Origin of the sequence: Hoylesella timonensis S9-PR14 (genome assembly GCF_000762405.1) — a bacterium.
GTDB lineage: Bacteria > Bacteroidota > Bacteroidia > Bacteroidales > Bacteroidaceae > Prevotella > Prevotella timonensis_A.
Map to the genome: position 1 here is coordinate 1 of NZ_JRPQ01000272.1, position 56851 is coordinate 56851.

The following is a 56851-nucleotide window of genomic DNA, read 5'->3' on the forward strand; positions in this document are numbered from 1 at the left end:
GACCTCAAAAATAAGTTCAAAATCTAACAAAGCTAATTTATAGAACCAGCCTAAATCTTAAAAAATGAATATGGCAATAGTCTAATTGATTTTTTTTGCGTAATTTTGCAACACCGTGTAAAGGTTGATAAAGAGAAAAATATGAAGAGAAAAATACAATTTAGTCTCATATACCGAGACATGTGGCAGTCATCTGGTAAATTTCAGCCACGCAAAGATCAATTAGAACGTATTGCTCCCGTCATCATAGAGATGGGGTGTTTTGCTCGTGTAGAAACCAATGGAGGTGCCTTTGAACAGGTGAACTTGTTGGCAGGCGAGAATCCTAATGATGCCGTGCGTGCTTTCTGTGCACCTTTTAGTAAGGTAGGCATCAAGACACACATGTTGGATCGTGGATTAAACGCCTTGCGTATGTATCCCGTTCCAGACGATGTGCGCGCCATGATGTATCGTGTAAAGCATGCACAGGGCGTGGACATCCCACGTATCTTCGACGGTCTGAACGATGTACGCAATATTATTCCAAGCATCAAGTGGGCAAAAGAAGCGGGCATGACACCGCAAGGAACGCTGTGTATCACCACATCTCCTATCCACACTTTGGACTATTATGTTCAAATCGCAGACACTTTGATAGAGGCTGGTGCAGAAGAAATCTGTTTGAAAGATATGGCTGGCATCGGTCAACCAACTTTCTTGGGACAGTTAACCAAGATGATAAAAGACAAACATCCCGAAATTATCCTCGAATATCACGGTCATACAGGTCCCGGACTGTCGATGGCGTCGATGTTGGAGGTAGCCAAAAACGGTATTGATATCTTGGATGTGGCTATCGAACCCCTATCTTGGGGCAAGGTACACCCTGACGTTATCTCTGTTCAGAGTATGTTGAAAACAGCTGGATTCGATGTACCAGAAATCAATATGGATGCTTATATGAAGGCACGTGCCTTGACTCAGGAGTTCATAGACGACTGGTTGGGATATTTCATCAATCCCCAAAACAAGATTATGAGTTCATTGCTGTTGGGCTGTGGCTTACCAGGAGGAATGATGGGAAGCATGATGGCAGACTTAGCAGGCATTCATAGCACCATTAATAATATCAGAAAGAAAAAAGGAGAAGAAGAGCTTTCTACTGATGACATGCTCATCAAACTGTTTGATGAAGTGGCATACGTATGGCCACGCGTGGGCTATCCACCCTTGGTAACACCATTCTCGCAATATACCAAGAACATCGCATTGATGAATCTCTTGACAATTGAGCAAGGAAAAGGCCGCTTTGTCATGATGGACGACTCGATGTGGGGCATGATTCTCGGCAAGAGTGGCAAGGTACCTGGCAAGGTAGACCAAGTATTAGTCGACCTTGCTAAGGAAAAAGGATACGAATTTACCGATGCCGACCCTCATACATTGCTCAAAAACAACTTGGACGACTTCAAGAAGGAAATGCAAGAGAATGGTTGGGACTTTGGAAAAGACGATGAAGAGCTATTCGAATTGGCAATGCACCCAGAGCAATATCGCAACTACAAGAGTGGCCAAGCCAAGAAAAACTTCTTGGCAGACCTGCAAAAGGCAAAAGATGCAAAGCTTGGTAGCAAGGTGTCTAAAGAAGAACTCACAGCCTTTAAGCATGCCAAAGCCGATGCCATTGTAGCTCCTGTCAAAGGACAAGTGTTCTGGGAGTTCAACGGAGAAGGCGAATGCACACCCTCCGTAGAGCCTTACATTGGCAAAGAATACCAAGAGGGCGATGTATTTTGCTACATTCAAGCACCATGGGGTGAGTTTGTAGAGATACCTGCAGCCTTGGGAGGCAAACTTGTTGAAGTGAATGCAAAGCAAGGCAGCAAACTTAACAAGGGCGATGTCATTGGCTATATCGAACGAGAACAGGCATCATAATGCCGTTTTCGACTTGCATATTTACAGCTCATCTTTCATTAAATTCTTTTGAAAGATGAGCTTTTTGATAATTAAAACTGGTTTTATCATGGATTATCGCTCCATTATCAATCAATATTATCCCGAAGAAAACGAGTTGAAAAAGATTCTATTAACGCACAGTAAAAGTGTTACAGATAAGGCTTTACAGATTGTGGATCGCCATCCAGAGCTACAACTCGACCGACAATTCATTGTAGAGGCGGCGATGTTACACGACATAGGCATTGTAAAGTGCAATGCGCCAGGTATATTTTGTTTTGGTACGGAGCCTTATATTAAGCATGGTATTATTGGGGCAGACGTGTTACGCTCGGCAGGTTTTCCGCGTCATGCACGTGTTTGTGAACGCCATACAGGTGCAGGCATAGAATTAAGCAATATCCTCGAACAAAATTTACCACTCCCTCATCAGAATTTTCTACCCGAGACACTGGAAGAACAAGTCATCTGTTATGCGGATAAGTTTTTTTCAAAAACGCATCTTGACCGTGTAAGAACACCAGAACAGGCACTGAAAAGCGTTGAAAGGTTTGGCAACGGAGGAGCTCAACGCTTCAAACAATGGATGCAAAAGTTTGAATAGAACGCACGCATTCGTCATTATTTGGTCTATTAGTTAAAAATAGAAAATTGCATGTCTATTCAGGCTTATTTATGTAATTTTGCAACTTAAATGAGGACTCATTCGGTCATAGCTTTGCTATTGTTCGTCTTCGTATTCGTAATGGCAGACGTCAATAATTTTTATTCCTACGCCAAGCAACAAGCGTCTTTACGCGATACCTTGCGTGTAGGCGACTCTACGCAATCTCATCGAACAGACACAGCAAAGACACAACGTACCAACAACACCAAAGACACGCTCACCTTAGACTCGTTGCAGCTTGCAATTCAGAAGCACAACCAAATCATTGACGACTCAATTCGGTTGGACTCGCTTAACCGTAGAAAATCAAAAGGCATTGATGCACCTGTAGAATACACCGCTGACGATTCTCTTATCTACGACGCTAAAACCAAGACAGCCCACCTATTTGGCTCTTCAACGGTGAAATACGAAAACATGGACCTTAAAAGTGAGAAGATACGAATGAGCTTGGATAGCAACATTGTACACGCCACAGGTGCCATAAAAGATACTGCCACCAAGGCATTGGAAGGTACACCCGTGTTCAAATTAGGACAAGATTCATACGAGAGCGACACCATGGCGTTCAACTTCAAGACCAAGAAAGGCCTTATTAACAACGTGTACACCCAACAGGAGGATGGATTTTTGCGGAGCGAACGTTCCAAACGCGACTCCTCGGGCGTGGTATATATGGAACATGGTCGCTATACCACCTGTGACAAGCCTCATCCCGACTTCTATATTGCGCTGTCAAGAGGCAAGGTTCGTCCGGGTAAGGATGTAGTCTTCGGTCCTGCTTACTTGGTTGTAGCCGATGTACCACTGCCACTTGCCGTCCCATACGGATTCTTTCCGTTTACCAAGAGTTATTCATCAGGCTTCATCATGCCTACCTACGGAGATGAAATGGATAGAGGTTTCTATCTAAGAGACGGTGGTTATTACTTTGCTATCAGTGACAAAATCGATTTGAAGGTATTAGGCGAGATTTATACCAAAGGCTCATGGGGCATCACCTTAGCCAGTAATTATAACAAACGCTACCGCTTTAATGGTAGTGTGCTTCTGAGTTATCAAGATTCAAGAACAGGAGACAAGGGACTGCCAGATTATTCTCGCCAACAAAGCTACAAGGTGCAGTGGAGTCATCGACAAGATCAAAAAGCAAATCCTTTTAATTCTTTATTAGCCAGTGTGAACTTTGCATCCTCCAGTTATGAGAGAAATAACCTCACGAGCTTGTATAATCCACAATCGCTTACACAGAGTACACGAACATCTTCTGTTAGTTGGAGCACCACCTTCTCCAGTATAGGCATGTCACTCAGCAGTTCTGCGAACCTTTCACAGAACATGCGCAACTCTTCTATCGCCATGACACTGCCCGATTTGAACATCAGCATTAGCCGTTTTTACCCTTTCAAGCGCAAGCACCTTGTAGGAGATGAACGCTGGTATGAAAAGATTTCGATGAGTTATACTGGACGTTTCTCCAATTCTATCACCACAAAAGAAGACAAACTCTTCAAATCTAATTTGATTAAAGACTGGAAGAATGGTTTTCAACACGATATTCCAATCAGCGCAAACTTTACTTTGTTCAATTATCTCAACGTAAATCCATCATTCAATTTCACGGATAGAATGTACTCAAGTAAAGTGAGGAAGTCGTGGAATGACCGCACCCAAACAGAGAAAACTGATACCATTTACGGCTTTAATAACGTTTATAACTGGTCGCTCAACTTGGGTATGTCCACCAAACTGTATGGTATGTTTATTCCCAATCGTAAGATTTTTGGGGATAAAGTGCAGGCTATTCGTCACGTCATCACGCCATCTATATCGTTTAGTTATGCACCCGACTTCGGTAGTCGTCGTTATGGGTATTATGATTATTATCAAAAAACCGATGCAGACGGCAACGTATCGCTCGTAGGCTATTCACCTTATCAAAACGGTATGTATTCTGTTCCAGGTCGTGGACGCAGCGGAAACATCTCTGTCGATTTGGGTAATAACATCGAGATGAAGGTAAAGAGCGACAAAGACTCCACAGGTGTCAAGAAAATCAGTATCATTGACGAGCTTGGACTTCAGATGTCATACAACATGGCAGCCAAAGAAAAGCCATTAAGCGATTTGAATATGCGCATTCGTTTGAAGTGGTGGAAGAATTACACCTTTAACATGAATGCCCGATTTGCTTCATACGCATACGAAATTGATGAGAAAGGCATCCCTTACGAGGGCAACCGAACGGAATGGGGAATGGGACGTTTCGGACGTTTTCAGGGTATGTCACAAAACATCTCTTATACATTGACGCCCGAAAAGATAAAAAAACTGTTCGGTGGCAAGAGTGAAGAGACCGACAACAAACAACGAAATAAAGACGATGAAGAAGGTCCCGACACCGATATTGATACCAACTTGGATAAAGATATGATTGACGCACAGCGTGGAGCAAAGCGCAAAAAAGGCAGTGAGATGGCAGAAACGGACGATGACGGCTATATGCCATTCAAACTGCCTTGGTCTATCACTTTCGGTTATGGCATCACTATGAGCGAAGACCGCACTGTGTCAAGATTTAATTATGATACCATGCGCTATCCTTATAAGTTTACGCAGACTCTGAATGTCAGTGGAAATGTCCGATTGAGCGACGGTTGGAACATCAGTTTCTCTTCGGGTTATGACTTTGAGAACAAAGCCTTGTCCATGACAACAGCCTCGCTTCAACGAGATTTACATTGCTTCAACATGAGTTGCTCTGTGGTGTTGGCACCTTATACCAGCTATAATTTCACGTTCCGTGCCAATGCCGCCACCCTTATGGATGCGCTAAAATATGACAAACGCAGTGGATACGGAAATGCAATACAATGGTATTAAAGGATATTGTTGACAGATAGAGTGACTGACAAGCGAACAAGTTTTATGGACTGTAAAACAATTAACGCATCACTCCTATTCAAAAACGCTCCGCTCGTCATCAAATTACTCGTTAACTCGTCAACTATTCACTCGTCAACTTGTCAACTACTTACTCGTCAACTATTCAACTAACCCCCTTATCAACTTAACAATCATGCAAACCTACATCAAAGAAAACCAAAAAAGAATGTTGGATGAGCTTTTTAGTCTTATCCGCATCCCCAGCGTAAGTGCACAACCAGAACATCACCAAGACATGATTGCCTGCGCTAATCGATGGAAAGAGTTGCTCCTCATGGCAGGAGTAGACAAAGTAGAAATCATGCCTACCAAAGGAAATCCTATTGTTTATGCCGAAAAGATGGTCGACCCAACGGCGAAGACAGTACTTATTTACGGACATTATGACGTGATGCCTGCCGAACCTTTCGAGCTTTGGAAGAGCAATCCCTTTGAGGCAGAGATAAGAGATGGACATATTTGGGCGCGTGGTGCCGATGACGACAAGGGTCAGTCGTTTATTCAAGCCAAGGCATTTGAATATGTTGTTAAACACAACCTCTTAAAACACAACGTCAAATTCATCTTAGAAGGCGAGGAAGAGATTGGCTCGCCAAGCTTGAGCGACTTTTGTACCGAACATCAAGAGTTGCTAAAGTGCGATGTTATCTTGGTTTCAGACACCAGCATGCTCTCTGCCGACCTGCCTTCTCTCACTACTGGGCTGCGCGGTTTGGCGTATTGGCAGATAGAAGTAACAGGTCCTAACCACGATTTGCATTCGGGACACTTCGGTGGTGCTGTTGCTAATCCTATCAATGTGCTATGCAAACTCCTTGCAGATGTCATCAACGAGGACGGCAGGATAACCATTCCCGGCTTTTATGACGACGTAGAAGACATACCAACAGAAGAACGTAAGTTGGTGGCAGCTATACCCTTCGACGAAAAAGCATACAAACAAAACATAGGAGTAGACGAGCTTTTTGGCGAAAAAGGCTTCTCTACCATTGAGCGAAACGGCTTCCGTCCATCGTTCGATGTATGTGGTATTTGGGGTGGATATACAGGCGAAGGGTCGAAAACGGTACTTCCTTCAAAGGCATACGCGAAGCTTTCCACTCGATTAGTACCTCACCAAGACCATGAGAAGATTGGACAGCTGGTGGTAGACTACTTCAAACGAGTAGCACCTAAGACGGTTAAAGTGGACATCCAATCACTGCATGGCGGTCAGGCGTACGTTTGTCCTATTGACTTACCAGCTTATCAGGCTGCCGAGCGTGGTTTCGAAAAGGCCTTTGGCAAGCGTCCTTTACCCGTACGGCGTGGAGGTAGCATTCCTATTATTGCCACCTTTGAAAAGATATTAGGTGTAAAAACGATATTGATGGGATTTGGCTTAGAATCGAATGCTATTCATTCGCCTAACGAGAACATGCCATTAGACATGATTTGGCGTGGCATCGAAGCCGTTGTCAACTTCCATTTGGAGTTTGATAAACTCTAATCTCACCTACAAATACGGCAAAAGAGGAAACATCAACAGGGGTGGTTAAGTGAATAGATATCATCGCTGTTCGTGCTTCCTCTTTTCTTTTATGCGAAAGTCTTCAACTGAAAGAGGAGGAAGTTGCGAGAAATAAAAAGTGCCATGTGCCTGATTTCAAGTGCGAAGCAAGCAGCGTTTAAGGCAAAATGTGCAAAGGTTCTTTCTTCCTCGTTACATACAAACCAGCAAAAGTAAAGGCGCCATTGAGCATCAATAGTTCATATCCAAAATGATACCCCCACAGTTGCTGTGCCAAAACGTCCAACGCATAACACAATATCGGTGAGAGAATGGCAAAATAAGGTACCCAACGATCTGTCACTTGATATTTGGTAAATAAGCCAAAAGCAAAGAGTCCTAACAAAGGTCCATACGTATAAGAGACAAGTATGTAAATGGCATCAATGAGATTGGTTGAATTGAAGGTTCTAAATAGCAGTATGAAGATAACAAACACCACGCTCATTCCTGCATGTACTCGATGTCGTAACGCCTCATCATCGGCTTTTTCCTTGATGTCTACACAGTAGGTCGTAGTCAATGCCGTCAGTGCAGAATCAGCACTGCTGAACGATGCCGCCACAATACCAATGGTGAACAACACCACGACCATATTTCCCATTTTACCGGTCGCTGCAAACATGGGCAACAGTTCATCGCCCGAGCTTGGCAACGCTATCCCTTCTTTCTGTGCGAGCATCGACAGCAACACACCTAAACATAAAAATAAAAGATTCGCAGGCACAAAGGCAAGCCCATAAGTACACATATCTTTTTGGGCTTCACGTAGCGTTTTACAGGTCAGGTTCTTTTGCATCATGTCTTGATCAAGCCCTGTCATCACCACTACAATAAAGATTCCGCTGACAAAGAGCTTCCAGAAATTTTGCTTAGACACCCAATCATCAAACACAAAGACCCTACTTCTCTCATCTTGTACAATCGTTGTCACAGCCTCTTCGACACTCATATTGAGCATTGACATCACATTAACGATGATAAAAATGAGAGCCATGAACATACAAAAGGTTTGAAAGGTGTCCGTCCATACCAGCGTCTTGATTCCTCCCCGACGAGTATAAAGCCAAATGAGCGCAACCAATACCAACACCGTTAGTACAAAGGGGATTCCTAAGGCATCGAGTACGAAGCGTTGAAGTATCATACAGACCACATAAAACTTAACCGCTGCACCCGACATCTTGGACAATAAGAAGAACCAAGCTCCTGTCTTGTACGACCTTGTCCCCAACCGTTGCTGTAAATAAGAATAGATGGTGGTGAGATTCAAGCGGTAATAAATGGGCAGAAGAACAAAGGCTACGGCTACATAGCCCAAGACAAACCCCAAGCAAGTTTGCAGATAGGTCATCCCAATGGTATTCACCATGCCGGGCACAGAGACGAAAGTAACGCCAGAGATGGAGGCACCTATCATTCCAAAAGCCACCAAATACCATGGAGACTGTCGGTTTCCACGATAAAAAGTGTCATTGGTTGACTGCTTTGCTGTTAGTCGACTGACCAAAAGCAACACCCCAAAGTAAGACAATATGGTAAGAATAATCGTCATATTTCGACACAAAGATACATAATTTCAATGGATGCTTACAAGAAAAGTAATATCTTTTTGCTAACTTTGCAAAAACTACCACCCAAAGACAGATGGCTATTGTCTCAATAACTTTCTTATCACTAAGGATTTCAACATTATAAAGAACAAATAAAAACTACAGAAGATGAGTAAACAAAAAAAGTTTATACTTCAGGAGAACGAAATACCTACACAATGGTATAACATTCAGGCAGACATGGTGAACAAACCTTTGCCTTTACTAAATCCAAAAACAAAGCAACCTGTCACAGTAGAAGATTTAGCGCACATCTTTAATTTAGAGTGCTCTAAACAAGAGTTAGATACACAACATGCTTGGATTGATATTCCCGAACCCGTACGTGAAATGTACACCTACTATCGTGCAACACCCCTTGTACGGGCATACGCATTGGAAAAAGCACTTGACACCCCTGCTCATATTTATTTCAAAAACGAAAGTGTCAATCCACTTGGCTCACATAAAATCAACTCGGCATTGGCACAATGCTACTATTGTAAACAAGAAGGCACTACAAATGTAACCACTGAGACAGGTGCTGGGCAGTGGGGAGCGGCTCTTAGTTATGCGGCAAAGATTTTTGGTTTGGAAGCCGCTGTGTATCAAGTCAAGATTTCCATGCAGCAAAAACCTTATCGTAGCAGTATTATGCGCACCTTTGGCGCAACCGTAGAAGGTTCGCCCTCTATGTCTACACGCGCAGGAAAAGATATCATCACCCGTGACCCTCACCATCAAGGAAGTCTTGGAACAGCCATTTCAGAAGCGATAGAATTAGCTACTACCACTCCTCACTGCAAGTACACCCTGGGTTCGGTACTTAATCATGTATCGTTACACCAAACAGTGATTGGATTGGAAGCTGAAAAACAAATGGCAATGGCAGGCGAATATCCCGACAAAGTTATCGCCTGTTTTGGAGGTGGTAGCAACTTCTCTGGGCTTGCCTTCCCCTTTATGCGCCATAACTTACTGGACGGAAAACAGACAGAGTTTATCGCTGCCGAACCCAGCAGTTGTCCCAAACTAACCAGAGGCAAGTTTGAATACGACTTTGGTGACGAGGCTGGTTATACTCCCCTATTGCCGATGTACACTTTAGGTCACGATTTCAAGCCTGCCAACATCCATGCTGGCGGTCTTCGCTATCACGGTGCAGGCACCATTATCTCACAACTGGTAAAAGATAAGTTGATGCATGGCGTTGATATTCCACAACTGGAAGCCTTCGATGCAGGGCTGTTGTTTTCACGAACAGAAGGAATTATCCCAGCACCTGAGAGTTGTCATGCCATTGCCTCCACGATTCGTGAAGCCAAGAAATGCAAAGAAAGTGGCGAAGCCAAAGTACTTTTATTCAGTCTTTCTGGTCACGGCCTCATTGACATGACTGCCTACGAGAGCTATCTCAGCGGTGACTTGCGCAACTACACGATTAGTGACGAAGACATCGCTCAAAGTTTGCAGAATGTTCCGCAAGTTCCAATGAAATAATGCCACGATGCGAACCAAGAGAAATATCTTGGTTAAGCTATCGTGCCAACGGCTCTACATCTCAATAGGTTGAATGCGAGACCCGTGGAAACAGAACTCCCTTGACAAAGGCACTGTTATGGAACACAACAAATGATCGCTATATGATTGGTTTTTCACTGCGCACATGATAACATCCACAAAACAAGTCCTATCTGCTTAAGATATTCTGTATCGACTTAACTTGAATATTACCCTCCTGCATGGTTGATGATGATGAAACAGAGAGATAGTATCGGACAGAGAGATAGTATCTATAAACTCTCTGAGCAGATAGAACTTGATTTGTCGTATTTCCCAACTTCTTTCATTTCGGAAGAGGACGAAGAGAAAATCTTAAAGAGTAACAAACTCCTATGCTGGTGAACGAATATTCTTGGAAATTCAACCATCGCTGGTTTTAAGGATAGCAAGTAATCAAAATATGACTTGTTCAGACATCTGATGAAGACGGCTGTCCAATATAAATCAAGTATGAAGTGGCACGACTATGAGGCATACGTTGAAAGAATTTAAGATTTGTTAGTTCTTTTATCAAAACAAAGAAAGATTGATTACCTTTATATCTTGGTCAAGACAACTGCTACTTTTGTCCTATTATTTTACCAAAAAACAGCTCTTGAAAATCTTCAAAATAGAAAAAATCAATAGGCAAATGACAGACAAAAATGGGCTGATTTTCACAAAATAAACGTCTCTTGAAACTAAAGCATTGACTTAACGCACTTAGAAACACCATTTAAGGCCGTTAGTAACATGTTACAACAACATTAAAGCATGCAAATTCCAGCCTTAGAACAATGCTTTAGCTGCCAAGAAATGGTGAAAATGCAAATAAAAAGCAGAGGTATAAGTGTAACATCCACAATATCAACAGATTATGAACATCGCTCATTTTTAGCGTATTTGCGACCAACTTTGGTGTTGGTTGTTTACACGCGAATTATGAGAGGCACTTTGTAAAGAAAATTCAGAATTAATTTTCCTTCCATGCAGCATACTATCAATTTTATATACGCTGTTTTGTGGGTGCTTTTTGCAGTAACAATATCAGTCTAAAATGAAAGTGCTGTGATGGCTCGGTTTCATATAAAACGTGGATAGTTTCTGTACATTAGGGAAGCTGAGCAAATGAAAGCGATAAAATAGGAATTATCATCATAAACCACATAGCAACAGTAGAATTAATCACCGGTGCAAAATCTGAAAGTTTGATAATGCAGATGGGTGAAAATGACAAAAGGTTGGCAGCTCGTAGAACCTACACTATGATTATTTCATATCTAAATCCCAAACTTGAGTGATGTGACTTTTTACTTGTTTATACCAAAGTTAGACTATAAAGATAAACCACGGAAGCAGGAATAGCCATGAGGGATGAGTCGAATCGGTCGAGGATTCCTCCGTGTCCTGGCAATATATTGCCGCTATCCTTGATGCCCAAGGTGCGCTTCAATAATGATTCTACCAAATCTCCCAAAGTGCCAAAAACGACAACTACTAATCCTAACCCAAGCCATTCTATGAGATTAAGTCCTGATAAGTTCTCCCCTTGCGACTCGATATAGTACATAATGGAAGCTACAATCAAAATAAGGATACCGCCTCCGATGCTTCCTTCCCAACTTTTGGCAGGTGATATGCGGGGGAAGAGTTTGTGCTTTCCGAAAAGCGACCCTGTGCAATAGGCGCCAGTGTCATTGGTCCATAAAAATATAAAAATGCTTAGTGGCAAAAGATAATAATAGTAGTTCAGCCCATCTGCAGCTTGTCTAAAGGCGATAACGTTAATCGTGGACAACGGTAGGGCAATGTACATTTGCGAAAGCATTGTGTACGCCCAGTCGTTGACGCTGTCACTGCTCTTGGTATATAGTCCGCTGATGAAGAGATAAATAATAGTCAACAGATAAGGAACAAAGACGGCATTTGTTTGAATGGCTCCGCTATTCACGCCTGCTACTGCCAAAAAGAAATACACACCTGCAACTGTGGTGATACGCCGGTTCACGTTTACGTGTTTATATTCATTGACTAAGCCTGTAAATTCCCAAGTAGCCAGACCTGTGATGAGTGCAAAAACAACTATCATATTAACGGACTGTAAAAAGCTCGTCACCATGATGGCTACGAACAGAATACCAGTAATGCTTCTTGTGATGAGATTTTTTTGTTTTGATGTCATGGATGTAAAAAATTTTAGCTCTCTTTCAATGCCCGTTGATGTTCCTCTTCTGCCGCCTTCACTTCGTCTGGCATATCTTCTAACTTAGGTTCATTGTCTTGCATGATTTCCTGTGAACGGCTAATCCATGGGCGTTTCCCAAATATCTTTTCTACATCTTCGGCAAAAATCACCTCACGAGTTTGCAATAGTTCTGCCAAACGAGCATGACCCTCTTTATGTTCCGTGAGAATCTGCTTGGCACGCGCATATTGGTCGTTAATCATCTTCAATACTTCGCTGTCAATAATCTTCGCCGTTGTTTCAGAATATGGTTTTTGGAACTGATAGTCTTGGTTGTTATAATAGCTGATGTTAGGCAACACTTCGCTCATTCCTGCGTACGCAATCATGCTATATGAAGTCTTGGTGGCACGCTCCAAATCGTTGAGTGCGCCTGTCGAAATATGCCCTGTACACAACTCTTCTGCTGCACGTCCACCTAACAGGGCGCACAACTCATCCAACATTTGCTCTTTGGTCGTAATCTGACGCTCTTCGGGAAGATACCATGCAGCTCCCAATGCTCTACCACGAGGTACAATAGAAACTTTGACAAGTGGGTTGGCATGCTCGCAGAACCAAGATACCGTGGCGTGTCCTGCTTCGTGCAAGGCAATGGTACGTTTCTCATTGGCAGTAATTATCTTGGTTTTCTTTTCCAGTCCGCCAATTATTCTATCCACTGCATCCAAGAAATCTTGTTTTCCTACACTTTTCTTGTTATGCCGTGCCGCAATCAGAGCAGCCTCATTACAAACATTCGCAATGTCTGCTCCAGAGAAGCCTGGCGTCTGTCTGGAGAGAAAGTCAATGTCTAAGTCTGGAGATGTCTTTACCTTTCTCAGGTGAACCAAGAATATTTCTTTTCTTTCAGGTAAGTCAGGGAGGTCGACACTGATTTGTCTATCAAAGCGACCCGCACGCAACAGTGCGCTATCTAACATGTCTGCACGGTTGGTGGCAGCTAAGATAATCACACCACTATTGGTGCCAAAGCCATCCATCTCGGTGAGTAAGGCATTCAAAGTGTTTTCACGCTCGTCGTTGCCCCCCATGGATGGGTTCTTACTTCGTGCCCTACCGACAGCGTCAATCTCATCGATAAAAATAATCGAGGGAGACTTCTCTTTAGCTTGGCGGAACAAATCGCGCACGCGACTGGCTCCCACGCCCACAAACATCTCTACGAAATCCGAACCGCTCATCGAGAAGAAAGGCACTCCAGCCTCGCCTGCAACAGCCTTGGCAAGAAGAGTTTTACCTGTTCCAGGAGGCCCTACCAACAATGCACCTTTAGGAATTTTACCGCCTAAGTCAGTATATCTATGAGGATTCTTCAAGAAGTCAACAATTTCTTGTACTTCCTGTTTAGCACCAGCCTGTCCAGCCACGTCCTTAAAGGTAACGCCAATGTCATTACCCTTTTCGTACATCTTTGCTTTGCTCTTACCGACATTGAAGACACCACCGCCTGCACCGCCAGCTCCTCCACCCATTCGGCGCATGAATAGAATCCACAAGACAATCAGGAAGATGGGGAATGAGAGATTCATGAGGATGTTCCAAAACTCGCTACCACTCTCGTTTTCATAGCTAAACCTTGTTAGTTTTCCTGCTTGCCGTTCAGCCATCAGGAACTTTTCCAATTCAGAAACAGAGCCGAATTCAACTTCTAAGTAGGGTGAAGTGCCTGTTTGCTTAGCTGTAGCCTTGAATATCTCACGGATATATTTAGGCTTAACAAACATCTTCAGCGTACTCTTGTCTTTATTAATCACGACATTGTCAGCATAACCTTTGGCAACATACTGCTGAAACACTGTATAGTCAGCTTTTTTGCTGGTGTTTGGAGCAGATAACAGATTACCCCCATTGGTCAAAATGAGGATACCCAAGACGATAGCTACCAATGCATAAATCCAGTTCATATTGAATTTAGGCATCTTGGGTTGATTGTCGTTATTATTATTGTAAGGATTTTTGTTGTTGTCCATAATTATTATTTAGCAGTGACAGCAAGTAGACATCAAAATTGATGCCAACTTAATCAATGTTTGGTATTTTGGTCAATTTGGCATCTTCCCATAAGTTTTCAAGATCATAGAACGCTCTTGTTTCTGGTAAAAACACATGTACCAGCACATCTGCAAAATCAATAGCAACCCACTGATTGAGACCTAATCCCACGACATTGATGGGTTTCTCCTTCAAATCTTTGTGGACAGTTACTCCTACCGATTCTGAAATTGCTTCTACTTGTGCAGGAGAGTTACCTTGGCAAATTACAAAGTAGTTGGCAATAGCTCCATCGATGTCACTCAGGTCTGCAATAATGATATCTTGTCCTTTTTTCTCTTGAATTCCTTTGGTAATAGTTTTAACCAATTGGTTTGATGATTTCATTCAGTTATATCAAGTATAATTTATCTGTAATAATATTCCACAAAGTTAATGGTAAATAACCGAAAAAGGTAGAAAATAAGGATTAAATTTATTTTTTTAAGAAAAAACTGTCTTTTCTTATGGTCATCTCAAAAATAAATAGTAATTTTGCAGCGCAATTTAGTAATTGTACTTTCAATATTGGGATATGGTGTAATGGTAACACTACAGATTCTGGTCCTGTCATTCTTGGTTCGAGTCCGAGTATCCCAACCATTATAAAGGTGTTTTCTTCTCATAGAAAGCACTTTTTTGATTTTCTAAAGACAGCATCCTCGCCATCTTCATCCATTAAATGGGGTCAACGACGGTTGCTTTTCATGTTTTTTAAGTGTATAATTTTGCGATGCTTCAAATTTTTCCATAGATTTGTAAATCATCAAACGATTGACTCGGGTGAGAAAAATATGTTATCAAATACCTTGTTTGCTATTGGCTTTTCTGTGGATGAGTTGTCATGGGCGAGCACAAATAGCTACGGAAAAAGAATCAAATATGAAGGAACAAGCTGAATTGTACCTGGCAGGTGGTTGCTTCTGGGGTACGGAACACTTTCTAAAGCAAATCAATGGAGTTCTCCACACAGAAGTGGGATATGCAAATGGACATGGACAAAATCCGTCTTATGAGGAGGTTTGTGCGGACCAGACAGGTTTTGCAGAAACGGTACATGTCGTTTATAACCCTCAAATACTGCGTATTTCTTTGCTTCTACAATTGTATTTTAGAACGATAGACCCTACCTCTTTAAATAAACAAGGTGGGGATGTCGGTACACAGTATCGTACAGGTATTTATTATACCGATGCACATGATTTTCCTTTGATACAAGCCGAGATGGCAAAACTCGGTACGCAATACACGAAGAAGCTACAGATTGAGGTGTTGCCACTTAGAAATTTCTATGCTGCAGAAGACTATCATCAGGATTATTTAGATAAGAACCCGAGTGGATACTGCCATGTTCCGCAAGCTTTGATGGCGTATGCACGTGTTGCCAACAAGGATACAACAGAATCTTCACGATATGTGAAGAAAACGGATGCTGAACTGAAGCGGGTGTTAACACCTCTGCAATACGAGGTTACCCAGCATGCTGCCACCGAACGTCCTTATGACAATGCGTACAATGATGAGTTTAGACCAGGCATCTATGTGGACATCACCACTGGCGAACCGCTATTTTTGAGTACCGATAAGTTTGAGTCGGGCTGTGGCTGGCCTGCATTCAGCAAACCTATTGACCCGCATTTCTTGGAAGAAAAGCAAGATTCGTCTCACGGTATGCAACGCACCGAGGTGCGAAGTGCTAAAGGTCAAGCACATTTGGGACATGTTTTTAAGGATGGACCTAAAGACAGAGGCGGATTGAGATATTGTATTAACAGTGCTTCTTTGCGTTTTATTCCTCGGGAAGAAATGAAAGCACAAGGATATGAAAAATACCTAATTTTGCTGGAGCATTGAGATAAGATATTTTAGATATCGGTTGAACAGCGATAGGATATTTTTCTCTTAAAAAAGAACAAAAACTAATAGATATGAGTTTACAAGATATTTTGAACTATAGGCGTGCTGTAAGGCATTACGACCCTACTAAACCATTGGATAATGAGCGTGTAAAACATTGTTTAAAGTTAGCTACATTGGCTCCTACGAGTTCGAACATGCAACTGTGGGAATGCTATCATGTCACAGATCCTGCGGTACTTAAAAAGTTGGCACATGCACAGTTGGATCAACAAACAGCGACAACCGCCCAACAAATGGTTGTCTTTGTTACTCGAAGAGATAAGCATCGGGCGCATGCCAAGGCTGTAAAAGCTTTTGAAATTGAGAATGTGAGGCGGAACAGTCCTGCAGAGAAACACGAGAAGCGCATCAAGAAATGGAAGTTGTATTACGATTTTGTGATGCCTTTTTTCTACACACGTTGTTTTGGTTTGCTTGGCTTAATACGTAAACTCTTGGCACAAGTCATCGGTTTGTTTCATCCCATCGTGAAACAAGTGACCGAAGCAGATACACGAATAACCGTTCATAAAAGTTGTGCCCTTGCAGTACAGACGTTTATGTTGGCTATGAGTGAAGAGGGATATGACACCTGTCCAGTGGAAGGCTTTGACAGTTGGTTGGTCAAGAAGGCTTTAGGCTTACCTTATTGTTCCGAGATTAACATGATTATCACTTGCGGCATTCGCCTACCCGATGGTGTTTGGAGCGATCGCTATCGCTTGCCGTTTCAGGAAATGTATCATCATGTATAAGTAGTTTCATGTTCGCATGTCTCGCAAGTCCTTGACTTGATGGTGAGGTTTCATGAAGTTGGGTCGGTTTATCACCACAAACGGGCAGCTTGATAGCGCTTTACGCAATGGAATTGTAGCGAAGAATTTTAATTTCTATAACAACTCTCCATGTAAATGCGACGAATGAAGAAGATACATACAAAAATCCCAGCAGCATAGAACTGTTGGGATTTTCAGATATCTTTGTTTGCTAATCGCAAAAGCTTTTAACTCTTCACGTTATAACGGTTATTCTGTTTTCTTATTTTCTGCATCGATAGCCTTGATTTTGGCGCGAATCATCTCGCAATCTTCTTTCAATTTTTCTACTTTCCGATTCATTTCGTCCAGCAGGCTCGAGCCTTTTTTGCTGGAAGCATTGAGGAATCCCAAATTTGTCTCATAGGTAGTGATGTCCGATTTGAGTTGCTCGTAACGATGCATCAACCTTCCGCGTTCATTGTCAAGAGCGTTGTCGCCTCGTTTCGCCACGTTTTTAAGGTTGTTCTTGAAATTATCAAGATGACGGCGTGCATTAGAAATGTGTAAATCGCTATACAGTTTGTCTAAAATGTCGTGGAATTCTTTGTACACGCTGTCTTTCTCTTTATACGGAACATGACCTATCTTGTTGAATTCATCAACTAAGGCTTGAACTTTTTCCTGAAGTTCTTCACCCACTTCTTCGCTCATTTCTTGGAGCTTTTTGATGATGTCTCGCTTCTTGTCCAAGTTTTCTCGTTCCTCGTTGTGCGCTCCTGCATTCGCCTGGTTGCGTGCTTCAAAGAACGTGTTGCAAGCGGTGTTGAACTCATTCCACAGTTGATCTCCGCGTTTTCTGGGCACCATACCGATAGTCTTCCATTCCTTTTGCAGCGCAATGAGTTTGTCGCTTGTCGACTTCCAATCAGTACTATTTGCCAAAGCTTTTGCCTTTTCAACCAACGCTTGTTTCTTTTCAGCGTTTTCCGCAAAGCGTTCTTTCATCTCTTTGAAGAAAGTAGCTTTGTTCGTGAAGAACTGATCGCAAGCTGTTCGGAACCTTTCAAAGATTTTGACATTCATCTTTTGTGGGGCAAATCCTATGGTTTTCCATTCTGCTTGGAGGTCTATTACCTCTTGTGTACGCTCTTCCCAGTCCTTCGCCTTTGTATTTTCTTGCGCTACAATTTCCTCTGCTTTTTCACAGAGTGCTATCTTTTTTTCTAAATTCTCATTTTCTTTCGCCCGCAATTCTTCGAAATGCTGCTGATGACGCTTGTTGACGACAGTAGAAGCAGCTTTGAAGCGGTTCCATATCTCATCACGCAATTCTTTAGAGACGGGACCTATTTCACGATACTGTTGGTGCAATTCTTGCAATTGGTGGAAAGCACTTACCACATCGTCCTCCTTAGCAAGGTTCTCTGCAGCTTCACACAGTTTTGTTTTCAGCTCCAAATTTTTCTTGAAGTCGTATTCTCGTGCCTCTCTGTTCAGGTTTAACAAGTCATAGAATTGCTCCACATACAACTGGTAATTGCGCCATAGCTCATTGGCTTTGTCGGCAGGTACCGACTTTATCTCTTTCCATTGCTGTTGAAGTTCCTTAAATTCATGGAAAGATTTGTTCGCCTGATCGGGCGATGTTGCCATGCCTTTGATTTGTTCTATAATAGCTTCTTTCTTCTTTAAGTTTTCTTGCTTTTCTTCTTCTTGTTGCTGGAAAATCTTTGCACGCTTTTCCTTAATGACTCCCATTTGTGTCTTGAATGTTTCTTCCAAGCTGTCAGGTACTATTTGATAGGACTCAGGGTCCCCGCCTTTGTCAAGATATTCCTTTTGTTGGGCTTCTCGTTCAGCGATATGAAACTTATAGAACATCGTTTTAAGATGGTCTAACTCTTTTTTTACAGGGTATTCATCGCTCGATACAATCTCTTTGAGACGGTCTAAAATCTCTTGCTTATTTTGGTAAACGCGCGGAGCTCGCTCTGCATCATCAGCGTCCTCTTCCTCTTTGAGTGTATCTTCAGACGTTTCTGGTGTTTCTTCTTGAGTTGCTTCAGTTTCAACTTCTTCGTTTGAGGCACAGGCATTCTCTACTTGCGCTTCTGCTACTTCCGAAGCAGCCTTATCACTCGGCGTTTCTTCCTTGACTATTTCAGCCTCAGAAGAGGTTGCTTGCTCGGCATTGACAACTTGTTTTTCGCTTTCTAAATTACCCTGATTGAGGGTGTTTTCTTGAGAGTCCATCAATTCACTGTTTTAAGTTTATGATATGGTATTTCAGTGTTAGGCATCAATCAAATAGCTTATCACGATGCCATTGCAATTATCTATTATAATATTCTTGTTAGTTTATAGGGCTGAACAATGTTGCAAACTTAAATAAAAATACGCTAACTTCCTAAAGAAACGTAGAATTTTTGCTGTTTTCGGGGTTATATAAAGCGTTTATAGCGCATAATAGCCCAAGAAAGGACAGCCACTAATATTGAAATTCCGATAGCAACAATAAATCCGTACTTGTAAGTTTCCATTCCATTGATGACGTTCATTCCATAAAGTGAGGCCACTAACGTGGTAGACATCATGAGAATAGATACCGAGGTGAGCGTCTTCATCACGGTATTCATATTATTATTAATGATGCTCGAATAAGTATCCATCGTCGATTCCAAGATGTTTGCGTAAATACTCGTTGTCTCTCGAGCCTGCGTCATCTCAATATTGACGTCTTCAATGAGGTCTACATCGAGTTCGTCCACTTGAAGTTTGAACTTCAACTTTGCCAACAAATTCTCATTTCCACGTATCGAAGTGATAAAATAAGTCAGAGAGTCTTGCAGTCTACTAAGTCCTATCAGGCTCTCGTTGTTTACTTCGTGATCAAGATTGTGTTTGGCTTTCTCTATCAACGTGCTAATCTGCTTCAATCGTTTTAGGTACCAAACAGCACTTGACAAGAACAATCGGAAAATCATATCAACATAATCGGTGAAACCAGAATTGCGTTTTTGTTGATAACTCACAAAATCTATCATCATATTGGTTTCGTAATAGCAAACGGTAATGGTGACATCACGTTTATGAATGATACCTAATGGGACTGTCGTATAGGGTGTCCGCGACCTTATTTCCTTCACATAAGGAATACGAAGAATAATGAGCATCCAGCCATCGTCATATTCATAGCGGGCACGCTCATCCGTATCACTGATATCTTGGAAGAAATAATCTGGAACTTTGAAGTGCTCAACTAACTCCTGTTGGTCTTCTTCTGTAGGACAAGTTACTTGAATCCAGCAATTTGGCTGCCATTCTTCAATGGGACGTAATATATCGTTTGTATTCCAATAGGTTCTCATGATGACTAATCTCCATTATTAATGTTGCTGAAGATTAGTCTTTATAAAGCCTATTCTTCAACGTTCCGTTTACATTTTTCCGAATGATAATCGTCCATATATGTTTTTTAATTATTCGCTATTGTATAACTAAACGAGGTGCAGTGACTCTTATTTCGTTAAAGACATCTTTGGAATGTTTTGTTATACACTTGCAAAGGTAACGAAAAAATATGATATTGATCCGTCTAAAAGCAAATTTATTTATCTTCTTTCTGACAGAAAGAGCTTTTCTACGCTGCTGGAATTTGAGACGTATAGACGGAAACCGCACAAATAAAGGTGTGTTTGTTTTAATTCTTAGGACAGCGAAAGTGAAATAATTCCTATTCAGGTGTCTGAGTTTCATCAATTATCACTATCTTTGAAGTCTAACAATAAAGATAAATCTATGAACATGAACAAATTAAAAGGATTGCTAATTATGATGATGGGCAGTATTTTTGGAGGATGTATTCAGCCAGATGGAATCCATACGATGAATGCAAATGCGTTTGAAAAAGCCATTCAGGCACCTGATGTCCAATTGATTGACGTCCGAACTGCTGATGAGTTTGCGGCTGGAAAAATAGGCAATGCTGCCAATATAGATGTTCAGCAGCCCGATTTTCTTCGTCAGGTACAGGCAAAGTTCTCAACGGAAAAGCCTGTATTCGTATATTGTCGTTCGGGAAAGCGTAGCCTGAATGCTGCACGTAAGTTGCAAAAGGCTGGTTTTACTGTCAATAATTTGAAGGGTGGTATCTTGGAATGGGAACAAGCTGGCAAACCAATAGTGTCTTCGGACACAAAACTATAGAACGATTGATAATGTAGATTTTGCGGTTAGCGACTTCTTCTCTATATAATAGGTGAGTGATTCACGAATAATAAAATTTAGTTATTTTATGTAAAAATTCTTACATAAGTAAAGAAGTTTTATTATATTTGTAAAAATAGGAAAGGTATCAGTCCCAGTACTTATTAGATGGTAGAGGTCATACTTCTTATTTTTACGTTCAATAGAGAGCCTTCTCTTTAGAATAAATATTATCAAAGTAAACAGGTGCTCTGTATTTTTGGACGGATTAATTAAATACTAAATAAAAAAAAGAAATTATGTTTGGACTTATTGGATCAATTATTATTGGTAGTTTAGCAGGTTTTATCGCAGGTAAAATCATGCGTGGTGGAGGCTTCGGCTTTTTATGGAATTTGATTTTAGGTATCATTGGCGGTGTTGTCGGTGGTTGGACACTGAGTTTGTTGAACATCTCTTGGGGCGGAACTATTGGATCTTTGGGAACCGCAGTGGTAGGTGCAGTGTTGTTACTTTGGATAGCTTCTCTTTTCAAAAAGTCATAATACATGCTTATAACCACAACTCCAACGATTGAGGGAAGTAAGATTCTTTCCTATAAAGGTGTTGTTACGGGTGAAACCATTATCGGTGCAAATGTCTTCAAGGATTTTCTTGCTGGAATACGTGACTTTATTGGCGGGCGTAGCAATGCATACGAAAAAGTATTAAGACAGGCAAAAGAAACCTCCATGCAAGAGATGCAAGACCGTGCAGCCGAACTTGGAGCTAACGCTATTGTAGGGATAGATATTGATTACGAAACCATTGGCGAAGGCAATAGTATGTTAATGGTAGCCGTTAGTGGCACGGCTGTTGTCATATAGCACGGCTATATGGAAGTGATTGCCTTTCAATCGGAATATCATAAAGTGGCTAAAACAATCGTTGTTAGCCACTTTATATTTTGGTGTCCATGTGAACAGTGATGGCAATAGACTTCTTGCAAGGAATTGGAATGTCATTTCGGCACAGGTAGCTTAATAAGTTGCCGCTTGTATCAGTTCGTCCCATTGCTGTGCAAAGGTCATCATGTCAGGATAAATCAAATCAGCTCCTTCTTCAAGTAACAGCTCATTTGGAAGCGGGCCGCTGTTGATAGCCACGGTAAAGATTTGAGCTGCCACACCTGCCCGTACTCCCATGGGCGCATTTTCCACGACAATTCCTTCCCAAGGTTGAAATCCTCCTGTGAGTTCCAGACCTTTCAAATACGGGTCTGGTGCAGGCTTTCCATGCCGAATACTATAAGCTGTCACGATATGTTCGGGCAGAACGAAGTCCTGAAAATCTTTCGCAACGCGATTGATGAGCGGTTTTTGTGCACTTCCTGTTACAACGCCAATGCGCATGCCACATTGTTTAATTTTGCGCATGATGGCAAGCACCCCTTCGAAGATAGGTGTTTGAGGCATCTCATGAAACAGTCTACCCTTCTCATCGTACATTGCTTGCGCCTCTTTCTCGCTAATCTCACGGTTTTGTTGTGCACGAACTAACATCCGTATGGTGTCAATTCCTTTCATTCCTTCGGTTGCATATACATCTTTTTCCGTCATATCAATGCCGAAAGAGTGCATTGCTTTCTGCCATGCAACGACATGGTGTGGCATGGAGTTGTATAACACCCCGTCCATATCAAAAAGCACGACTTTGGGTGCGAATGTCCCAAAGTCATGCTTTCTTAAATAATTTTCTATGGTTTGTTGATACATTGATCTTATTTCTCGTTTGCCAAACGCTCTTGGATAGCTTTGCTTTCAGCTTCGTATCCAGGTTTATTGAGCAGAGCAAACATGTTTTTCTTGTAAGCTTCTACCCCCGGTTGGTTAAAAGGATTAACGCTTAACAGGTTGCCACTGATGCCACAAGCTATTTCAAAGAAGTAGATGAGCTGTCCGATGTAGTATTCATTCAGTTCGGGAACACTGATTCGGAGGTTTGGAACACCACCGTCTACGTGTGCCAAACGTGTACCTAACTCTGCCATCTTGTTCACTTCATCCACTCGTTTGCCTGCTAAGAAGTTCAATCCGTCAAGATTTTCCTCGTCTTTTGGGAACAACATTTTGCGCTGAGGCTGCTCTATGCTGATAACAGTTTCAAAGATGGAGCGTTCTCCCTCTTGTATCCACTGTCCCATGGAATGAAGATCTGTTGTGAAATCGCAGGCAGCAGGGAAGATACCCTTGTGTTCTTTGCCTTCGCTCTCACCGTAGAGCTGTTTCCACCATTCTGCCATGAAGTGGAGTTTTGGCTGATAATTCACTACAATCTCTATTTTTTTGCCAGCCTGACTGTACAAAGCGTTACGAACAGCTGCATATTGTGCGGCTATATTTTCTTGATAAGGAACGTCTTTGCCCGTTGCCTTTTCCATATCGGTTGCACCTTGTACTAATTCTTTGATGCTGAACCCTGCACACGCAATGGGTAACAAACCTACTGGAGTAAGGACAGAGAAACGTCCACCTACGTTGTCGGGAATGATAAAACTCTTGTATCCCTCTTTGTCGGCACATGTTCTTGCAGCTCCTTTCTTGGCGTCTGTAATGGCTACAATCACTTTCTTAGCCTCTTCTTTGCCACGCTGTTCTTCACATTGTTTTTTCAGCAAGCGGAAGGTAAGAGCTGTTTCGGTGGTCGTACCCGACTTAGAAATATTGATAACTCCAAACTTTTTGTCCTTCAAATAATCGGTAAGTTCTGCTAAATAGTCCTCACCGATATTGTTTCCTGCAAAGAGAATGGTAGGATTTTTTTGATCATTAACCAACCACGCAAATGAGTTGTTCAAAGCCTCTATCACGGCACGAGCTCCTAAATAGCTACCACCAATACCAGCAACAACAACCACTTCGCAATTTTCACGTAGTGTATTTGCACACGCTTGAATGTCGTTAAGAAAATCGGGAGTGATAGACGATGGCAGGTGAAGCCATCCTAAGAAGTCGTTACCGGGACAAGTGCCCTTCTCAAGCGCATCTTGAGCCGCTTTTACCTTTGATTCAAATTCTTCCACTGTTCCTGGTTTCAAGAACTGGGTGGCTTTTGTAATGTCTAAACTAATACTTTTCATTTTCTATTATCTAAATGAATCTGTTAATAACTTAATTTCTATTTGTGGACTGATATGCTCATATAGAATGTTATACACAGCATCCAAGATGGGCATGTTCACGTGCATGTGTTTATTGATTTCTTTCATACACTTCGTTCCAAAATACCCCTCGGCAATCATCTCCATTTCTATTTGAGCACTCTTTACGGAATATCCCTTGCCAATCATCGTACCAAATGTTCGATTGCGTGAAAAGTTTGAATAACAAGTCACTAACAAGTCGCCCAAATAGACAGAGTCGTAAGGACTCCTTTCGATGGGGTGAACAGACATCAAAAATCTATTCATTTCTTGTACAGCATTAGCAATCAAGACTGCTTGGAAGTTGTCGCCATATTTCAAACCGCTACAAATACCAGAAGCTATGGCGTACACGTTCTTCAAGACGGATGAATACTCTATTCCTAACACGTCCGTTGAAATCTTTGTCTTTATCACCTCACTGGCAATCAGCTCTGCGAAAGCTTCTGCTTTCTCAATATTGGAACATCCAATAGTAAGATACGACAACCGGTCTAAAGCCACTTCTTCGGCATGTGAAGGTCCTCCAATAACGGCAAGGTTTTCGTAAGGCACGTCATACACACGATGAAAGTACTCGGAGCATACCACATTTTCATCTGGCACAATACCCTTAATAGCGGTAATAATGAACTTGTCACGCAAACGAGTCTTGAGTTTCTTCAGATGATTCTTAAAGTATGGTGACGGAGTGACAAAGATAAGCGTATCGTAAGCCTCTGCAATTTTATTGATGTCTGATGAAAAGAAGATTTCCCTGATATTGAAATGAAGACTCGTGAGGTAAGCAGGATTGTGCTCCAGTCGTTTGAAATCAGCGATACGGTCGTCACGTCGCATGTACCATCCAATATGATGCGTATGCGATACAACAATCTTAGCAATAGCTGTTGCCCAACTACCGCCACCAATGATTGCTATCTTACCACAGTTGTAATTCATTATTTTTCGTTCTGCATACTACATTGCCATTCGTTCTTCATTTTCTTACCTCTATTATTCTTCATACACAGGAGAAAGTAATGTATGAATGGTGAATGGTAAATTATGAATTCTTTTGGCTTCTGTCAATCCATTCTTGGAATTGCTCTACTTTAGGTTGCTCATAACCCAACTTATATTTCTTGTTGATACCACAGACATTCATTTGCAAGGCTTGTGCTTTTACGTCTTTGATGTCTGAAATCAAATTGTATCCTGCTTTTCTAAAGACAGCAACCCACTGCTCGGGAACACCAATTTCCGCCCACTCTTCAATAGTGCTTTGAGGTATCTTCTTTTCTGGTTTCATTTGCGGGAAGAGCAAAACCTCTTGTATAAACGTTTTTCCCGTCATGAGCATCACCAATCTGTCAATACCAATACCAATACCAGAGGTAGGAGGCATACCATATTGTAGTGCACGCAAAAAGTCATGATCGATAATCATGGCTTCGTCGTCGCCCTTGTCTGCCAATTTCATTTGCTCCTGAAAGCGCTCTTCTTGGTCGATAGGATCGTTTAATTCTGAATAAGCATTTGCCAATTCTTTACCATTTACCATCAATTCAAATCGTTCAGTGAGTCCCGGTTTGCTACGGTGCATTTTGGTAAGTGGCGACATTTCTACTGGATAGTCTGTGATAAAGGTAGGTTGAATATAAGTTCCTTCGCAAAATTCGCCAAAGATTTCATCAATCAGCTTGCCTTTTCCCATGCTATCGTCAATCTCCATGTTGAGTTTCTTGCAGGTTTCTCTTATCTCGTTTTCATCCTTCCCGTTCAGGTCATAGCCCGTTTTCTCTTTAATAGCGTCAAGGATAGGCAACCTTCGGTAAGGAGCCTTGAAGCTGACTAACTGTCCGTCAATCTCTTTTTCGGGACTACCGTTTACGGCAATACATACGGTTTCGAGCAATTTCTCTGTGAATTCCATCATCCAGTTGTAGTCCTTGTATTGTACATATAGCTCCATACAAGTAAATTCTGGGTTGTGGTTTCTATCCATTCCTTCGTTTCGGAAGTTCTTGCCTATTTCGTACACACCCTCGAAACCGCCCACGATAAGACGTTTCAGGTATAGCTCCGTGGCAATTCGCATGTACATATCTATGTTCAATGCATTGAAATGCGTGGTAAAGGGTCGTGCGCTGGCTCCTCCTGCTATCGATTGCAGCGTAGGGGTCTCTACCTCCGTATAGCCTGCATCGTCTAAAACCTTACGCATGGTACGCAGTACGGTGGCACGTTGTAAGAACGTATCCTTCACCCCATCATTCACTACCAAGTCTACATATCGTTGACGATAGCGCAATTCGGGGTCTTCAAATTTATCGTATGCTACACCGTCTTTGTATTTCACAATAGGGAGAGGCTTCAACGCCTTGCTGAGCAGGGTTAAACTTTGTGCATGTACAGAAATTTCGCCCGTTTGTGTCTTGAACACAAAGCCTTTAATGCCCACAAAATCACCAATGTCCATCAATCTCTTAAATACCACATTGTATAAGTCTTTGTTGTCATCGGGGCAAATGTCATCGCGAGTGATATATACCTGTATTCTGCCTTTTGAGTCTTGCAGCTCCATAAAACTTGCTTTTCCCATGATACGGCGTGTCATCATGCGGCCAGCTATCACCACTTCTCGTTTCTCTTCGCCGTCCTGATATTGTTCTTTGATGTCAGTACTGAATGCGTTGGTAGAAAACTCTGCAGCGGGGTAAGGGTCTATGCCCATGTTGCGCAACTCTTGAAGACTCTGTCTGCGACCAATCTCTTGTTCGCTCAATTCTAAAACGTTCATATATTGATTATAGCTATTTTTATATATGTGAGAATCATGCCAACAATCACTCCAACGTTGATGGTGGAGTTTGCGTGGCATTACCAATTGATGCAAAAGTACGAAATAATTCTGAATGTGCCTATTATTTCATATTTTTTTATAAATATGTGTAACATGAAAGAGGGCACAATTTAATTTGTAATTTGTCCTAAAAAATGACAAAAAAACGGGTGTTTATTTTTTGCAAAATAGAAAAAAATATGGGGTTCTGAGCATAGATTTTTTTCTTAAAACGAGCAAAAATTGCAACGAATTAGACAAACCCATGGAGATAAGACGCCAAAATACATACTTTTGTCTGCTTAGTATATGTTGACAGACCGCTTAACCCATTACTTCAATCCGTCTAACTCATTGCTTTAATGTCTTATCCCTGCTTTTTATTCGGCTCAAAAAGTGCTATTATCGCCTTAACCTTCTGATATTCATTGCATTATAGATTCTTCGAAATGCTGCGCATATTTGCAAGCAAGTGGAAGTGTGTTGGCAAATATGAAAGTTATGAGAGGGACTTTGTAAAGAAAAATTTCTGTGTTTTTGTAACTATTTTGGCGTTTTTATATAGTCGTTTTTAGTAAAAATACAGGACAAAAGAAGTGCGCGTCTTTACCATATTGTATCACTTTTTTATCCGCCTGATTATACCTCTTTAAGCAAATCTAAAATTTCTTCCTGCGTCAACGTCCGAACCATATCCCCACCTTCTAACAAAGAATCAGCGAGGTCGCGCTTGGTTTTGTGCAGACGTATGATTTTCTCCTCAATGGTATGTTGAGCTATCAAGTGGTAGACCGTCACATCATTGCGCTGTCCTATGCGGTAAGCCCGGTCAGTAGCTTGCTGTTCTATGGCAGGATTCCACCAAGGGTCCAGATGAATGACATAGTTGGCGGCAGTCAGGTTGAGGCCTAATCCGCCTGCCTTCAAGCTTATCAAGAAGAAAGGATAGTTGCCTTTTTGAAACTCATCCACTATCTCTTCTCGTTTTCTGATGGGCGTTGCTCCGTCTAAATATAAATAAGGTAGCTTGATTTTGTCCATCACCTGTCTTACTTCTGCCAAGAAACTTGTAAACTGACTAAACACCAAAGCCCGACCTCCGCTGTCGTTCAAGCTCTCTGCCAAAGCAATAAACGTAGATAATTTGCTACTTGTTTTCTTCCATGTTTTGTCAACCAATGAGATGCTGCATGCCATTTGCCTTAGCTTTGTTATCTCAGACAACGTACTTAGTTTTACTCCTTCTTCCGCCAATGCCAGTTCCTCTGCCTTTTTCCGATGCAATTCATACATCGCCAGCTCGTTGTCAGACAATTCTACGGGTAAGTTGATATCATTCTTCTCTGGTAACTCTTCGATTACCTCACCCTTTGTGCGCCGTAACAGAAATGGAGAAATGAGTTTTTTCAGCTGTCCCTGTCGCTCTTTATTCTTATTTTCCTCAATCGGTATGATATATTTTTTCTTAAATTGCTCGGCGTTCCCCAACAATCCAGGATTGATGAATTGAAACAAATTCCACAATTCTGACAAATGGTTCTGTATGGGTGTACCAGTGAGTATGACCTTTCGTTCGGCTTTTAGCATCATTGCCGCTTTAGACATCTTCGTGTTGGGGTTCTTAATGGTATGAGCCTCATCAAGAACTACCACGTTCCAGCTTTTTTGTGACAGTTGTTGTTGGTGAATCGTCAGCAATGCGTATGTGGTGACGAGCACCTCGTTACGGCTTATCTGCTCTATGGCCTGTTCCCTATTCACCTCGTCATTCAGCACAAAAACGTTGAGCGTTGGAGCAAACCGGCTTAACTCTTTTCTCCAGTTTGGCACTAATGACGCCGGAACCACTATCAAGGAAGGTCCGCTTTGTGCTTGTTCTAACAGTAAAGTAATCGTTTGCAGCGTCTTACCTAATCCCATGTCATCAGCCAAACACGCCCCCGCTCCCCACGCGGTGAGTTTTGACATCCACTCAAATCCCACTTCTTGATAGTTTCTTAACTGCGCGTTAAGCGTTTTAGGTACTTGCGGATGCAGTTTTTCCGCATCTTTCATTTTTTGTATCAATGCATCTACTGCCGCATTTCGCTTCACATGAATATCAGAATGGTTCACAACCTCATCCATAAGTCCAACAGCCGCAGGAACCATCAACAAATGCGACCTGTTTTCTGTTGTTGCTGTATCGATTTGTTGCAGAATGCGTTTTAAGTCGTTACTCAGTTTTATGTATTCATTGTCGCCTATCTTTACATACTTGCTTTTATCGCTTAGGTGCATTTGTTGCAACAGCTGGTACAGCGACATCATCTTCTCGTTATCAATGCACACATCTCCCACGACTTCAAACCAATTGTTCTTAGACTTCAGAGCAATGTTAAAGTTCGAGCAATTCAGTTTGCCCCTATACTTTATCCTACAGTTTTCGAGCCATTCCATTTCGCATGTTTCATTATTCTGCTGTACCCATTCAATGAGAGGCAACAATTGCACGATGCTGATTGTAATGGAGTCGGTAATGGAGGATAATTCAAGTGTCTGTGCCTCATCCATGATTTCCAATTCTGCGAGTTTATCTTCTATGGTTTTCAAGTTAGATTTCTCCTTCTTTAACTTTCTAACCACGATGCACTTCTCTCCCTTGACTTCCGTAATCGTACTTACGCTCCCCTGCCCTGGCACAAAGTCGAAGTGTTCAATAGGATGAACAACAAAGGATAGCCTGAAATATTCTTCTTCCATGGGGGCAACACGCAAAGCGATGACCGCTTTGCCTTCTACCTTTTTTATTTGTTCCAATCCTTCTACCATGTTCGAGTGAACCTGTGTTTTTCCTCCGATTGACTGTATGAGACGGATTAGCATCTGTTCGGCCTCTGCAGGATATGTCTTTTGTGACAAGATAGTTTGATAAACCTTTTGCTCATATGGCGTTATATTAAATATCGAGTAATCTGTTTCTGAGTTTTTAACAAAGCATTTTCCTATCGCATTGTTTTGTATCTCATCGGCAATGTTGGATGATACGCCAAAACTGTTGTCTTTGTTTTTATTAATAATTAAGAAAGGTCTGTCTGAATGTATCGACACGGGGTGCATGTCATAGCTGCTTCCGCAAAAAACACGATTGCAGTTCTCTAACAGATAAATATATTTTCGTAGATATATGTCGTATTCCCATAGTTCTACACTATTTGAAAATGCGATATCCGTTTCATCCATACAATTGTCATGTAGATTTTTAAATGTCCTTATGGTTAATTCCCTCCCTACCGACCAAGTTCCATTTTTTAATCGTTTCTTCAAGATAGGGATAATCCTTTCGAACATAATAAGATACACCAGTTGCGTATCGCTGCTACCTTTTTTCGTTTCTTGCTTTTGCTCCTGCGTGTATGCCAATAAATCTTCTAATTTAGTTACCCAAAAAGGCTTGACGTCCAACCGTTCTAACAATGAGCTTTTTGCCAAACGCCGCATCTTCACACCATCTTCGTCATTGGTTTTGCAGCATTGTGTTTCGGTGTTTAAGAAAGCCGCATGGGTAGTTCCTGCCGTTTGCTCAAAAAGTGCGATTAGTTCGTTTTTTATATTCAGTTGCTTTATGATTGCGCATGCTAAATGTTTTATGGCGTTATTTTCATTATTCGCATCGAACACTTTGAGCACAACACCGTTCATAAGATTTACGTTCTGCTTTTTACAGAAAAAATAATAAAGCGGGGCTATCAGTATTTGATTTTCCTCCGAGGAACGCATACATTCCAACGCCACCAGTTTTTCTAATTTATTTTTACCTTTTTCTTCTTTTAACAACAATAAAGATAGCGTATAGTAAAAATTAATAATGCAATTTCCATAAACTGCATTATTGTATGTCAACTCTTTTTTTCTTGTCGATATTACTTTTACAAAGAGTTTGTAGGCATTTGCATAATCAGATTGATACAGCGAGGCAATTGCGTAAATAAGCAGGGCGTATGACGTGATGGGTTGTTTCTCCGAGTCAATACACATCTTTCCTGTTCCCAAATAATAATAGAAGGCGAAAACAGTGGTGGAATGAATCAATAAATTCCGTTCTCCGCCAAGCATCACCGCCCGTAAATACTCCCAGTCAACGTCCATGTCTTTTAACAACATGTTATATAAGATATTATCAAGCTGAGTACTTAGAAATGATGTTGGAATATTTTTCACAAATGTCTCATAGTCAGGATTACCAAAGACGTAAGACACCTCTTCAACCAAATCTTTTAAGATGCCTGCTATATAATCTTTATTTTTTATACTTATTCTTTCGGAAAACAATCCATACAGAATCTCAGTGTGCTTGATGGCATCCTTATACTTCACCTTGTCATGATAATATGTATACAGGCTATCATACAGGGGGAAGAACAAATCGTCCTTAATTTCTCTCAGAAGACAAAGATAAATGGACGGATGTACTCTGAACCGCTTAGCTGTGCCATAGAATCCACTATCTATAACGAAAAATCCTTGTTTATACAAATGGTGGAATGTTTTTTCAAAAAGGCTCTCTACCATTATCTGGCCTGCCACTTTTTTCCACTCATTCTCGGTCATACTTAATTCGTATAATAATGTCATGGTCTTCAGAACCGTGATCTCGTTATTATTCAAGTTTGAAACATTCATCTCGCAAGTTATTCAGTAATTCACGTTTATTATAAAGTTACACGCATCTGCTTTTTTTGTAACAATCTTCAAAAAGGCAATAAAAACATCATAGAAAAAATTGCTCTCTAAACAGTCATGAAGCAACGGTGTCTAATGCTTACGTTGCAACAACCTCACCATAAGTTGAGCAGCATTTTTGGAAGCAATTTTGTCACCTAACAAATGAGCGACGTCAGCATAGCCCTGAAGCATTTTAGACCTATTCGCGTGATTGGGCAATATTTGCTGCAACGCATCTGCTATTTGAGGAACGGTAAAACGGTCGGCGAACAGCTCTGACACAATCTCTTTATCCGCAATCAAATTTGCCAAGGAGATATATTTTACCGTCATGACATGATTGAAAGCAAAACGAACAAGTTGTGGCACAGGCGTCTTATAACATACCACTTGCGGAACATCCAGCAGGGCAGTCTCTAACGTTGCCGTTCCACTTGTCACCAAAGCAACGGTGGCATGTGACAGCAATGCGTACGTTTGGTTTTTGACCATGCTCACGTTTGAACCTAACAGAAAGCGATTATAATATGAATCATCAATGGAAGGAGCGCCCGCCAATACAATTTGATAGCCAGACACCTTATTTGCAGCTTCAATCATGGCAGGCAGGTTGTCCTTGATTTCCTGTTTTCTGCTTCCCGCCAGCAAAGCAATGATCGGTTTGTGTCTGTCAAGACCATTCCTAACCGTAAATTCATCAAAACTTTCAGCATACGTTTCATTGAATTGCCGAACCTCATCTGCTGTAGGATTACCAACATAATGAATGGGAAAGTGATGTTTTCCTTCAAAGAAAGCTACCTCAAACGGCAGAATGGAGAAAAGTTCGTTGACATCTCGCTTGATTGACTTGATGCGGTATTCTTTCCAAGCCCATATTTTAGGGGCGATATAGTAAAAAATTGGGATGTCTGTATGTGTTTTTATATAATGTGCAATCTTTAGATTAAAACTCGCATAATCAACAAGAATAACAACATCTGGCTGCCATGTCAAGATATCTTGCTTACACTGTTTCATGTTGCGATAGATTGTCGGGAGATTCATCAATACGGGTATAAAGCCCATGAATGCCATTTCACGATAATGTTTGACTAATGTTCCACCAACCTGCTGCATTAAATCGCCACCAAAGAAACGAAATTCTGCAGCTGGGTCTTCTTTTCTTAAAGACATCATCAAATGCGAAGCATGCAAATCACCACTGGCTTCTCCTACTATTAAATAATACCGCATAAACTACACTTTATTTGAACGCCTCCTATCTTCTGCTCTTTAGACAAACAAGAGGCACGAATTACTCGATTTCCCAATGTTTTATTTTAGACATAAACTCATAAGCAGTCACATCCATGGTGATGGGTGTAACGGCAACATAGCCATGATTGAGCGCCCATTGGTCGGTATCGGCATTTTCAGGTTCATCATTTTGATACCTTCCCACTACCCAATAGTAATCGTAGGCACGAGGATGATGTGCGGTGACAATTTCGTCCACCCATCTCCCATAAGTCATACGGCACACCTTTAAGCCTTGAAAAGATTCTTTTGCGGGGAAGTTAACATTCAAGCAAACACCCTTTGGCAGCCCTTCGGCAAGCACTTTTTTAACTAATTGTACCACATAAGGTCGCAAAGGCTCAAGGTTCGCATCTTCATTGTAATAACAACTGGAGAACGCTATAGAGGGAATGTATTTCAAACATCCTTCCATAGCCACGCCCATTGTACCAGAATAATGGGTATTCACCGTGGAATTATCTCCATGATTGATGCCGCCTAAAATAAGAGAGGGCTTCCTATCAGTGCACAACTCACTCATCGCTAATTTGATGCAGTCGACAGGTGTACCGCTGCAAGACCATACTGGGACGGTTCCAATATTATTTCTACGCTTCAAACGCAGATATTCAACCGAAGAGAAAGCACAAGAGTATCCAGACCGCGCATGCTCAGGTGCGCAAACAATGACATCTGCCAAGTCGGAAACCATGTCTACCAAGGCACGAATCCCAGGAGAATGATAACCGTCGTCATTAGAAATTAAAATGAGAGGAGTTTCGTTTTGCATCTTTTTTTTATTATTTATAAAACATCGCAATCAGCTTCGTAAGTTTTCTTAACATAGAAAGTACGTGAGCATTGCCTAACCAATAGGTTTTTACTGATTTACCTACAAAAGTACGAAAAAAGGTTTAAAAGGTGGCTTTCTCAACCAAAATATGTAACTTTGCAATTCAATATTGTCTTAAGAAGGATTCATAGATATGGGAAAAATTATAGCATTAGCAAATCAAAAAGGAGGGGTTGGAAAGACAACCACAACTATCAACTTAGGAGCTTCATTAGCCACACTTGAAAAGTCTGTATTGATTGTCGATGCTGACCCTCAAGCCAATGCATCCAGTGGTTTAGGAGTAGACCTCAAAGAGGTGGACTGCTCAATCTACGAATGCATTATCAACAAGGCTGATGTACGTGATGCCATCTATACCACAGATATTGATGGCTTAGATATCATTCCGAGCCACATTGATTTAGTGGGTGCCGAAATAGAGATGCTCAACCTTGATAATCGTGAAAAAATTATCAAACAAATCTTAGAACCCATCCGAAAAGAATACGATTTTATCTTAATTGACTGTAGTCCCTCATTAGGTCTTATCACTGTGAATGCCCTCACAGCTGCCGATTCGGTCATTATTCCTGTGCAATGCGAATATTTTGCATTGGAAGGAATTAGCAAGTTGCTCAACACGATTAAGATTATCAAGAGTAAACTCAATACCAAATTAGAAATTGAAGGATTCTTACTCACCATGTACGATAGTCGGTTGAGGTTAGCCAACCAAATTTATGACGAGGTAAAACGCCACTTCCAAGAATTAGTTTTCAAGACGGTGATTCAACGAAATGTAAAGCTCAGTGAGAGTCCAAGTCATGGATTGCCTGTTATTTTATACGATGCAGGGTCTTCAGGTGCTAAAAACCACTTGGCATTAGCGAAAGAAATTATGAGCAAGAACGTTTAATTCAAAATAAAGAAGGGGCTAACATTCAAAAAAGGTGAGATGCACCAAACGAATGAAATGGAGCTTCCTCGCTAACAAAAAGACACCTCCACTAAGATTATTCAACATCAGCATATAAACAATAGATATTCATGGCAGTACGCAAGAAATTCAGCCAGTCGGGAAAAGGTAGTGCTTTAGGTCGCGGACTTGATGCACTCATTTCCACTGATGACATCCAGACGCAAGGTAGTTCAACTATTAATGAAATTCCAATAGAACAAATTGAAGCAAATCCCAATCAGCCTCGTCGCGAATTTGATCAAGAGGCATTGGAAGAATTGGCATCAAGTATTCGAGAAATTGGTATCATTCAACCCATCACCCTACGCCAAGTCGCTACTGACAAATACCAAATCGTAGCTGGTGAGCGTCGTTGGCGTGCCTCACAAATAGTTGGTTTGGAGGCTATACCTGCGTATATTCGAACGATAGATGACGAAACTGTCATGGAGATGGCTTTGGTTGAGAATATTCAGCGCGAAGACCTCAATGCCATTGAAATTGCACTGGCTTACGAAAAGCTCATGGAGAAGAGTGGCATGACGCAAGAGAAAGTGTCCAAACACGTAGGGAAAAGTCGCACTGCCATTACAAATTACTTACGTCTGCTCAAACTTCCTGCACAAGTCCAAATGGCTTTGCAGAAGAAAGAAATAGACATGGGACACGCCAGGGCTTTATTGGCAATAGACAGTCCTTCCCAACAAATCAAACTTTTCAAAGAGGTGGTAAAGAATGCCTACTCAGTGAGGAAAGTAGAAGAGTTAGCTCAACAACTCAAAAATGGAGAGGATTTACAAACAGCTAAAAAGAAGATGAACACAAAAAAGAGCATGCCAGAAGAATATGACATGCTGAAAAAGCGTTTGTCCTCTTTCTTGGATACCAAAGTTCAATTAACTTGTTCTGCCAATGGCAAGGGGAAAATAAGCATCCCGTTCGCCAATGCAGCGGAATTAGAAAGACTGATGAACATCTTTGATCATCTGAAAGATTAACCGTCGATTGTGAAAATATCCACCGAACATACTTTCTGCGTCATCCAGTATTGTTGCCTACTCATACTGTTGCTTTCCGTTACCAGCGTAAGAGCGCAGGTACCGACCAATGACAGTATCCCTGACAGCGATCCTCGCATCATCTTAGGCGATGTTGACACTAAAGTCATTCCTGCTGAAGCTGCGCTTTCTCCTCAAGACACATTGGTTTTCAAGGACAATGGGAAAGTAAGTAAAAAGGTTCAGCGCGACTGGAACAAGTGGCGTCCAGACGCAAAAAGGGCGATGTGGTTGGCTATCGTTTTACCCGGAGCAGGACAAATATACAACCGTAAATACTGGAAATTGCCGATTGTATATGGTGGATTCGTTGGATGTATGTATGCTTTGCGTTGGAACAACCAAATGTACCATGATTATTCACAAGCATATATCGACCTGATGGATAATGATCCTCATTCAGAAAGCTACAAACAGTTTCTACATTTGGGTAACCAAATCAATGAATCAAATATAGAGCGATATAAAGAATTGTTCCGCAAGCGCAAAGACCGCTACCGAAGATGGCGTGACTTGAGTGTTTTCTCTATCATTGGGGTTTATGCGCTGTCCGTAATTGATGCCTATGTAGATGCATCATTGTCCGAATTCGACATCTCTGATGATTTAAGTTTAAGAATCGAACCCACCATCATGCAAAAGGATGCCATTCACCGACAGCTACTACCTGAAGGATTTGGTATACAATGCCGATTCACATTTTAATGTTCGGACAGAACTATTTTATACAGAAAATATTTCAATAATGAAAAAAACTTGTTTATACATTGCGACTATGCTTGCTGTCTTCTCAACCTCTCTACATGCACAGGTAGTAGATGACGAGACAGAAATCATAGTAACCAACGAAAAAGGAGAAAACGAAACTATTGACCTTCCTGAGGCGCTTACGTCTGAGATTGACAGTCTGCTTCATTTGTACAACACCAAAACCTATCTAAGGAAAGACGCTGATTGCAACTTACCGAATGTCAACAGAACTTACGAGCCTGATGTTTACAAACAACGCTTACGCCGCCTTCCTACGATTATGGAAATGGCTTACAACGACGTTGTCCAAAAGTTCATTGACCGATATACCAACCAACTGCGAAATTCGGTAAGTATCATGCTCGGGGCTTCCAATTTCTACATGCCTATTTTTGAACAAGCCTTAGAGACATACAGCTTACCTTTAGAATTAAAATATCTTCCTGTCATTGAGTCGGGGTTGAATCCCTTAGCCGTCTCACGAGTAGGAGCTACTGGATTGTGGCAATTCATGTTGGCTACAGCCAAGAACTACGGACTGGAAGTGAACTCGCTATTAGATGAGCGATGCGATCCTATCAAGTCATCGTACGCTGCTGCCAATTACCTAAAAGACCTATATCGCATCTTTGGCGATTGGAATTTGGTCATTGCCGCCTACAATTGTGGTCCCGACAAACTCACACAAGCCATTCACAGAGCGGGTGGAAGCAAGGATTATTGGAAGATATATCCCTATTTGCCACGCGAAACGCGTGGGTACGTACCAGCGTTCATTGCTGCCAATTACGTAATGAACTATTATTGCGAGCACAATATCTGTCCAATGACGACCGATTTGCCTGCAAAGACAGATACTATCGTGGTGAGCAAAGATGTACATTTTCAGCAAATTGCTGATGTACTCAAGATGAACAAAGAACTCATCAAGTCCCTCAATCCACAGTACCGTCGTGATATTGTCATTGGCTACACCAAACCTTCTACGCTCAGATTGCCCGTTCCGATGATTAATGCCTTTATTGATCAGCAGGATTCCATCTATGCACACCAAGCTGACGTGCTACTTTCCAAACGCACTGAGGTGAAAGTCAATGAAGATATACCTGACTTCACAGGCAATAGAACGAACATCAACTCCACACGTAAAACTTATTCGTCAAAACGTAGCAAGAGCAGAAAGCACCGTCAGCGGCGCTCCACTAAAAAGTCTGTCACCGTTAGAAGTGGAGATACGCTTTCCGAAATAGCAGCACGCAATAATACAACCGTCAAGAAATTAAAGAAATTGAACGGCATCAAGGGGTCTAATATTCGCAAGGGAAAGAAGATCAGAGTTAAATAACCATTGTTTTTGTAAGAGGACGATTATGGACGAGCAAAATATGAAAGATACGCAAAAGCAGGTCGATGAAGATAAAATCATTCAAGACGCATTTCAACACCTGTTAGATACCTACTTAGCTTCACGCCACAGAAAAAAGGTGGATATCATTACCAAAGCTTACAATTTTGCGCGTCAAGCGCACAAAGGAGTACGGCGTCTTTCGGGCGAGCCTTATATCCTCCACCCTATTGCGGTTGCACAAATAGCCTGCGAGGAGATGGGATTGGGGTCTACCAGTATCAGCTCTGCCCTTCTGCACGATGTGGTGGAAGACACAGACTATACGGTAGAAGACATCGAAAATATCTTTGGTCACAAAATCGCCCAAATTGTGGATGGACTCACGAAGATTAGCGGTGGTATTTTTGGTGATAGAGCATCTGCCCAAGCGGAAAACTTTAAGAAACTGCTCCTCACCATGAGCGACGATATTCGCGTCATACTCATCAAGATATGCGACCGTCTGCACAACATGCGCACCTTAGAGTCGCAACCCGCTAATAAACAATACAAGATTGCCGGAGAAACACTCTATATTTATGCGCCATTAGCAAACAGGTTAGGGCTGAACAAGATTAAGACCGAGCTTGAAAATCTTAGTTTCAAATTCGAACATCCCGAAGAATATCAAGATATTACCAATAAACTTTCATTTACGAAAGAACAGCGAGAACGCCTTTTCGAACAATTTACAGGCCCGATTCGAGAGACACTTGACGCCATGGGTGTCGATTATGAAATAAAGGCGCGCGTCAAAAGTCCTTATTCGATATGGAATAAGATGCAAACCAAGCACATTACTTTTGACGAAATCTATGACATCTTGGCGGTTCGTATTATCTTCACACCACAGGTCAGAGAAGACGAAATTAATGAATGTTTCAAAATATATGTGGCTATCAGTCGCATCTATAAGTCGCATCCCGACCGTCTTCGCGACTGGCTCAACCATCCCAAAGCCAACGGATATCAAGCGCTGCACGTTACCTTGATGAGCAAACAGGGACGCTGGATAGAGGTTCAAATCCGAAGTGACCGAATGAACGAGGTGGCAGAACAAGGATTTGCGGCTCATTGGAAATATAAGGAAAATGGCGAATACACAGAAGATGAGGGCGAACTCAATGAGTGGTTGCGAACTATCAAAGAGATATTAGACGATCCGCAACCTGACGCAATGGATTTTTTGGATACTATCAAACTGAATCTCTTCGCCTCTGAAATTTTTGTATTCACCCCTAAAGGCGAAATCAAGACCATGCCAGCAGGCTGTACTGCACTCGACTTTGCCTTCCAAATCCATACTCTCCTCGGCAGTCATTGCATTGGCGCCAAAGTCAACCATAAATTAGTTCCACTAAGTCACAAGCTCCAAAGTGGAGACCAAGTAGAGATTCTCACCAGTAAATCGCAGCGTGTACAACCCTCATGGCTCAATTTTGCCACAACAGCCAAAGCAAAGGGAAAGATTCAAGCCATGCTCAGGCGCGATAATCGCGAGAAACAAAAAGAGGGAGAGGTTATCCTTCGGGCTTGGTTGGAACGAAACGACATGGAGATGACCACAGGTGTACTCAACAAACTGTGCGAATTTCATCATCTCAAGAAACACGAAAGTCTCTTCTTATGTATTGGTAACAAATCGATTATCCTAACCGAAAAAGATCTTGATGAGCTGCAAAACAAAAAGAAGGGTGGAACACCGAGCAAGTGGCTCAAGTATATTCCTTTCATTGGACACGACAAAAAAGGCGAAGAGCAACAAACGGTTGAGCCCCTAACCATCGAAGATTCCTACAATAAGAAAAAACCTATCATTATTAACGATAGCAACATCGATTCGCTCATCTTCCCTAACTGCTGTCATCCCATACCCGGTGACGACATCTTAGGGTTTATTGACAATCAAAACCATGTGGAAATACACAAGCGCAACTGTCCTGTTGCCAGCAAACTAAAGTCGAGTTATGGCAACAGACTGTTGGATGCGAAGTGGGATATGCTCAAAACAAGGTTCTTCGATGCCACGATAGAAATCAAGGGCATCGACCGAAAAGGCATGCTACACGATGTGGTGGATGTCATTTCGGACGAGATGAATGTCAATATGCACAAGATTACGCTCTCCAGTCATGAAAACATTTTCACAGGAATCATTGAGATAAAAGTTCACGACCGTCAGGAAGTAAAGAATGTTATCAATGGATTGAAAAAAGTAGAAGGGTTACAAGAACTGCAACAAATTATGTAAAGGACGGGGTTATCAATTGGCTTTGTCAGATTGCGAGGCTGTTTTTGTGGTCAATTTGTTTATGGGAGAAGGCATATATCGAGCTATACGACTGAACGAACAAGCAGATTGAACCAAAAAGAGACCGCATGATGACAAAACATAAATCGACCAACAGAAAAAAACTTTATGGTGGTAATAGATAGAACAGCCCTAAATACTTAGTGGACGGATGAACGAGAAGAAGCGTCTCCTCACACTATTACGTCCAACTGCTTACGCAGTTCCTGCAATTCATCTCTAACAGAAAGCAACGTATCCAAAATTTCAGAACTCGTTTCTACCCCCTTGCGGTTAGAACTCAACACCTTGCGAGCAGCAGACAGCTTAAACCCTCTGACCTTGACAAGGTTATAAATAATCCGAATGTCCTCAACATTGGCATCGGTATACTGTCGTACCTTGTTAGAACCCACCGTCTTTGGACGTAAATTAGGAAACTCTGTCTCCCAATATCTCAAAGTACTTTCGTTGATACCAAACATTTGGGCAACTTCTTTGATAGAATAATAGAGTTTTACGCTCTTGTTTGTATTCAATGCCATGGCGATATATCTTTTTGCAAATGTAGATAAAATTTTCGAATTATACGTCAGCAAAATAAAGAAAGCGCTTTTTCTTTAGCGGAAAAATACATTTGCTGAATATGCTACGCCCTCCTTTCACATTTCATTCATTCTTTCTCACTCTGCATAAGTCCACCCATTGCTATCCCTGCGAAGCAACATTAAGATAATTCTCCAGCAGTTGTGCTGTTTGCGTTTCAGCAAAGACGCGCTGAAAGCGCAAAAGGAATGAAAAAATGTGCCGCTCAAACTTCTACTGTGCATTGTCATTTTTATTGACAACAGCACCAAAATGCTGGCAATATTTACAAACAACATGCACCAAGGGCGAAAATACGCCAAAAATGGAGAACTTTGATAACAACCTATGAATCAACATATTAACAAAAACCGACAAATAAAAGCAAGAATTACACTAATGTTTCAAGTCCCAAAACATTCATTTTGTAGCGTTATCTACTGTTTCCAATGCTATTAAGTCATGCTAATAGCGATGCTAAAGCATGCTAATAACGACATTATCTCAATGCTTCAATCCCAGCAAAGCATGCAATGACACCTTTCAAGGCATGATTTCATGCCTTCAACCCCTTTTCGTTTCTCTATTTTGAGAATTTCTATAACCCTCTTTTTTGTCAGTTTTTAGGACAAAACATACCCTTTTCCACCCTACTGTGTAATTCATTTTCCCAAACAGATACTTGAAATTCGGTTAATCTCTTCGTGTTTTTATCCAAAGAGCCTCGTACCAATTTCAACAGATAATTTTGGTGCTTCCTGCTTTTTTTTATAATTTTGCTCCTTAATTAAAGAAGTGAAACATTTACACATTGCACGAACAAAAATATAAATGACAATGATGACAGCAAACGAGATACGTGAATCGTTCAAGAAATTCTTTGAGTCGAAAGGACACACCATCGTGGCTTCGGCACCCATGGTTATCAAAGACGACCCCACCCTGATGTTTACCAATGCAGGCATGAACCAATGGAAGGACATCATTCTGGGCAACAAACAACCTGAGCCACGCCGCAGAGCTGACTCGCAAAAGTGCCTCCGCGTGAGTGGAAAGCACAACGACCTTGAGGAAGTGGGACGAGACACTTACCACCACACGATGTTCGAAATGCTCGGCAACTGGAGTTTTGGCGACTACTTTAAGGAAGGCGCCATTGATTATGCGTGGGAATATTTGGTGGACGTACTGCACTTGGATCCAAAAGATTTGTATGTGACGGTGTTTGAAGGCTCACCCGAAGAAAACATCCCACACGACAGTGAGGCAGAGAAGTATTGGCGCAAGCACCTGCCAGCCAACCATATCATCAATGGCAATAAGCACGACAACTTTTGGGAAATGGGAGATACGGGACCTTGCGGTCCCTGTTCGGAGATACACGTAGACTCACGTTCGGACGAAGAGAAAGCACAACTACCCGGACGGGAATTGGTGAACAAAGATCACCCACAGGTCATTGAGATTTGGAACATCGTATTCATGCAGTTCAATCGCAAGGCCGATGGTTCTTTGGAGCCACTCTCCATGAACGTTATTGATACCGGAATGGGATTCGAGCGATTAGTCAGAATGCTGCAAGGAAAGAATTCTAACTACGACACCGACATCTTTCAACCATTCATCCATGAGATGGAACGCCTGTCGGGCAAGAAATATGGCGAGCAAGAAGATGTAGATGTGGCGATGCGTGTAGTGGCTGACCACCTTAGAGCCGTAGCTTTCTCCATCGCTGATGGGCAACTGCCCAGCAATGCCAAGGCGGGTTACGTCATTCGTCGCATCCTCCGACGTGCCGTTCGCTATGCCTACACGTTCTTAGGGCAGCGCGAAGCTTTTGTGTATAAATTACTCCCGGTACTCGTAGACGAAATGGGAGGAGCATATCCTGAACTCGTTGCCCAACGTGAGTTGATTGGCAAGGTGATGAAAGAAGAGGAAGACTCGTTCTTGCGAACACTCGAAAAAGGTATCAACCTGTTGAGCAACGCCATGGATGAGCTGAAGAAAGCAGGCAAGACGCAAATCGATGGCGAACAAGCCTTCCGCCTTTTCGATACCTATGGCTTTCCGCTCGACCTCACGGAACTGATATGTAGAGAGCACGGATTCAGCGTTGACGAGCAACAGTTCCATGCAGAAATGCAGAAACAGAAAGACCGTGCCCGCAATGCCGCACAAGTGGAAAACAGCGACTGGGTAGAAATTAGACAAGGCGAACAGCAGTTTGTGGGCTACGACTATACCGAATACGAATGCCACATCTTGAAGTATCGCAAAGTAACCCAGAAAAAAAATAGTTTTTACGAGGTCATCTTGGACTTCACACCCTTCTATGGAGAAATGGGAGGACAGGTAGGCGACCAAGGTGTCTTGGTGAGCGAACACGAGACGGTGGACGTGATAGACACCAAACGTGAGAACAACCAAAGCATTCACATCATCAAACAACTGCCACAACATCCCGAGGCTGACTTTATGGCTTGCGTGGATACTGACAAACGTGACGCCTGTGCGGCAAACCATACAGCCACTCACCTACTGGATTATGCACTCAAGCAGGTGCTTGGCGACCATGTGGAGCAAAAGGGATCGTATGTGTCGCCGGACACGTTGCGCTTCGATTTCTCGCATTTCCAAAAGGTGACCGATGAGGAAATCAGACAGGTAGAGCGGTTGGTAAACGACCTCATTCGTCAAGACATTCCCTTGGACGAACATCGTGACACACCAATAGAAGAGGCGAAGGAAATGGGAGCCGTTGCATTGTTTGGTGAAAAATATGGCGACAAAGTGCGAGTAGTGCGTTTCGGACCGTCATGTGAGTTCTGTGGAGGCATTCATGCCAAGAGTACAGGACGCATCGGACTGTTCAAAATCCTATCCGAGAGTTCGGTAGCTGCTGGTGTTCGTCGCTTCGAAGCCATTACTGGCCGCAAGTGCGAAGAAGCGATGTATGCCATAGAAGACACAGTGAAGACCATCCGCAGTTTGTTCAATAATGCTAAGGACTTGAAAGGAGTCATCGAAAAGTACATGGACGAACACGCCACCATGCGCAAGGAGATAGAACAGTTCCAAGCACAAGCGGTGCAAAGAACCAAAGACGAGCTCATCAAACGTGCAGAGGCTGTCAATGGGGTTACCGTTATCAAGGCGGTATTGCCTATCGATGGCAACGCTGCTAAGGACTTGGTGTTCAAGATTCGTGAAGCTATACCGTCGCATTTGCTTTGCGTCATCGGATCTACGGCACAGCAAAAGCCACTTCTGAGTGTTATGCTGAGCGAAGATATGGTGAAAGACCACGGATTGAATGCAGGTCAAATGGTTCGTGAAGCAGCCAAACTCATCCAGGGAGGCGGTGGCGGACAACCGCATTTCGCATCGGCTGGCGGCAAGAATGTAGATGGTATCAGCGCTGCGGTAGACAAAGTTATTGAGTTGGCGCACCTATAAATAAAGATCATCATCAAAGGCAAATGCCTTTTTCGGTAGGATATTTTCACAAAAACCGCATCCCAACACCATGGAGATGCGTTTTTTGTTTTTATTTTCTACATCGCCTATACCATATAAATAAAGTATCACGGGCAAACAGTCTTTTACTAAGAACCTACAAAATATCAACATCTTAGTCCAAACACCCAAAATACTACTATTGTAAATCACCCGAAAGCTATTACCCAAACTTTTTTTGATACAAGGTAGTCTCATGCGTACACCCACATAATGACATTTGATTCAAATATTGATGTTACACTCAATTATCATATCAAAAAGGGAATAGTATTTGAACATAATATCATTTATTTGGAAAAAAAGGTGTATTTTTGCAATATCTTATAAAAATAACTGAACAAACCAATTATCATATAAGAATTTAGGAAATTACTAACCATCCTTATCATAAAAACAACATTCATGAAGTATCAACTTTTACTACTTGCATTTTTATCTTCTGCCCTTGGCACTTCAGCACAACAGTTTGAGAAAGTGGACAAGAGCAAATACAAGGATTATACACCTACTTACGCCCCAGACCCTTCGCTGATGCGTAACATCAGAGGAAAAGCCGGCAAAGTAGACATGCGCACCCGAGCAACGAAGACCCCGCTGCCCGCTTATGTCAACAATGCCAATGCCAAATGGTTCCCACCTATCTTCGGACAAACAGGTGGGTCGTGTGGTGCATCATCACGTATTGGCTATATGATGACATACGAATGGAATGCTTTTAGGCTCTCAGATGCATCGAAGATTGAACATCGATTGCCGCCACACTTTGAGTATCCGTTTTCATACAATGGACTCACCAAAGATCACATGGCACAGTATATAGGCTATCCTACCGGCGATGTGTACGGAGGTTGGGACATAAGCAGCATTTACGGAGCATACGAAGTTGATTCTAATGACGCTGGATGGATGCAAGGCTATGACCGTTGGTACAACGCCATGTTCAACCGCATCACAGGAACGGCTAACTTTCCTAAAGGATCGAACACCCCTGAAGGAATGGAAGCTATCAAGCGTTGGCTATTCAACCATAATGGCGACCCCTCATGGCCTACCATTACCGATGAAAATGGTACCCATATTGTAGGTGGCATTGCTGGTTTGGGCTGTGGTATATCGGGCTGCGTCATGCAAACGGTAGCCGATGTGGACGCCAACAGAAAGGCAGGCGTCGTTGGTAAACATTACATTGAGAGGTGGAGGTTTGACACTGCCGACCACGCCATTACCTTAGTGGGCTACGATGACCGTGTGGTATTCGACTTAGACAAGAATGGCGTATACGGCGAGGAAAAGAATCGCTTAGGTCAAGACGAGCGAGGCGCATGGATTTTTGCTAACTCATGGGGCGATTGGGCAGATAAAGGGTTGTGCTACGTACCCTACCCAATGGCAGGAGGAGTAACCAACAGCAAGACGGACAAACACATCTTGACGAATGAAGACGGCTCAAAAGTAGAGGTATATACGGGTGGCGGCTGGTGGCCAGAGGTGTACTACCTCCGCCAGAACTATGTGCCGCAACAGACCATGAAAGTAACTATGCAATACAGCAAGCGGTCGGAAATCAGCGTGAAGGTAGGCGTAAGTCAAGACCCCACGGCTACAAAACCACAAAAAGAGTCTGTGTTTAGGTATATCAACTATACAGGTGATGGGGATAAAGACCCTGCCGATGCCGAAACACCACTACTTGGACGATGGGCGGATGGCAAAATGCACCACGAACCAATGGAGTTTGGCGTAGACTTGACCGACCTTTGTGAAGGAATAGACTTCTCACGCCCCGTAAAATACTTCCTCACCATCAACAGTAAGGGTAGCGCAACGGGTAAAGGAAGCGTGAAATCGGTAAGCATTATCGACTACGCTATGAACGAAAAGGGTGTGGAAATGCCAATATGCACTGAAGACGTTCCTATTAAGAACGGTGGACAGACCACTTGTGTGTCGGGCGTGGTGACACAAGAATCGGTTAATACGCCCTACAACTTGACATTCGATGACAACAAACAGCTTGCATGGGCTGAACCTGTGAACGGATTGTCCAAGCCTGAGAAGTATATCGTTTACCAAAACGGAAATAAAATCGCCGAGACAACATCCACCCATTATGCACCGACATCAACAGACGGCTCTTTCTATGTAAAGGCTTCATACAAGATAAATGGCAAGCAAAAGCTCAGCGCCGCGTCCAACTCGGCTGCATTGCCACAAAATGCAGATGCTGTTTATGACAACGATGTTCAGCGATTTACAAACAGCGGAGGGTTCATTGTGCCTAACGTGACAGCAACACCTCATCAGAAATTCACGATAGAGTATTGGCTCAAGCCTTCATCCGTACGCGACTGGAATCAAAAAGTTGGTGCTGGATGGGGTACATTCTGGCTACATGCCAACAACAACCGTACACTTACTTTTGGCTGGAACACGCAAAATGGCAACCGAAGCGACTCTGAGCCCATTCTTGAAACCAACAAATGGACACACATCGCATTGGTAATCGATGGGAACACCATGACACTGTATGCCAATGGCGAGCGCAAGGGGCAATTCAGCTCACAGTTCCACAGTGGCATGCCTGCCATATCGGATGGACTCCTTTTTGGAGCAACCAACAACGATGGATTGCATGGATGCATTGACGACCTGCGAATATGGGAAGTAGCTCGTACTGCACAAGAGATAAAAGACAACTACCAAACGCCTGTTGCCAATCCAGGAAGTGAGAAGGGATTGTTGGCTTATTTCAAAATGAACACCATCAAAAAGAATGGACGCACACTCTTGGTTGATGCAGCCCACGGCAACCATGCCAAATTCTTGCCCAATGGCGCACACAACACAGCACAAGTAAACAATGAGACCATTCGTAAACAAGCCTTATCCTCTGCTGCCATTCAAGGACCAACACAGGTAAATAAGGGCGATGTGGTTACATTATCGGCTACGACATCGGTAGGTGTCATGAAGAGAACATGGACAGCCACAGGTGCAACACCTGCACAAACAACGGCACACGATGCAAGTTTCAAATTCAATACAGCAGGTAACCAAACCGTTACACTGACAACGACCGACATCAATGGGCAAACGCAGCAGACAACCCATCAAGTCAACGTTAAAGCCATAGAACCTTCGGCAGACTTTACGATAACCAACGAGAAGGTAAAGGCATCCGAACGAGTATCATTCTTGGCGAAGAACGAAGTGTCGGGCTGTACTTACGCTTGGCAATTAGATGGAGCCGACATAAAAACCTCTGACCATCGCAACATTTCAGCCGTGTTCATGAAGGCCGGCACACATACCGTCACCCTTACTGTCACATCTGCCGAAGGTAAGAAGTACACGCAGAAAAAACACCTCAACGTGGCTGCATCGGCACCCAAGGCTGGTTATAAAACAAGTAAAGATGACCAAGTTGTATTGAAAAACGAAGAGCTGACGCTAACAGACGCTTCCAAATATGAGCCAACAGAGTTCTACTGGTCATTAGTAAGTCATAATCAGGTGTACAATGGAACAGGCAATCCATATCGCTTCAAGCCACAACGTGCAGGCGTGTACAAACTGTATTACACCGTTGGAAACGCACAGGGAAGCGACAAGTTGGTCAAAGATCAAGCTGTCATCGTATGTAATGCAGACGCACAACGTGGCTTGAATTTCTCGATAGTCGGCAACAAGTCATACAAAACGATGACCACAGGTCAGTTGGACAATATCAGTACCGATTGGACTATTGATTATTGGCTGAAGCCAACGTTTGCCTCATCGGCATCGAATGGCGTCTATGCGCTGAGTAGCAATGGCTCGGAGGTGGCAAGCCTGATAGCACAACCAAAGGGAGGTGCGACACTAAAGGTGGGCAACCAGACTTTCCAAATCAACGATGATTTCATCATTTCCGGACAATGGCACCACTACGCCATCACTGCGGATAGAACTACGGTGAGATTGTATCGTGACGGAACTTTGTTCAAGTCGTTCACTCTCTCCGGTAGCAACAACACAGACAACATTGCAAAGTTACGAATAGGCGGCGAAGCACAAGCCAACGGCATCTTTGATGAGTTCAGGGTTTGGGGAAAGACACTCAGTCAAACAGACCTACGCCGTTACTGCATTGCTCCTCTGAGTGGTACAGAGCTAACCAAAGCCGTTAGCGACAACCAGTTAAAGTGCTACTATCAATTCAATACCATTGAGGACGGGACTAACATTCCTGACCAATCTGGACGTGGATGTAACGCCACTCGCAACAATTTTGGTCCTGGTGGAGATGCCTGGGTGTCGTCACGAGGCGTGTTTGCCATTGACTTCTCGCCTGCCGAAGGGGAAAAGATTAACGGTTACACTTCGTTGGATAGGTCTTCATACCGCATCGTAAAGGTGAGCGATGAAGAGACGCAGAGCGAACAAAACGGCAACGGATTTGCAGAACTGGCGCTCGATGCTGATGAAACCACATTTTGGCATAGTCAATATTCTGGTAGCGAAAAGGGATTTCCTCATAGCTTCACCATCGACAGAGCAAGCCTCGACGTCATTCATGCCTTGAAGATAACGAACAAACGAGAAAGCCGATACAGGGCTGTCAGCGTAACCGTTGAGCAAAGTGATGATATGAATCAGTGGGAAATGCTTGACAACAACCACCATTTCTTAGACATGGAAAGCCCAGCCGTCAACCTCATGAAGCCAGTGACAAAACGCTACATGCGCCTAACCTTCAATGAAAACGCATGGCAAGGAAGCCTCATGACGCTGAACACAGTTGAATTTTATGGTACGAAAGCTAACGATGCCAGCCTTGAGCAGCCTGTACAGCTCATCTTCAAGAGTTGTTCAGATGAGAATAACAACGCAAAGCAAAAGGCAAGCAACGCTGTAGATGGGAATGAAAACACACAGTGGCGCAGCAAAGACGGCACTCCTTATCCACATACCATTGATGTGCAGAACAGTTCATCTGGAAGATGTATCGAGACATTATCCCTTGTTCAAGCCATCATAGGCAACAAAAAGAAATCGCGAAACTACAATGCAGGCAAGGTAACCATTTGGGTGAGTGACAACGGAAAGGACTGGACAACGTTTGAAAAGGTACGTATACCTTACTATAATAAGAGTACTATCCGCCTAAAGACTCCTATTCACCAACCATATATCCGCTTTGAATTTACCGAAGCACAGATGAAAGGCGCCACCTCGTTGGCACTCAAAGAAATCAAAGCAAATGGAAGATTGTCAAAGGAGACTGGCATCAATGGCGTTGAGCAAAACCACAACAGCACCGACACGCGCATCTACAACCTGCAAGGACAGTATGTAGGCACTTCGATAGAAAGTTTACCTGCTGGCATCTACATCAGAAATGGCAAGAAGATGATTAAGCAATAAACCTTCAAACGAGAAAGAACACACACGAGGATGTATGCACCACAAAGCACATCCTCGTTTTTTTATGCTTATCACTGACAAGGATTGGAAAGAAATGTTTACTTTTGTACAACGATTTTTCTGAGACTGAGCACCAAACATCATAGTCTATAGAAAAGAACAAATATCTGACAATGCGAAAATCACTACTCATCGTCTTCTTAGGAATGTGCATCAAAGTCAGTATTGCACAATCTTTCAACCTACAGTGGATTGCTTGCCCACAGGCAGACAGTACCTCGGAAGTATGGTTTAGGCAAGATTGGAAGCTGAAAGATTATCCCACACATGCCACGATGACTATTGCCTGCACAGGAAAGGTGAGCGCATACATCAACGAGCGAAACATATCAACAGCACTATGGTTTCCTGCTCGTTCCAATAACGACGGCAAACCAATATGTATCACACTGGATGTTACTCGTTTTCTACAACCTGGCAACAACGTCATCGCTATTTGGTATGCTCCCTCATGGACTCATCTTGAAAGGCAACAGGTAGCCATTGCGCTGCATGCACGTTATGCAAATAAGGAATACACATGTTTAGAGTCTGACGAGAATTGGCTCACACGACCTGCCACCACATCCTTGACCTTGGATGGAGGAGAAAAGGATGATGGTTATGCGTATGGTGCAAAATGGAATTCCGAAGATTTTGACGTCGCAACTTGGCAATCTGCAACGGCTGTTGAGGGTTCTTCTCTTCCCTATTCCTATTATTTTGCTGGATATCCCACTGTGAAGGTGAGTAAAATTCAGACACCTCGTTATTTTGATGTCGTTGGAGATAGCGTATATTACCAATTTGATAAAGCATTTAAGGGACAAGTTCGTGTGACGCTGCGTGGCGCTAAGCGTGGACAGAAAATACAGTTTAATGGACTCACCTATACCTGCAACGGTGAACTTGACGAACAAGCCTACCCTCGTTTTACGATAAAAGATGTCTATCGAGTTTTGATTTCGGGCGATAAAGATTTCAAACCCGAACAGATTCAACAGGTAGAAGGATTAGAAGTTGTCCCATATTTCCATCAAAGCTATCAATATTAACAGATAAATGTGCGGTTACATTCCAAATTTTCGCTACCTTTGTACGGAATATAAAAGTGTGTTTAATGAATTTTACATTCTTCTAAGGAAGTGTCATTGACAAATATACAAAACCAAAAACAATTATGGAAAGAAATAGTATAGCGAAACTAACGATTAAACGCATCAAAGAAATCACCAATATATCTACCTTCATTGACGACGATTTATTATTATTCGACCGATTAGAGGATCTTCCTTTCCCACTCGAGCCACGCAAAATGAATTGTGTTTTGGTTGGGATGTGCCTTAAAGGGCGTGCACAATACACCGTTGACACCAAAGAATGTGTCATTTCAGAGAACGATTTACTTATTTTGAGTGACGGACAGGTAGTCAGTGACTATATGATCAGTCATGATTTCAAAGGCATTGCCATGTTGGCATCCGAGAACTTCATGCAGGATATCTCAAGGGGAGTAAACAAAATTTCCTCACTGTTCATCTACACGAAAACACATCCTGTTTTGCATTTAGAACAACAAAATGCCAATTCCTTCTTGGACATTTATAGAATGACGCATAAGAAGGTTATTGATGTCAATCACCGTTTTCGAAGAGAAATCGTTTGCTCATTACTTGGTGCGCTTATCTACGATATGGGAAACTATATTTGGTACAATCAACAGGACCAAACAAACTTTAAGCAAAGTCGAGGAGAAAAAATCTTTTCTGATTTCATTAAATTAGTTGAACAAAACTTCCGAGAGATTCGAAGAGTAGGATGGTATGCCGAACAATTAAAGATTACCCCTAAATATTTGTCGGAAACGGTGAAGAAGGTGAGCCGAGAAACACCAAATAGTTGGATTGATAGTTATGTAACTACAGAGCTACGAGTACAATTAAAGAACTCCGCAAAGAACATCAAAGAAATTGCGAAAGACATGAACTTCCCCAATCAAAGTTTTTTGGGCAAATACTTTAAGGACCGAACAGGGATGTCTCCTTCGAGTTATAGAAAATCTTGATGCGCCAATTGTTGTGCCACCACACACAATTCGTCATACCATTGCTGCCCGAAACGGCGTATCAAAGGCTCTTTGAGAAATTGGTAAAGTGGCAAATTGAGCTCTTTACCTTTCTCTACTCCACATTGGCAAATCTTCCAACGGTGGTAATTCAGTCCAACAAGTCCATTTCCCAACGCCTTCTCCCGAATGGGGTATAACGCACAGGAGATGGGCTTACAAAAATCAATCTCTGCCTTTCGATAGGCTCTTTCTAACACACAAAGGCAACAACCTTCTTGGTAACAAGTAAAAACACAATCCTTGCGACCGACAATGCTGGTTACCATGTCGCCCTCTCTATCGATATAAGCTACTCCTTGCTGGTCAATGACCGATTGAGCCGAAGCAGAAAGCTCGTTCCACACAGCATCCACGTTCTCTTCTATACTTGCAACTTCCTCAATAGTAACAGGAGCTCCAGCATCGCCTTCAATGCAACAAGCGCCGTGACACGCCTCCAAATCACAACAAAACTTTTGCGTGAAAACATCTGGAGACACCAAGACGTTGCCTACTTGTATAATGGGAGGATATGAATGGTTCATACATTGAGGAGTTTTTACCATTTCACGGGCTCAATGCCTTGCTGTTTTAAGTATTCATTACAGCGTGAGAAATGATGATTACCAAACCAACCACCTCGATTGGCAGATAGCGGTGAGGGATGTACACTTTCCAAAACACAATGTTTGTGCTTGTCAATAAGATAGGATTTTGAACGCGCATAACCGCCCCACAACAAGAACACCAAGTGCTCTTTATGGTCGCTCAACACCTTAATAACAGCATCTGTAAACGTTTCCCACCCTCTTCGCTGGTGACTTCCTGCTGCATGCGCGCGCACGGTGAGTGTGGCATTGAGGAGCATCACGCCCTGTTTCGCCCAGCGAGTCAAGTTACCGGTTGTGGGAATGGGCATTCCCATATCGGCTTGTATCTCCTTAAAGATGTTTTGCAACGAGGGTGGAAACGGCACACCGTCATTAACTGAGAAACTCAAACCGTGCGCCTGCCCCTGTTCATGATAAGGGTCTTGCCCGATAATCACCACTTTCACTTGATTGAATGGACAGAGATTAAAAGCGTTGAAGATGAGTTTTCCGGGAGGATAGCACGCAAATTGGCTGTACTCGGCATGCACAAACTCGGTCAGTTTTGCAAAGTAAGGCTTGTCAAACTCTTGCTGCAAATGCGCTTTCCAACTTTCTTCTATCTGTACTTCCATATCCTCAAGATTGATATAGCTTGACTGCTATATTCAAAAAAGACGAGAATTGAACCAACAAGTGGTTCAATTCTGGTGCTCTTATGTGCTTAAAAATTCAATAATCAATCTGTTATCAGATTTTCACCTGTCATGGCTTCTGGTTGTTCCAAGCCCATGATGTGCAATATAGACGGTGCCACGTCAGCCAATCTTCCGTCCTTCACGGTGGCACTGTTGTTGTCTGTCACATAAATAAACGGTACAGGATTGAGCGAGTGTGCCGTGTTGGGCGTGCCATCCTCGTTGATTGCATGATCCGCATTACCATGATCGGCAATGATGATAGCCTCATAACCGTTGGCTTTGGCAGCCTCTATCACCTCTTTCACACAATGGTCAATGGCCCAAACCGCTTTGGCAATGGCGTTATACACACCCGTATGTCCCACCATATCACCGTTGGCAAAGTTCACCACAATGAAATCGTACTGTTGTGTACCAATGGCATCCACCAGTTTGTCTTTCACTTCGTAGGCACTCATCTCGGGCTTTAGGTCGTAAGTCGCTACCTTGGGCGAATTGACTAAGATGCGGTCTTCCCCTTTGTAAGGCTCTTCACGTCCTCCATTGAAGAAGAATGTAACGTGTGCATACTTCTCCGTCTCCGCTGTATGCAACTGTCTTTTGCCCAGACTGCTAAGATATTCGCCCAATGTCATCTCTACATTTTCTTTCGGGAACAGCACATGCACATTCTTAAAGTTAGCATCGTAGGGCGTCATCGTGTAATATTGCAAATCCTTAATGGTGTGCATTCCCTCATCTGGCATATCGGTTTGGGTCAGCACCTGTGTGAGTTCTTTGGCACGGTCGTTACGGAAGTTGATGAAAATCACCACATCGCCCTCTTCTATCTGTCCTTGAACAGTGGCGTTGGTAATGGGTTTGATAAATTCGTCGGTCACCTCTTCGGCATAACTCTCATTCATCGCCTGCACCATGTCCGTTGCTTTCTTACCCACACCACTTACCAACAAGTCGTAAGCCTCTTTTACTCGATTCCATCGCTTGTCGCGATCCATGGCATAAAAGCGCCCTATGATACTGGCAATGTGCGCATCGTTCGTCTCACAAACATGCTGCAAAGCCTCAATAAAGCCAACTCCACTCTTCGGGTCTGTGTCGCGTCCGTCCATGAAACAATGTACATACGTATTTTTGAGACCATATTTCTTAGAAATTTCCAACAACTGATATAGATGGTCCAAAGAAGAGTGAACACCGCCAGTGCTGGTCAATCCCATTAAATGGAGCTTCTTCCCCGTTTTCTGTGCATACGTATAGGCAGAAACGATTTCAGGATTTTGCAGAATTGACCCATCTTTACAGGCTCTGTTAATCTTCACCAAATCCTGATACACCACACGTCCTGCACCAATATTCAAGTGTCCTACCTCTGAGTTACCCATCTGTCCATCGGGCAATCCTACATTCTCACCCGAAGCCTGCAACTGCGAATGCGAGCATGTAGCATTCAGATAATCCAAATAAGGTGTCGGTGTATTACTTATCACGTCGCCTTTACCCTTGTCTCCTATTCCCCATCCATCGAGGATCATCAATAAAGCTTTCTTTGCCATAATTATTGTTACCTGTTATATAAAAATCTTCTATGCAAAGATAGTGCAAGCCGAAGCCAAAAGAAGTTTACTTGTTTTGGTGAGGCGCAGCCTATCTTATGCAAAGGTACTGCAATTTTCTGACTTACGCATCATCTACACCTTATAAATACAAGAATACTTCACAATTTTCATTCACGCAAAAGCCCCACAATCCGTTTAGATTGCAGGACTTTCTCTATCTAAATACCAAACTAATGATTACTCAACGGTGATTTGCTTGCCTAATGTCTGTACAATTTCCTCACGTTTCGGCAAGGTAACGGTCAAGACACCATCCGACATTTTTGCGCAAATTTTCTCTTTGTCTACGTCATCTGGCAAAATCAGTGTCTGCTCAAAACTCGAGTAACTGAACTCTCTACGCAAGTAGTGAGCCTTCTTGTCCTCTTCTTTGTTCTCCACTTTCTTTTCCATCTTGATAGTCAAATTTCCATCGTTATCGATATTCACGATAAAATCGTCTTTCTTCAAGCCAGGTGCAGCCAACTCTACAACATACTCACCGTCATGAGCGATTACGTTGATTGCGGGTGCTGTACTGTTCAATCTTGGTGCAAGACCTGTATCAAAAAAATCATCAAACACACTTGGTAACCATGAATTTCTGTTTCTTACTGGTAACATAATCATTTCCTCCTATTTTTATATTGTTTATTCTTATTTGCTCTTTCGAGTTCACTAACCATAGTTGCAAGGAGCGTACCAGTGAAGAAACTGCGCCATTTTGGCGCACATCCTGTTATTTCTCACAAAATAAAAGACACAATGTCAGTATTTATCACTTTTAAGGTATCTATTTGAGCAAACAAACTCACAAGAGAAGGCTCTTTTATTCCCTTTGTTTTGATGTGAGCATCTAACATTCCGCCCCATCTTCAAGGAGTCTCGCACTAAAATACAACCGCCTAAAGGCTTCACCAACTTACAACTAATGCCACTGCGAGCTATTCCCCACCTGCATAAGGTAAACATACGGTCACTGTGAGTTCATCTTACTCATGTCACATTAAGAATTTTTGAGGGGTCAAAAACGCCTGATTTTGTCCGTTTTTCTTCCCTAATTTTAACACTTCTGAAACCTCACAAATAGAAAAAATATAGGGCATTTTTAGGGTGTTCAGAACCCTCAATCGGACTATAAACATGACTTTGACCGGTTACTCCATTGAGTTAATGAGCCTACATTAATGGAATAACGCCCTTAAGTCATTATTTTATCGACCCAAAACCATGCTTTTAACTGCTATTTCGCACTGTTTTTGGGGCTAAATGATGCCCCTATTTTTGTAACACATTGATTATCAAGCGTTCTTATTTTTCGCGTATTTGCGAGCAAGTCTCCACTTCGTTACAAATACGCGAGTATTCTGAGAGCATTTGTCAATATATTTCAGATTTTTTAAGACGATTTTTCATTGCATCGGAATGACACGGAACGACACGGATATGCAGTGAAAATCCGTGACACTCCGTTACGGCAGAAATCATATACTTACAACGAAACAAGCTATTCTAAAAATAAAAGAAGTGTGACGACACGACCTTATAAAGGCTGGTTCTATAAATTACCACCGCACATAGTCATCAAATGTTTATGAAATACGTTTTGTTATCTTTTGGCTTCTTTTTGGTTCAAAATGTAAGTTCGTTCAGTCG

Annotated in this window: 38 protein-coding genes and 1 tRNA gene; 21 read left to right on the forward strand and 18 right to left on the reverse strand. The window is 42.4% G+C overall.

The window, feature by feature from the left end; all coding sequences use genetic code 11:
• Positions 1-141 precede the first annotated feature (141 nt).
• The 4 genes from HMPREF9304_RS12625 to HMPREF9304_RS12640 all read left to right on the forward strand — a co-directional run bounded on the left by HMPREF9304_RS12625 (position 142) and on the right by HMPREF9304_RS12640 (position 7043).
• The gene (locus tag HMPREF9304_RS12625; RefSeq protein WP_036929810.1) at positions 142-1920 is read left to right on the forward strand and encodes a hydroxymethylglutaryl-CoA lyase-like TIM-barrel protein; all 1779 of its coding nucleotides are present in this window, start codon (positions 142-144) and stop codon (positions 1918-1920) included.
• A gap of 88 nt (positions 1921-2008) precedes the next feature.
• Positions 2009-2545 carry an HDIG domain-containing metalloprotein gene (locus tag HMPREF9304_RS12630; RefSeq protein ID WP_036929850.1) on the forward strand — a complete coding sequence of 179 codons (537 nt, stop codon included), beginning with the start codon at positions 2009-2011 and terminating at the stop codon, positions 2543-2545.
• Between the two features lie 90 nt (positions 2546-2635).
• Positions 2636-5491: a putative LPS assembly protein LptD gene (locus HMPREF9304_RS12635; protein ID WP_036929811.1), complete on the forward strand. Its 2856-nt coding sequence runs from the start codon at positions 2636-2638 to the stop codon at positions 5489-5491.
• Positions 5492-5684: 193 nt separating this feature from the next.
• The gene (locus tag HMPREF9304_RS12640; protein ID WP_036929812.1) at positions 5685-7043 is read left to right on the forward strand and encodes a dipeptidase; all 1359 of its coding nucleotides are present in this window, start codon (positions 5685-5687) and stop codon (positions 7041-7043) included.
• A gap of 178 nt (positions 7044-7221) precedes the next feature.
• Here the strand turns inward: HMPREF9304_RS12640 and HMPREF9304_RS12645 are convergent, their stop codons facing one another.
• Positions 7222-8658, reverse strand: coding sequence for a sodium:solute symporter (locus tag HMPREF9304_RS12645; protein WP_036929814.1), 1437 nt, complete (start codon positions 8656-8658; stop codon positions 7222-7224).
• A gap of 166 nt (positions 8659-8824) precedes the next feature.
• Between HMPREF9304_RS12645 and HMPREF9304_RS12650 the strand changes: the two genes are divergently transcribed.
• Together HMPREF9304_RS12650 and HMPREF9304_RS14590 are read left to right on the forward strand one after the other, a co-directional pair.
• On the forward strand, positions 8825-10195 hold the full coding sequence (locus tag HMPREF9304_RS12650; protein WP_008124483.1) for a TrpB-like pyridoxal phosphate-dependent enzyme: 1371 nt from the start codon (positions 8825-8827) through the stop codon (positions 10193-10195).
• A 249-nt stretch (positions 10196-10444) separates the two neighbouring features.
• Complete coding sequence (locus HMPREF9304_RS14590) at positions 10445-10600, forward strand: hypothetical protein (RefSeq protein WP_156104824.1); 156 nt, start codon at positions 10445-10447, stop codon at positions 10598-10600.
• 955 nt (positions 10601-11555) lie between these two features.
• On the opposite strand, the gene HMPREF9304_RS12655 is transcribed toward HMPREF9304_RS14590, so the two are convergent.
• Genes HMPREF9304_RS12655 through rsfS form a run of 3 tightly spaced genes read right to left on the reverse strand, consistent with a single transcriptional unit; the run spans position 11556 to position 14864 of the window.
• Positions 11556-12419: a phosphatidate cytidylyltransferase gene (locus HMPREF9304_RS12655; protein ID WP_036929816.1), complete on the reverse strand. Its 864-nt coding sequence runs from the start codon at positions 12417-12419 to the stop codon at positions 11556-11558.
• 14 nt (positions 12420-12433) lie between these two features.
• Positions 12434-14455, reverse strand: coding sequence for an ATP-dependent zinc metalloprotease FtsH (ftsH, locus tag HMPREF9304_RS12660; protein ID WP_036929818.1), 2022 nt, complete (start codon positions 14453-14455; stop codon positions 12434-12436).
• Positions 14456-14504: 49 nt separating this feature from the next.
• Positions 14505-14864, reverse strand: a complete 360-nt coding sequence (gene rsfS / locus HMPREF9304_RS12665; protein WP_008124488.1) for a ribosome silencing factor — start codon at positions 14862-14864, stop codon at positions 14505-14507.
• A gap of 181 nt (positions 14865-15045) precedes the next feature.
• Here rsfS and HMPREF9304_RS12670 point away from each other — a divergent pair.
• From HMPREF9304_RS12670 to HMPREF9304_RS12680, 3 genes are all read left to right on the forward strand, one after another.
• Positions 15046-15119, forward strand: a tRNA-Gln gene (locus HMPREF9304_RS12670).
• 231 nt (positions 15120-15350) lie between these two features.
• A complete protein-coding gene (gene msrB, locus HMPREF9304_RS12675; protein WP_231564544.1) occupies positions 15351-16370 on the forward strand; it encodes a peptide-methionine (R)-S-oxide reductase MsrB in 1020 nt (339 codons plus the stop codon).
• 74 nt (positions 16371-16444) lie between these two features.
• Positions 16445-17170, forward strand: coding sequence for a nitroreductase family protein (locus HMPREF9304_RS12680; RefSeq protein ID WP_036929821.1), 726 nt, complete (start codon positions 16445-16447; stop codon positions 17168-17170).
• A 270-nt stretch (positions 17171-17440) separates the two neighbouring features.
• Here HMPREF9304_RS12680 and HMPREF9304_RS12685 read toward each other — a convergent pair whose 3' ends face one another.
• Positions 17441-19426: a DUF349 domain-containing protein gene (locus HMPREF9304_RS12685; RefSeq protein WP_156104825.1), complete on the reverse strand. Its 1986-nt coding sequence runs from the start codon at positions 19424-19426 to the stop codon at positions 17441-17443.
• Positions 19427-19614: 188 nt separating this feature from the next.
• On the reverse strand, positions 19615-20541 hold the full coding sequence (locus HMPREF9304_RS12690; RefSeq protein ID WP_008124497.1) for a magnesium transporter CorA family protein: 927 nt from the start codon (positions 20539-20541) through the stop codon (positions 19615-19617).
• 436 nt (positions 20542-20977) lie between these two features.
• On the opposite strand from HMPREF9304_RS12690, the gene HMPREF9304_RS12695 reads away from it, so the two are divergent.
• The 3 genes from HMPREF9304_RS12695 to HMPREF9304_RS12705 all read left to right on the forward strand — a co-directional run bounded on the left by HMPREF9304_RS12695 (position 20978) and on the right by HMPREF9304_RS12705 (position 22245).
• Positions 20978-21379 (forward strand): rhodanese-like domain-containing protein, encoded by a 402-nt coding sequence (locus tag HMPREF9304_RS12695; RefSeq protein ID WP_036929852.1) that lies wholly within the window; start codon positions 20978-20980, stop codon positions 21377-21379.
• 299 nt (positions 21380-21678) lie between these two features.
• Positions 21679-21924, forward strand: coding sequence for a GlsB/YeaQ/YmgE family stress response membrane protein (locus tag HMPREF9304_RS12700; RefSeq protein WP_036929822.1), 246 nt, complete (start codon positions 21679-21681; stop codon positions 21922-21924).
• Positions 21925-21927: 3 nt separating this feature from the next.
• Positions 21928-22245 (forward strand): heavy metal-binding domain-containing protein, encoded by a 318-nt coding sequence (locus tag HMPREF9304_RS12705; protein WP_025071523.1) that lies wholly within the window; start codon positions 21928-21930, stop codon positions 22243-22245.
• Between the two features lie 153 nt (positions 22246-22398).
• Here the strand turns inward: HMPREF9304_RS12705 and HMPREF9304_RS12710 are convergent, their stop codons facing one another.
• The 7 genes from HMPREF9304_RS12710 to surE all read right to left on the reverse strand — a co-directional run bounded on the left by HMPREF9304_RS12710 (position 22399) and on the right by surE (position 34159).
• Positions 22399-23133, reverse strand: a complete 735-nt coding sequence (locus tag HMPREF9304_RS12710) for an inorganic diphosphatase (protein ID WP_036929823.1) — start codon at positions 23131-23133, stop codon at positions 22399-22401.
• A 5-nt stretch (positions 23134-23138) separates the two neighbouring features.
• A complete protein-coding gene (locus HMPREF9304_RS12715) occupies positions 23139-24497 on the reverse strand; it encodes a glucose-6-phosphate isomerase (protein WP_036929824.1) in 1359 nt (452 codons plus the stop codon).
• Positions 24498-24503: 6 nt separating this feature from the next.
• Complete coding sequence (locus tag HMPREF9304_RS12720) at positions 24504-25502, reverse strand: NAD(P)H-dependent glycerol-3-phosphate dehydrogenase (RefSeq protein ID WP_008124508.1); 999 nt, start codon at positions 25500-25502, stop codon at positions 24504-24506.
• Between the two features lie 103 nt (positions 25503-25605).
• On the reverse strand, positions 25606-27342 hold the full coding sequence (lysS, locus tag HMPREF9304_RS12725) for a lysine--tRNA ligase (protein WP_036929853.1): 1737 nt from the start codon (positions 27340-27342) through the stop codon (positions 25606-25608).
• A gap of 681 nt (positions 27343-28023) precedes the next feature.
• Positions 28024-32031 (reverse strand): DEAD/DEAH box helicase, encoded by a 4008-nt coding sequence (locus tag HMPREF9304_RS12730; RefSeq protein ID WP_231564543.1) that lies wholly within the window; start codon positions 32029-32031, stop codon positions 28024-28026.
• Positions 32032-32178: 147 nt separating this feature from the next.
• A complete protein-coding gene (gene lpxB, locus HMPREF9304_RS12735; RefSeq protein WP_036929826.1) occupies positions 32179-33324 on the reverse strand; it encodes a lipid-A-disaccharide synthase in 1146 nt (381 codons plus the stop codon).
• 61 nt (positions 33325-33385) lie between these two features.
• Entirely contained in the window at positions 33386-34159 is a 774-nt protein-coding gene (gene surE, locus HMPREF9304_RS12740) for a 5'/3'-nucleotidase SurE (protein ID WP_036929828.1), read from the reverse strand.
• Positions 34160-34355: 196 nt separating this feature from the next.
• Here surE and HMPREF9304_RS12745 point away from each other — a divergent pair, with 196 nt between their 5' ends.
• The 5 genes from HMPREF9304_RS12745 (at position 34356) to HMPREF9304_RS12765 (ending at position 40608) form a co-directional block, all read left to right on the forward strand.
• The gene (locus HMPREF9304_RS12745; RefSeq protein WP_008124519.1) at positions 34356-35120 is read left to right on the forward strand and encodes a ParA family protein; all 765 of its coding nucleotides are present in this window, start codon (positions 34356-34358) and stop codon (positions 35118-35120) included.
• A 131-nt stretch (positions 35121-35251) separates the two neighbouring features.
• Positions 35252-36160 (forward strand): ParB/RepB/Spo0J family partition protein, encoded by a 909-nt coding sequence (locus HMPREF9304_RS12750; RefSeq protein WP_008124520.1) that lies wholly within the window; start codon positions 35252-35254, stop codon positions 36158-36160.
• Positions 36161-36229: 69 nt separating this feature from the next.
• Positions 36230-36925, forward strand: a complete 696-nt coding sequence (locus tag HMPREF9304_RS12755; RefSeq protein WP_081953726.1) for a DUF5683 domain-containing protein — start codon at positions 36230-36232, stop codon at positions 36923-36925.
• A 40-nt stretch (positions 36926-36965) separates the two neighbouring features.
• Positions 36966-38315 (forward strand): lytic transglycosylase domain-containing protein, encoded by a 1350-nt coding sequence (locus tag HMPREF9304_RS12760; RefSeq protein ID WP_036929830.1) that lies wholly within the window; start codon positions 36966-36968, stop codon positions 38313-38315.
• 25 nt (positions 38316-38340) lie between these two features.
• Complete coding sequence (locus tag HMPREF9304_RS12765) at positions 38341-40608, forward strand: RelA/SpoT family protein (RefSeq protein ID WP_036929832.1); 2268 nt, start codon at positions 38341-38343, stop codon at positions 40606-40608.
• 233 nt (positions 40609-40841) lie between these two features.
• On the opposite strand, the gene HMPREF9304_RS12770 is transcribed toward HMPREF9304_RS12765, so the two are convergent.
• A complete protein-coding gene (locus HMPREF9304_RS12770) occupies positions 40842-41192 on the reverse strand; it encodes a MerR family transcriptional regulator (RefSeq protein ID WP_036929834.1) in 351 nt (116 codons plus the stop codon).
• 871 nt (positions 41193-42063) lie between these two features.
• On the opposite strand from HMPREF9304_RS12770, the gene alaS reads away from it, so the two are divergent.
• From alaS to HMPREF9304_RS12795, 4 genes are all read left to right on the forward strand, one after another.
• On the forward strand, positions 42064-44691 hold the full coding sequence (gene alaS, locus HMPREF9304_RS12775; RefSeq protein WP_036929835.1) for an alanine--tRNA ligase: 2628 nt from the start codon (positions 42064-42066) through the stop codon (positions 44689-44691).
• Positions 44692-45156: 465 nt separating this feature from the next.
• A complete protein-coding gene (locus HMPREF9304_RS12785) occupies positions 45157-50160 on the forward strand; it encodes a LamG-like jellyroll fold domain-containing protein (protein ID WP_036929839.1) in 5004 nt (1667 codons plus the stop codon).
• A gap of 173 nt (positions 50161-50333) precedes the next feature.
• Entirely contained in the window at positions 50334-51254 is a 921-nt protein-coding gene (locus HMPREF9304_RS12790; protein ID WP_036929841.1) for an alpha-L-rhamnosidase N-terminal domain-containing protein, read from the forward strand.
• Between the two features lie 125 nt (positions 51255-51379).
• Positions 51380-52264 carry a helix-turn-helix domain-containing protein gene (locus tag HMPREF9304_RS12795; RefSeq protein ID WP_036929843.1) on the forward strand — a complete coding sequence of 295 codons (885 nt, stop codon included), beginning with the start codon at positions 51380-51382 and terminating at the stop codon, positions 52262-52264.
• On the opposite strand, the gene HMPREF9304_RS12800 is transcribed toward HMPREF9304_RS12795, so the two are convergent.
• The 4 genes from HMPREF9304_RS12800 to HMPREF9304_RS12815 all read right to left on the reverse strand — a co-directional run bounded on the left by HMPREF9304_RS12800 (position 52249) and on the right by HMPREF9304_RS12815 (position 55825).
• Positions 52249-52851 carry a DUF3109 family protein gene (locus HMPREF9304_RS12800; RefSeq protein ID WP_036929858.1) on the reverse strand — a complete coding sequence of 201 codons (603 nt, stop codon included), beginning with the start codon at positions 52849-52851 and terminating at the stop codon, positions 52249-52251. The genes HMPREF9304_RS12795 and HMPREF9304_RS12800 overlap by 16 nt on opposite strands.
• Positions 52852-52865: 14 nt before the next feature.
• The gene (gene ung / locus HMPREF9304_RS12805; protein ID WP_036929845.1) at positions 52866-53531 is read right to left on the reverse strand and encodes a uracil-DNA glycosylase; all 666 of its coding nucleotides are present in this window, start codon (positions 53529-53531) and stop codon (positions 52866-52868) included.
• A 104-nt stretch (positions 53532-53635) separates the two neighbouring features.
• Positions 53636-55153 carry a 2,3-bisphosphoglycerate-independent phosphoglycerate mutase gene (gene gpmI, locus HMPREF9304_RS12810; protein ID WP_036929848.1) on the reverse strand — a complete coding sequence of 506 codons (1518 nt, stop codon included), beginning with the start codon at positions 55151-55153 and terminating at the stop codon, positions 53636-53638.
• A gap of 240 nt (positions 55154-55393) precedes the next feature.
• Positions 55394-55825 (reverse strand): Hsp20/alpha crystallin family protein, encoded by a 432-nt coding sequence (locus HMPREF9304_RS12815; RefSeq protein WP_025071501.1) that lies wholly within the window; start codon positions 55823-55825, stop codon positions 55394-55396.
• Positions 55826-56851 lie beyond the last annotated feature (1026 nt).

Excerpts from the sequence above, each read along its gene's own strand:
- HMPREF9304_RS12770 (WP_036929834.1), bottom strand. The coding sequence starts at position 41,192 with ATGGCATTGAATACAAACAAGAGCGTAAAACTCTATTATTCTATCAAA.
- HMPREF9304_RS12705 (WP_025071523.1), top strand. The coding sequence starts at position 21,928 with ATGCTTATAACCACAACTCCAACGATTGAGGGAAGTAAGATTCTTTCC.
- HMPREF9304_RS12720 (WP_008124508.1), bottom strand. The coding sequence starts at position 25,502 with ATGAATTACAACTGTGGTAAGATAGCAATCATTGGTGGCGGTAGTTGG.
- ung (WP_036929845.1), bottom strand. The coding sequence starts at position 53,531 with ATGGAAGTACAGATAGAAGAAAGTTGGAAAGCGCATTTGCAGCAAGAG.
- surE (WP_036929828.1), bottom strand. The coding sequence starts at position 34,159 with ATGCAAAACGAAACTCCTCTCATTTTAATTTCTAATGACGACGGTTAT.
- HMPREF9304_RS12800 (WP_036929858.1), bottom strand. The coding sequence starts at position 52,851 with ATGAACCATTCATATCCTCCCATTATACAAGTAGGCAACGTCTTGGTG.
- HMPREF9304_RS12655 (WP_036929816.1), bottom strand. The coding sequence starts at position 12,419 with ATGACATCAAAACAAAAAAATCTCATCACAAGAAGCATTACTGGTATT.
- HMPREF9304_RS12630 (WP_036929850.1), top strand. The coding sequence starts at position 2,009 with ATGGATTATCGCTCCATTATCAATCAATATTATCCCGAAGAAAACGAG.
- lpxB (WP_036929826.1), bottom strand. The coding sequence starts at position 33,324 with ATGCGGTATTATTTAATAGTAGGAGAAGCCAGTGGTGATTTGCATGCT.
- HMPREF9304_RS12690 (WP_008124497.1), bottom strand. The coding sequence starts at position 20,541 with ATGAGAACCTATTGGAATACAAACGATATATTACGTCCCATTGAAGAA.
- HMPREF9304_RS12645 (WP_036929814.1), bottom strand. The coding sequence starts at position 8,658 with ATGACGATTATTCTTACCATATTGTCTTACTTTGGGGTGTTGCTTTTG.
- alaS (WP_036929835.1), top strand. The coding sequence starts at position 42,064 with ATGACAATGATGACAGCAAACGAGATACGTGAATCGTTCAAGAAATTC.
- HMPREF9304_RS12685 (WP_156104825.1), bottom strand. The coding sequence starts at position 19,426 with ATGGACTCTCAAGAAAACACCCTCAATCAGGGTAATTTAGAAAGCGAA.
- HMPREF9304_RS12650 (WP_008124483.1), top strand. The coding sequence starts at position 8,825 with ATGAGTAAACAAAAAAAGTTTATACTTCAGGAGAACGAAATACCTACA.
- HMPREF9304_RS12795 (WP_036929843.1), top strand. The coding sequence starts at position 51,380 with ATGGAAAGAAATAGTATAGCGAAACTAACGATTAAACGCATCAAAGAA.
- HMPREF9304_RS12625 (WP_036929810.1), top strand. The coding sequence starts at position 142 with ATGAAGAGAAAAATACAATTTAGTCTCATATACCGAGACATGTGGCAG.
- HMPREF9304_RS12700 (WP_036929822.1), top strand. The coding sequence starts at position 21,679 with ATGTTTGGACTTATTGGATCAATTATTATTGGTAGTTTAGCAGGTTTT.
- HMPREF9304_RS12710 (WP_036929823.1), bottom strand. The coding sequence starts at position 23,133 with ATGTATCAACAAACCATAGAAAATTATTTAAGAAAGCATGACTTTGGG.
- lysS (WP_036929853.1), bottom strand. The coding sequence starts at position 27,342 with ATGAACGTTTTAGAATTGAGCGAACAAGAGATTGGTCGCAGACAGAGT.
- HMPREF9304_RS12760 (WP_036929830.1), top strand. The coding sequence starts at position 36,966 with ATGAAAAAAACTTGTTTATACATTGCGACTATGCTTGCTGTCTTCTCA.
- HMPREF9304_RS12695 (WP_036929852.1), top strand. The coding sequence starts at position 20,978 with ATGAACAAATTAAAAGGATTGCTAATTATGATGATGGGCAGTATTTTT.
- gpmI (WP_036929848.1), bottom strand. The coding sequence starts at position 55,153 with ATGGCAAAGAAAGCTTTATTGATGATCCTCGATGGATGGGGAATAGGA.
- HMPREF9304_RS14590 (WP_156104824.1), top strand. The coding sequence starts at position 10,445 with ATGATGATGAAACAGAGAGATAGTATCGGACAGAGAGATAGTATCTAT.
- rsfS (WP_008124488.1), bottom strand. The coding sequence starts at position 14,864 with ATGAAATCATCAAACCAATTGGTTAAAACTATTACCAAAGGAATTCAA.
- HMPREF9304_RS12715 (WP_036929824.1), bottom strand. The coding sequence starts at position 24,497 with ATGAAAAGTATTAGTTTAGACATTACAAAAGCCACCCAGTTCTTGAAA.
- HMPREF9304_RS12785 (WP_036929839.1), top strand. The coding sequence starts at position 45,157 with ATGAAGTATCAACTTTTACTACTTGCATTTTTATCTTCTGCCCTTGGC.
- HMPREF9304_RS12765 (WP_036929832.1), top strand. The coding sequence starts at position 38,341 with ATGGACGAGCAAAATATGAAAGATACGCAAAAGCAGGTCGATGAAGAT.
- HMPREF9304_RS12750 (WP_008124520.1), top strand. The coding sequence starts at position 35,252 with ATGGCAGTACGCAAGAAATTCAGCCAGTCGGGAAAAGGTAGTGCTTTA.
- HMPREF9304_RS12745 (WP_008124519.1), top strand. The coding sequence starts at position 34,356 with ATGGGAAAAATTATAGCATTAGCAAATCAAAAAGGAGGGGTTGGAAAG.
- HMPREF9304_RS12815 (WP_025071501.1), bottom strand. The coding sequence starts at position 55,825 with ATGATTATGTTACCAGTAAGAAACAGAAATTCATGGTTACCAAGTGTG.
- HMPREF9304_RS12790 (WP_036929841.1), top strand. The coding sequence starts at position 50,334 with ATGCGAAAATCACTACTCATCGTCTTCTTAGGAATGTGCATCAAAGTC.
- HMPREF9304_RS12680 (WP_036929821.1), top strand. The coding sequence starts at position 16,445 with ATGAGTTTACAAGATATTTTGAACTATAGGCGTGCTGTAAGGCATTAC.
- msrB (WP_231564544.1), top strand. The coding sequence starts at position 15,351 with ATGAGTTGTCATGGGCGAGCACAAATAGCTACGGAAAAAGAATCAAAT.
- HMPREF9304_RS12635 (WP_036929811.1), top strand. The coding sequence starts at position 2,636 with ATGAGGACTCATTCGGTCATAGCTTTGCTATTGTTCGTCTTCGTATTC.
- ftsH (WP_036929818.1), bottom strand. The coding sequence starts at position 14,455 with ATGGACAACAACAAAAATCCTTACAATAATAATAACGACAATCAACCC.